Source organism: Luteibacter sp. RCC_6_2, assembly GCF_041360655.1.
Lineage (GTDB): Bacteria > Pseudomonadota > Gammaproteobacteria > Xanthomonadales > Rhodanobacteraceae > Luteibacter.
Window position 1 is genome coordinate 1 of sequence record NZ_JBFUPQ010000009.1, and the last position, 54888, is coordinate 54888.

Annotated in this window: 57 protein-coding genes and 1 riboswitch (1 of these 58 only partly in view); of the genes, 26 read left to right on the top strand and 31 right to left on the bottom strand. The window is 65.4% G+C overall.

What is annotated here, in order from left to right; genetic code table 11:
- Nucleotides 1-289 precede the first annotated feature (289 nt).
- From aroQ to accC, 3 genes are read left to right on the top strand one after another with little or no spacing between them, the layout of a single operon-like run.
- Complete coding sequence (aroQ, locus tag AB6730_RS11270; protein ID WP_371023704.1) at nucleotides 290-739, top strand: type II 3-dehydroquinate dehydratase; 450 nt, start codon at nucleotides 290-292, stop codon at nucleotides 737-739.
- A gap of 56 nt (nucleotides 740-795) precedes the next feature.
- On the top strand, nucleotides 796-1251 hold the full coding sequence (gene accB / locus AB6730_RS11275) for an acetyl-CoA carboxylase biotin carboxyl carrier protein (RefSeq protein ID WP_371023705.1): 456 nt from the start codon (nucleotides 796-798) through the stop codon (nucleotides 1249-1251).
- Nucleotides 1252-1262: 11 nt separating this feature from the next.
- Nucleotides 1263-2624: an acetyl-CoA carboxylase biotin carboxylase subunit gene (gene accC / locus AB6730_RS11280; protein WP_371023706.1), complete on the top strand. Its 1362-nt coding sequence runs from the start codon at nucleotides 1263-1265 to the stop codon at nucleotides 2622-2624.
- Between the two features lie 31 nt (nucleotides 2625-2655).
- On the opposite strand, the gene prmA is transcribed toward accC, so the two are convergent.
- Nucleotides 2656-3555, bottom strand: coding sequence for a 50S ribosomal protein L11 methyltransferase (prmA, locus tag AB6730_RS11285; RefSeq protein WP_371023707.1), 900 nt, complete (start codon nucleotides 3553-3555; stop codon nucleotides 2656-2658).
- A gap of 79 nt (nucleotides 3556-3634) precedes the next feature.
- On the opposite strand from prmA, the gene AB6730_RS11290 reads away from it, so the two are divergent.
- The 3 genes from AB6730_RS11290 to purH all read left to right on the top strand — a co-directional run bounded on the left by AB6730_RS11290 (nucleotide 3635) and on the right by purH (nucleotide 6576).
- Nucleotides 3635-4456 (top strand): zinc-ribbon and DUF3426 domain-containing protein, encoded by an 822-nt coding sequence (locus AB6730_RS11290; protein WP_371023708.1) that lies wholly within the window; start codon nucleotides 3635-3637, stop codon nucleotides 4454-4456.
- A gap of 225 nt (nucleotides 4457-4681) precedes the next feature.
- Entirely contained in the window at nucleotides 4682-4915 is a 234-nt protein-coding gene (locus AB6730_RS11295; RefSeq protein WP_306851037.1) for a helix-turn-helix domain-containing protein, read from the top strand.
- Nucleotides 4916-4986: 71 nt separating this feature from the next.
- Nucleotides 4987-6576: a bifunctional phosphoribosylaminoimidazolecarboxamide formyltransferase/IMP cyclohydrolase gene (gene purH / locus AB6730_RS11300; RefSeq protein ID WP_371023709.1), complete on the top strand. Its 1590-nt coding sequence runs from the start codon at nucleotides 4987-4989 to the stop codon at nucleotides 6574-6576.
- Here purH and AB6730_RS11305 read toward each other — a convergent pair.
- The gene (locus AB6730_RS11305) at nucleotides 6548-7558 is read right to left on the bottom strand and encodes a bile acid:sodium symporter family protein (protein WP_371023710.1); all 1011 of its coding nucleotides are present in this window, start codon (nucleotides 7556-7558) and stop codon (nucleotides 6548-6550) included. The two genes, purH and AB6730_RS11305, sit on opposite strands and share 29 nt — an antisense overlap.
- Before the next feature lie 79 nt (nucleotides 7559-7637).
- On the opposite strand from AB6730_RS11305, the gene AB6730_RS11310 reads away from it, so the two are divergent.
- Both AB6730_RS11310 and AB6730_RS11315 read left to right on the top strand, forming a co-directional pair.
- Entirely contained in the window at nucleotides 7638-8528 is an 891-nt protein-coding gene (locus AB6730_RS11310) for a LysR substrate-binding domain-containing protein (protein ID WP_371023711.1), read from the top strand.
- A 45-nt stretch (nucleotides 8529-8573) separates the two neighbouring features.
- Nucleotides 8574-9272 (top strand): glutathione S-transferase, encoded by a 699-nt coding sequence (locus AB6730_RS11315; protein ID WP_371023712.1) that lies wholly within the window; start codon nucleotides 8574-8576, stop codon nucleotides 9270-9272.
- A 171-nt stretch (nucleotides 9273-9443) separates the two neighbouring features.
- On the opposite strand, the gene AB6730_RS11320 is transcribed toward AB6730_RS11315, so the two are convergent.
- Nucleotides 9444-9980 (bottom strand): DUF2782 domain-containing protein, encoded by a 537-nt coding sequence (locus AB6730_RS11320; RefSeq protein ID WP_371023713.1) that lies wholly within the window; start codon nucleotides 9978-9980, stop codon nucleotides 9444-9446.
- A 95-nt stretch (nucleotides 9981-10075) separates the two neighbouring features.
- On the opposite strand from AB6730_RS11320, the gene polA reads away from it, so the two are divergent.
- From polA to AB6730_RS11345, 5 genes are all read left to right on the top strand, one after another.
- Nucleotides 10076-12808, top strand: coding sequence for a DNA polymerase I (polA, locus tag AB6730_RS11325; protein WP_371023714.1), 2733 nt, complete (start codon nucleotides 10076-10078; stop codon nucleotides 12806-12808).
- A gap of 353 nt (nucleotides 12809-13161) precedes the next feature.
- A complete protein-coding gene (locus AB6730_RS11330; RefSeq protein ID WP_371023715.1) occupies nucleotides 13162-13380 on the top strand; it encodes a hypothetical protein in 219 nt (72 codons plus the stop codon).
- A gap of 45 nt (nucleotides 13381-13425) precedes the next feature.
- Entirely contained in the window at nucleotides 13426-15636 is a 2211-nt protein-coding gene (gene uvrD / locus AB6730_RS11335) for a DNA helicase II (protein ID WP_371023716.1), read from the top strand.
- Between the two features lie 51 nt (nucleotides 15637-15687).
- Nucleotides 15688-17403 carry an Hsp70 family protein gene (locus AB6730_RS11340; protein ID WP_371023717.1) on the top strand — a complete coding sequence of 572 codons (1716 nt, stop codon included), beginning with the start codon at nucleotides 15688-15690 and terminating at the stop codon, nucleotides 17401-17403.
- 173 nt (nucleotides 17404-17576) lie between these two features.
- Nucleotides 17577-18551: a hypothetical protein gene (locus AB6730_RS11345; RefSeq protein ID WP_371023718.1), complete on the top strand. Its 975-nt coding sequence runs from the start codon at nucleotides 17577-17579 to the stop codon at nucleotides 18549-18551.
- On the opposite strand, the gene AB6730_RS11350 is transcribed toward AB6730_RS11345, so the two are convergent.
- The 3 genes from AB6730_RS11350 to AB6730_RS11360 are packed head-to-tail and all read right to left on the bottom strand — an operon-like array spanning nucleotide 18552 to nucleotide 21758.
- Nucleotides 18552-19808: a heme biosynthesis protein HemY gene (locus AB6730_RS11350; protein WP_371023719.1), complete on the bottom strand. Its 1257-nt coding sequence runs from the start codon at nucleotides 19806-19808 to the stop codon at nucleotides 18552-18554.
- Entirely contained in the window at nucleotides 19805-20941 is a 1137-nt protein-coding gene (locus tag AB6730_RS11355; RefSeq protein ID WP_371023720.1) for a uroporphyrinogen-III C-methyltransferase, read from the bottom strand. Before AB6730_RS11355 ends, AB6730_RS11350 begins: the two co-directional genes overlap by 4 nt.
- Before the next feature lie 46 nt (nucleotides 20942-20987).
- The gene (locus AB6730_RS11360; protein WP_371023721.1) at nucleotides 20988-21758 is read right to left on the bottom strand and encodes a uroporphyrinogen-III synthase; all 771 of its coding nucleotides are present in this window, start codon (nucleotides 21756-21758) and stop codon (nucleotides 20988-20990) included.
- Between the two features lie 129 nt (nucleotides 21759-21887).
- Here AB6730_RS11360 and AB6730_RS11365 point away from each other — a divergent pair, with 129 nt between their 5' ends.
- The 3 genes from AB6730_RS11365 to AB6730_RS11375 are packed head-to-tail and all read left to right on the top strand — an operon-like array spanning nucleotide 21888 to nucleotide 23283.
- Nucleotides 21888-22346 (top strand): YiiD C-terminal domain-containing protein, encoded by a 459-nt coding sequence (locus tag AB6730_RS11365; RefSeq protein ID WP_371023722.1) that lies wholly within the window; start codon nucleotides 21888-21890, stop codon nucleotides 22344-22346.
- A 29-nt stretch (nucleotides 22347-22375) separates the two neighbouring features.
- On the top strand, nucleotides 22376-22789 hold the full coding sequence (locus AB6730_RS11370) for a hypothetical protein (protein WP_371023723.1): 414 nt from the start codon (nucleotides 22376-22378) through the stop codon (nucleotides 22787-22789).
- 47 nt (nucleotides 22790-22836) lie between these two features.
- Nucleotides 22837-23283 (top strand): rhodanese-like domain-containing protein, encoded by a 447-nt coding sequence (locus AB6730_RS11375; protein WP_371023724.1) that lies wholly within the window; start codon nucleotides 22837-22839, stop codon nucleotides 23281-23283.
- Here AB6730_RS11375 and AB6730_RS11380 read toward each other — a convergent pair whose 3' ends face one another.
- Entirely contained in the window at nucleotides 23284-24396 is a 1113-nt protein-coding gene (locus AB6730_RS11380) for a 2Fe-2S iron-sulfur cluster-binding protein (protein ID WP_371023725.1), read from the bottom strand.
- Here AB6730_RS11380 and AB6730_RS11385 point away from each other — a divergent pair.
- From AB6730_RS11385 to AB6730_RS11410, 6 genes are all read left to right on the top strand, one after another.
- Complete coding sequence (locus tag AB6730_RS11385) at nucleotides 24389-24841, top strand: hotdog fold thioesterase (protein WP_371023726.1); 453 nt, start codon at nucleotides 24389-24391, stop codon at nucleotides 24839-24841. The genes AB6730_RS11380 and AB6730_RS11385 overlap by 8 nt on opposite strands.
- The gene (locus tag AB6730_RS11390) at nucleotides 24838-25782 is read left to right on the top strand and encodes a serine/threonine protein kinase (RefSeq protein WP_371023727.1); all 945 of its coding nucleotides are present in this window, start codon (nucleotides 24838-24840) and stop codon (nucleotides 25780-25782) included. Before AB6730_RS11385 ends, AB6730_RS11390 begins: the two co-directional genes overlap by 4 nt.
- Before the next feature lie 17 nt (nucleotides 25783-25799).
- Nucleotides 25800-26243 (top strand): hypothetical protein, encoded by a 444-nt coding sequence (locus tag AB6730_RS11395; RefSeq protein ID WP_371023728.1) that lies wholly within the window; start codon nucleotides 25800-25802, stop codon nucleotides 26241-26243.
- Nucleotides 26244-26262: 19 nt separating this feature from the next.
- Nucleotides 26263-27432, top strand: coding sequence for a class I SAM-dependent rRNA methyltransferase (locus AB6730_RS11400; protein ID WP_371023729.1), 1170 nt, complete (start codon nucleotides 26263-26265; stop codon nucleotides 27430-27432).
- A 48-nt stretch (nucleotides 27433-27480) separates the two neighbouring features.
- Nucleotides 27481-28563 carry a DNA topoisomerase IB gene (locus AB6730_RS11405; RefSeq protein ID WP_371023730.1) on the top strand — a complete coding sequence of 361 codons (1083 nt, stop codon included), beginning with the start codon at nucleotides 27481-27483 and terminating at the stop codon, nucleotides 28561-28563.
- Between the two features lie 65 nt (nucleotides 28564-28628).
- On the top strand, nucleotides 28629-29549 hold the full coding sequence (locus tag AB6730_RS11410; protein WP_371023731.1) for a hypothetical protein: 921 nt from the start codon (nucleotides 28629-28631) through the stop codon (nucleotides 29547-29549).
- A gap of 198 nt (nucleotides 29550-29747) precedes the next feature.
- Here AB6730_RS11410 and pnuC read toward each other — a convergent pair whose 3' ends face one another.
- The 13 genes from pnuC to AB6730_RS11475 all read right to left on the bottom strand — a co-directional run bounded on the left by pnuC (nucleotide 29748) and on the right by AB6730_RS11475 (nucleotide 45155).
- The gene (pnuC, locus tag AB6730_RS11415) at nucleotides 29748-30329 is read right to left on the bottom strand and encodes a nicotinamide riboside transporter PnuC (RefSeq protein WP_371023732.1); all 582 of its coding nucleotides are present in this window, start codon (nucleotides 30327-30329) and stop codon (nucleotides 29748-29750) included.
- Nucleotides 30319-32502, bottom strand: coding sequence for a TonB-dependent siderophore receptor (locus AB6730_RS11420; protein ID WP_371023733.1), 2184 nt, complete (start codon nucleotides 32500-32502; stop codon nucleotides 30319-30321). The genes pnuC and AB6730_RS11420 overlap by 11 nt, the downstream gene beginning before the upstream one ends.
- A 57-nt stretch (nucleotides 32503-32559) precedes the next feature.
- Nucleotides 32560-32656: riboswitch (TPP riboswitch) on the bottom strand.
- A 21-nt stretch (nucleotides 32657-32677) separates the two neighbouring features.
- Nucleotides 32678-33811, bottom strand: a complete 1134-nt coding sequence (locus tag AB6730_RS11425; protein WP_371023734.1) for a phosphotransferase enzyme family protein — start codon at nucleotides 33809-33811, stop codon at nucleotides 32678-32680.
- 54 nt (nucleotides 33812-33865) lie between these two features.
- Complete coding sequence (gene comJ, locus AB6730_RS11430; protein WP_371023735.1) at nucleotides 33866-34264, bottom strand: competence protein ComJ; 399 nt, start codon at nucleotides 34262-34264, stop codon at nucleotides 33866-33868.
- Complete coding sequence (locus AB6730_RS11435; protein WP_371023736.1) at nucleotides 34261-35259, bottom strand: RHS repeat-associated core domain-containing protein; 999 nt, start codon at nucleotides 35257-35259, stop codon at nucleotides 34261-34263. Before AB6730_RS11435 ends, comJ begins: the two co-directional genes overlap by 4 nt.
- A 14-nt stretch (nucleotides 35260-35273) precedes the next feature.
- The gene (locus AB6730_RS11440) at nucleotides 35274-40658 is read right to left on the bottom strand and encodes a hypothetical protein (RefSeq protein ID WP_371023737.1); all 5385 of its coding nucleotides are present in this window, start codon (nucleotides 40656-40658) and stop codon (nucleotides 35274-35276) included.
- A 170-nt stretch (nucleotides 40659-40828) separates the two neighbouring features.
- A complete protein-coding gene (locus AB6730_RS11445; protein WP_371023738.1) occupies nucleotides 40829-41563 on the bottom strand; it encodes a putative DNA-binding domain-containing protein in 735 nt (244 codons plus the stop codon).
- Nucleotides 41560-42402, bottom strand: coding sequence for a DUF692 domain-containing protein (locus AB6730_RS11450; RefSeq protein ID WP_371023739.1), 843 nt, complete (start codon nucleotides 42400-42402; stop codon nucleotides 41560-41562). The genes AB6730_RS11445 and AB6730_RS11450 overlap by 4 nt, the downstream gene beginning before the upstream one ends.
- 61 nt (nucleotides 42403-42463) lie before the next feature.
- A complete protein-coding gene (locus AB6730_RS11455) occupies nucleotides 42464-42733 on the bottom strand; it encodes a hypothetical protein (RefSeq protein ID WP_371023740.1) in 270 nt (89 codons plus the stop codon).
- 89 nt (nucleotides 42734-42822) lie between these two features.
- Nucleotides 42823-43293: a DoxX family protein gene (locus tag AB6730_RS11460; protein WP_371023741.1), complete on the bottom strand. Its 471-nt coding sequence runs from the start codon at nucleotides 43291-43293 to the stop codon at nucleotides 42823-42825.
- A gap of 9 nt (nucleotides 43294-43302) precedes the next feature.
- Nucleotides 43303-44037 carry a putative DNA-binding domain-containing protein gene (locus AB6730_RS11465; RefSeq protein ID WP_371023742.1) on the bottom strand — a complete coding sequence of 245 codons (735 nt, stop codon included), beginning with the start codon at nucleotides 44035-44037 and terminating at the stop codon, nucleotides 43303-43305.
- Entirely contained in the window at nucleotides 44034-44870 is an 837-nt protein-coding gene (locus tag AB6730_RS11470) for a DUF692 domain-containing protein (RefSeq protein WP_371023743.1), read from the bottom strand. Before AB6730_RS11470 ends, AB6730_RS11465 begins: the two co-directional genes overlap by 4 nt.
- 6 nt (nucleotides 44871-44876) lie before the next feature.
- Nucleotides 44877-45155 carry a DUF2282 domain-containing protein gene (locus AB6730_RS11475; protein ID WP_371023744.1) on the bottom strand — a complete coding sequence of 93 codons (279 nt, stop codon included), beginning with the start codon at nucleotides 45153-45155 and terminating at the stop codon, nucleotides 44877-44879.
- Nucleotides 45156-45412: 257 nt separating this feature from the next.
- Here AB6730_RS11475 and AB6730_RS11480 point away from each other — a divergent pair, with 257 nt between their 5' ends.
- The 3 genes from AB6730_RS11480 to AB6730_RS11490 all read left to right on the top strand — a co-directional run bounded on the left by AB6730_RS11480 (nucleotide 45413) and on the right by AB6730_RS11490 (nucleotide 47777).
- Nucleotides 45413-45997, top strand: coding sequence for a sigma-70 family RNA polymerase sigma factor (locus AB6730_RS11480; RefSeq protein WP_371023745.1), 585 nt, complete (start codon nucleotides 45413-45415; stop codon nucleotides 45995-45997).
- Nucleotides 45994-46635, top strand: coding sequence for an NrsF family protein (locus AB6730_RS11485; RefSeq protein ID WP_371023746.1), 642 nt, complete (start codon nucleotides 45994-45996; stop codon nucleotides 46633-46635). The genes AB6730_RS11480 and AB6730_RS11485 overlap by 4 nt, the downstream gene beginning before the upstream one ends.
- 206 nt (nucleotides 46636-46841) lie before the next feature.
- Entirely contained in the window at nucleotides 46842-47777 is a 936-nt protein-coding gene (locus AB6730_RS11490; protein ID WP_371023747.1) for an MASE1 domain-containing protein, read from the top strand.
- Between the two features lie 53 nt (nucleotides 47778-47830).
- Here the strand turns inward: AB6730_RS11490 and AB6730_RS11495 are convergent, their stop codons facing one another.
- The 10 genes from AB6730_RS11495 to AB6730_RS11540 all read right to left on the bottom strand — a co-directional run bounded on the left by AB6730_RS11495 (nucleotide 47831) and on the right by AB6730_RS11540 (nucleotide 52292).
- On the bottom strand, nucleotides 47831-48283 hold the full coding sequence (locus AB6730_RS11495) for a hypothetical protein (protein ID WP_371023748.1): 453 nt from the start codon (nucleotides 48281-48283) through the stop codon (nucleotides 47831-47833).
- A 194-nt stretch (nucleotides 48284-48477) separates the two neighbouring features.
- Entirely contained in the window at nucleotides 48478-48774 is a 297-nt protein-coding gene (locus AB6730_RS11500) for a hypothetical protein (protein ID WP_371023749.1), read from the bottom strand.
- On the bottom strand, nucleotides 48771-49097 hold the full coding sequence (locus tag AB6730_RS11505; protein WP_371023750.1) for a hypothetical protein: 327 nt from the start codon (nucleotides 49095-49097) through the stop codon (nucleotides 48771-48773). The genes AB6730_RS11500 and AB6730_RS11505 overlap by 4 nt, the downstream gene beginning before the upstream one ends.
- Nucleotides 49098-49106: 9 nt before the next feature.
- A complete protein-coding gene (locus AB6730_RS11510; protein WP_371023751.1) occupies nucleotides 49107-49517 on the bottom strand; it encodes a hypothetical protein in 411 nt (136 codons plus the stop codon).
- Nucleotides 49518-49530: 13 nt separating this feature from the next.
- Nucleotides 49531-49695: a hypothetical protein gene (locus AB6730_RS11515; protein WP_371023752.1), complete on the bottom strand. Its 165-nt coding sequence runs from the start codon at nucleotides 49693-49695 to the stop codon at nucleotides 49531-49533.
- The gene (locus AB6730_RS11520) at nucleotides 49692-50141 is read right to left on the bottom strand and encodes a hypothetical protein (RefSeq protein ID WP_371023753.1); all 450 of its coding nucleotides are present in this window, start codon (nucleotides 50139-50141) and stop codon (nucleotides 49692-49694) included. Before AB6730_RS11520 ends, AB6730_RS11515 begins: the two co-directional genes overlap by 4 nt.
- Before the next feature lie 9 nt (nucleotides 50142-50150).
- Nucleotides 50151-50411: a hypothetical protein gene (locus tag AB6730_RS11525; RefSeq protein WP_306851118.1), complete on the bottom strand. Its 261-nt coding sequence runs from the start codon at nucleotides 50409-50411 to the stop codon at nucleotides 50151-50153.
- Nucleotides 50412-50480: 69 nt separating this feature from the next.
- Complete coding sequence (locus AB6730_RS11530) at nucleotides 50481-51122, bottom strand: DUF2589 domain-containing protein (RefSeq protein ID WP_371023754.1); 642 nt, start codon at nucleotides 51120-51122, stop codon at nucleotides 50481-50483.
- 72 nt (nucleotides 51123-51194) lie between these two features.
- Nucleotides 51195-51728, bottom strand: a complete 534-nt coding sequence (locus AB6730_RS11535; protein ID WP_371023755.1) for a DUF2589 domain-containing protein — start codon at nucleotides 51726-51728, stop codon at nucleotides 51195-51197.
- 3 nt (nucleotides 51729-51731) lie between these two features.
- Entirely contained in the window at nucleotides 51732-52292 is a 561-nt protein-coding gene (locus AB6730_RS11540) for a glycoside hydrolase family 108 protein (protein ID WP_371023756.1), read from the bottom strand.
- Between the two features lie 211 nt (nucleotides 52293-52503).
- Between AB6730_RS11540 and AB6730_RS11545 the strand changes: the two genes are divergently transcribed.
- Nucleotides 52504-54381: a hypothetical protein gene (locus AB6730_RS11545; RefSeq protein WP_371023757.1), complete on the top strand. Its 1878-nt coding sequence runs from the start codon at nucleotides 52504-52506 to the stop codon at nucleotides 54379-54381.
- A gap of 34 nt (nucleotides 54382-54415) precedes the next feature.
- Here the strand turns inward: AB6730_RS11545 and AB6730_RS11550 are convergent, their stop codons facing one another.
- Nucleotides 54416-54888 carry the 3' portion of a response regulator gene (locus tag AB6730_RS11550; protein WP_371023758.1) on the bottom strand. Its footprint extends 181 nt past the window's final position, so only the last 473 of its 654 coding nucleotides appear in the window; its start codon lies off the right edge, out of view — the gene reads right to left on this strand; the stop codon is at nucleotides 54416-54418.

Below are 54888 nucleotides of genomic sequence, written 5' to 3' on the forward strand. Positions count from 1 at the left end.
TCGCGGCACTGCCGTCCATCGGCTTGCCGCACTCCGCTCTCACCTCCAAGCCTAGCCCTTCGGAAAGACACAAGCCGCTTCAGCGGCGATCCCGCGGCAGCGGGCAAGCTCGAGGCAAGCAGCCATCGCCGCTGAAGCGGCTCCCACACTTGGCAGAAACATACGCGAGCGTCTGGAAAGTCGCGATCTCCAGCGAACTGCGTCGAACTTCACCGAACTGGACAAGGCTAGGCGACAGGCGCACACTTCGCGGCGTTCCGGAGCCCCGGACCCACGGCACAGGTGAACAGTGGCCAGGATCCTCGTCCTGCACGGACCCAACCTCAATCTCCTCGGCGTGCGCGAGCCCTCGGTCTACGGGCACGAAACGCTCGCCGACATCAACACGTCGCTGCAAGCCCGGGCACAAGCGGCCGGGCACGACCTGGGCTGGTTCCAGTCCAACGCCGAGCACGAACTGATCGGACGGATCCACCAGGCCCGCGACGAGGGCACGGCCTGGATCCTCATCAATCCAGCCGCCTTCACGCATACATCGGTCGCCCTGCGCGACGCGCTCGCCGGGGTGTCCATCCCGTTCATCGAGATCCACCTGTCCAACCCGCACGCGCGCGAGCCGTTCCGGCACCACTCGTACGTATCGGACATCGCCGCCGGCGTGATCTGCGGCTTCGGCGGCGACAGCTACCGGCTGGCGCTCGAGGCCGCGCTGCTCCGGCTGGCCATCCCCGCCGCCTGATTCCCATTCGCGGCGCGCCCCGGGCGCCCCGCATCCACCACCAGAAGGTTTGTCCCATGGACCTGCGCAAGATCAAGAAGCTTATCGACCTGCTCGAGGAGTCGAACCTCGCCGAGCTGGAAATCAAGGAAGGCGAGGAAGTGGTGCGTCTCTCGCGCGTGCCCAAGGGCACCGCCGTCGCGCCGCAGATGATCGCCGCGCCCGCTCCCGTGGCCGCCCCGGTCGCCGCCGCGCCTGCCGCCGCCCCCGCGGCGCCCGCCGAGCCGGGCCTGCCGCCCGGTCACGTGGTCAAGGCGCCGATGGTCGGCACGTTCTACGCCGCCTCCACGCCGGGCGCACCGGCGTTCGCCAGCGTCGGCCAGCAGGTCAAGGCCGGCGAGACCCTGGGCATCATCGAAGCGATGAAGATGTTCAACCAGATCGAGGCCGACGTATCCGGTACCGTCGTCGCCATCCTGGTCGAAAACGGCCAGCCGGTGGAATTCGACGAACCGATGTTCGTCATCGCCTGAGGCCCCGACTCATGCTCGAGAAGGTCGTTATTGCCAATCGCGGCGAGATCGCGCTGCGGGTGCTGCGCGCGTGCCATGCGCTGGGCATCAAGACGGTCGCGGTGCACTCCACCGTCGATCGCAACCTCAAGCACGTCGGCCTGGCCGACGAATCGGTATGCATCGGACCGGGTCCCTCGGCCGACAGCTACCTCAACATTCCGCGGATCATCGCCGCCGCCGAGATCACCGACGCGGGCGCGATCCATCCGGGGTACGGCTTCCTTTCGGAGAACGCGAATTTCGCCGAGCAGGTCGAGCAATCCGGTTTCGTCTTCATCGGCCCCACCGCCGACGTCATCCGCCTGATGGGTGACAAGGTGGAGGCGATCCGCGCCATGAAGGCCGCCGGCGTGCCCTGCGTGCCCGGCTCCGGTGGCCCGCTGGGCGACGACACCGACGAGAACATCCGCATCGCGCGCGAGATCGGCTATCCGGTGATCATCAAGGCGGCCGGTGGTGGCGGCGGTCGAGGCATGCGCGTCGTGCGCACCGAGGCCCACCTGGCGAACTCCATCGTCATGACCAAGCAGGAAGCCAAGGCGGCTTTCAGTAACGATCAGGTCTACATGGAGAAGTTCCTGGAAAACCCGCGTCACGTGGAAATCCAGGTGCTCGCCGACGGCCAGGGCAACGCCATCCACCTCGGTGAACGCGACTGCTCGATGCAGCGCCGCCACCAGAAGGTGGTGGAAGAGGCGCCCGCGCCAGGCATCACGCCGGAACTGCGCGAGCAGATCGGCAAGGTCTGCGTGGACGCGTGTATCCGCATCGGCTATCGCGGCGCGGGCACGTTCGAGTTCCTGTTCGAGAACGGCCGCTTCTACTTCATCGAGATGAACACCCGCATCCAGGTCGAACACCCGGTGACGGAACTGGTGACCGGCATCGACCTCGTCCGCGAGCAGCTGCTGATCGCCGGTGGCGAGAAGCTGTCGATCCGCCAGGAGGACATCGTCCTCAACGGCCACGCGATCGAATGCCGCATCAACGCGGAGGACCCGGACACCTTCATGCCGAGCCCCGGCACGGTGAAGCGTTTCGAGGCGCCGGGTGGCCCCGGCGTACGCGTCGACACGCATCTGTACGACGGCTACCGCATCCCGCCGAACTACGATTCGATGATCGGCAAGATCATCGTCCACGGCCCGGACCGCGCCACGGCCATCGCGCGCATGCGCATGGCCCTGACCGAGACGGTGATCGAAGGCGTGAAGTGCAATATCCCGCTACAGCAGCGGATCATGGCCGACGTCGGATTCCAGCAGGGTGGGCAGAACATCCACTACCTGGAAAAACGAATGGCCGAGCAAAAAGAAACGCCTTCGGCGTAACGAAGAATCCCGCCGCAAGGCGGGATTTTTTTCAGGCCTTGCGGCGGCCGCTGATGCGTATCCAATCCTCGAGCGTGCGGACTTCCAGTTCGTCGAACCATTCCGAATAACGCGTGAGCAACTCCTCGTGTTGCCCGGAGAGGATGCCCGAGAGCGCGAATGGCGCCCCGGGTTTCACCGCCGCGGCGAAGGTCGGGGCAAGCTCGCCGAGAGGGCCGGCGAGGATGTTCGCCACGAGCACGTCGGCCTGCTCCACGGGTGCCTCGCCCGGCAGATAGACGTCCAGATCGCCATGGACGCCGTTACGTTCGGCGTTATCGCGCGACGCGAGCAAGGCCTGCGGATCGTTGTCGACGCCCACGGCACGCGCCGCGCCGAGCTTCAGCGCCGCGATGGCGAGGATGCCCGAGCCGCAGCCGTAGTCGAGGACGAACTTGCCGGCCATCTGCTGGCCGTCGAGCCATTCCAGGCACATCGCCGTGGTCGGGTGCGTTCCGGTGCCGAAGGCGAGGCCCGGATCGAGCCGCACCACGACGATCCCGCCGTCCGCCGGCGGCTCGATGTTCCACGGATAGACCCACAGCCGGCGGCCGAACGGCATCGGCTTGAACTGGTCCATCCACGCCCGCTCCCAATCCTGGTCCTCCACCTCGCGCCAGGTGATGTGGGCGGGCTCGATGAAGGGCAGGTCGTCGGCGATGGCCGCGGTCAGGCCACGCTTGTCGGCGCCGGCATCGAACAGCGCGTTGAGCACGATCTGGTTCCACAACGGGATCTCGCCCACCCCGGGTTCGAAGATGGCCTCTTCGTCGGGGGTTTCCGCATCGGCATCCTGCAGCGTGATGGACAGCGCGCCGAGATCTTCCAGTGTCGCTTCGACACGCGGTTGTTCGGCGGCGCGGATCGTGAGGGAAAGTTCGAGCCAGGGCATCGTGGGGCCAGTGCGGTGGGCGGGTCCATGATTCTACCGGGCGCGCACGGGCGCGGCGCGGCCGTTATGATCGGGCGTTATGTATACGCAGTGCCCCGAGTGCCTCACCGTCTATAAGCTGGAAGCCGAGCTTCTGGTCCATGCCTGCGGCTGCGTGCGTTGCAGCCACTGCGATGCCGTCTTCAACGCCCTGGGCACGCTCGCCGAGCAGTTGCCGCCGGAGCCGTTCACGCGCCTGGCGGAACACGCGCTGGATCGTGAGCCCCCGACCGCCGACGTGGCGGTGTTCCGGCCGAGGCCGGTGGCCGAGGTGGCTCCCGAAGGCCCCGGGACAAGCCCTCTCGTGGAAGACGACATCGCCAGTGGGGAAACGGGGGAAGACTTTTCACAGTTGACGTTCACGCCACGGTTCGCGAAGCGGAAGCGCCGCTCGTGGCGCACCCCTGCCTGGGTCGGTGTCTGTACCGTGCTGATACTCGGCCTGGGAGCACAGTTGGCATGGGCCAAGCGGGACGTCCTCATCGCGGACCCCACCATCGGCCCCGTCCTGGAGACGGGGTGCGCGATGATCGGCTGCCGTTTGCCTCTCGTACCCGACCCTTCCCGCCTTCACTTGCTCGCGCGCGACGTCGAGCAGCATCCGTCCGTCACCGACGGCTTGCTCATCACCGCCAGCGTGCGAAACGATGCATCGTTCGCGCAACCGTACCCCGTGGTCACCATCGTACTCTCGGATGCCAGCGGCCAGCGCCTCGCCATGCGCCGTTTCCAGCCCGAGGATTATGTAGGCGATGCCTCGGCGCGTTCACGCGGTCTCGCCAGCGGGGTGACGACGGCCATGGTGTTCGAGGTGCAAGACCCGGGCCAGCGAGCCGTGGCTTTCGCATTCAGCTTCGAATGAAGCGTTCGAAAAAATTTCTTTTTGCAAGCCTGCACTTCGCTCCCCGGGGCGAGTACACTCGGTTCCCTTCGCGACTTTTCATCACCCCGACGAGGTGAACGGGTCGCAGCCCAAGAAGCACCATACCGATAAGAACCGACCGGAGATCCACGCTCCGGCCTGCGAGAGGGGAATGCCTTGAACGCTGTGAGACTGTCTGCTGGCGAGGCCGCCAACGAAACCTCCATGCAGAGCGCTCTCAGCGAATGTGTCAGCCGTACGGTTCGTCGCTATCTCGCCGATATCGGTGATACCGAGTTCGGCGAAGGCCTGCATGCCCTCGTGATACGCGAAGTCGAAGGCCCCCTGCTGCGTGAAGTGCTTTCCTTCCACGAAGGCAACCAGAGCCGCGCCGCCGCCGCCCTCGGCATCAACCGCGCCACCCTGCGCAAGAAGCTCGCCGCCCACGGGATTTCCTGACCGGCCTGCCGCCGGGACCGCATGGACGTCCGGGCGGCTATAATGACGCGCTTTCCTCCCCGGAAGTGCCCATGCCCACGCCCGATCTCGTTCCCGTCCGCCGCGCGCTCGTCAGCGTTTCCGACAAGCAGGGCCTGACCGGGCTGGCTCGCCGCCTCGCTGCCGCGAACGTCGAAATACTCTCCACCGGCGGCTCGGCCAAGGCGCTTCGCGAGGCCGGCATCCCCGTCCGCGACGTGGGCGACCTCACCGGCTTTCCCGAAATCATGGACGGACGGGTGAAGACCCTGCATCCACGCGTCCACGGTGGCTTGCTCGGCCGCCGCGGCACCGACGACGCGGTGATGGCCGAACACGGCATCGTTCCGATCGACCTGCTCGTGCTCAACCTGTATCCCTTCGAGCGCACGGTCGCCGATCCGGCGTGCACGCTGGAAGACGCCATCGAGAACATCGACATCGGTGGTCCGGCCATGCTTCGTGCCGCCGCCAAGAACTGGAACGATGTCGCCGTGCTGACCGACCCGGCGCAGTACGAAGAGGCGCTGGCGGAGATCGAGCAGAAGGGTGGTCTCGCGCGCGCCACGCGTTTCCGGCTTTCCGTCGCCGCGTTCAACCGCGTGTCGAACTACGACGCCGCCATCAGCGACTACCTCTCCGGTATCACGCTCGACGATACGCACACCGCGGTCGCCGCGCGCGCGGAATTTCCCGAGCAGTCGAACGGCCGCTTCATCAAGGTGATGGACCTGCGTTACGGCGAGAACCCACACCAGGCCGGCGCGTTCTACCGCGACCTCCATCCCGCAGCCGGCACGCTCGCCACATTCCGCCAACTGCAGGGCAAGGAACTGTCGTTCAACAACATCGCCGATGCCGATGCCGCCTGGGAATGCGTGCGCCAGTTCGACGCGCCGGCCTGCGTGATCGTGAAGCACGCGAATCCCTGCGGCGTCGCCGTGGCGGCCGACCCGCTGGCCGCCTATGAACTGGCCTATGCCACCGACCCGACCTCGGCCTTCGGCGGCATCATCGCGTTCAACCGTCCCCTCGACGCGGAAACGGCGAAAACGATCCTGAAGCGCCAGTTCGTCGAAGTGCTGATCGCGCCGCAGGTGGATGCCGGTGCGGTCGACGAGGCAGCGAAGAAGGCCAATGTGCGCGTGCTGGAAATCCCGCCGGGCGACGGCCGCAACACCCACGACGTGAAGCGCGTAGGCTCCGGCCTGCTCGTGCAGACCGCCGATCATCGGCAGGTCCAGCGGGACGAATTGAAGGTCGTGAGCAAGCGCCAGCCCACGCCCGGCGAACTCGACGATCTGCTGTTCGCCTGGCGCGTGGCGAAAATGGTGAAGTCCAACGCGATCGTCTACGCCAAGGACAACCGGACGATCGGCATCGGTGCGGGCCAGATGAGCCGTGTCGTCAGCGCGAAGATCGCCGGCCTCAAGGCCGAGGAAGCCGGCCTCGTGGTGCCGGGCAGCGCCATGGCCTCGGATGCGTTCTTCCCGTTCCGCGACGGGATCGACGCGGCCGCCGCGGCGGGCATCCGGGCGGTGATCCAGCCCGGCGGCTCCATGCGCGATAGCGAAGTCGTCGGCGCCGCCGACGAGCACGACATGGCGATGGTGTTCACGGGCGTTCGCCACTTCCGCCACTGACGAAAGCATTGGCCCTGCGCAGCGCATATCGCCGGGCCAGCACCGCGCAGGCCATCAGCTGTATCTGGTGGAACAGCATGATCGGCAGCACGATCAGGCCGAGCGGGTGTCCGGCGAACAACACTTTCGCCATCGGGACGCCCGCGGCCAGGCTCTTCTTCGAGCCGCAGAAGACGATCGTGATCTCATCCTCCTTGGCGAAACCGAGCGCCCTCGCGCCATAGCGCGTGAGCACCAGTGCGCAGGTCAGCAGTACCGCGTTCACCACCACCAATCCCGCCAGCACAGGCAGGGGTAACTGGTGCCACAAGCCCTGCAGCACCGCTGCGCTGAACGCGGTGTAGACCACCAGCAGGATCGAGCCGCGGTCGACGAAGGTAAGCAGGGTGGCATGCTTGCGCACCCACCCACCGATCCAGCGCTGCGCGATTTGTCCGGCGACGAACGGTACGAACAACTGCATCACGATCGCACCGACCGCGTGCAGGGAGAGACCGCCCTGCCCCGTACCCGCGATCACCACGCCGACCAGCAAGGGCGTGATGAAGATACCCAACAGGCTCGACGCGGAGGCGGCGACGATGGCCGCCGGCACGTTACCGCGCGCGATCGACGTGAAGGCGATCGACGACTGCACCGTCGACGGCAAGGTGCACAGGAACAGGATGCCGAGGTAGAGGTCGGGCGAGACGAGCGGCGAGAGCACCGGCTTCAGCACGATACCGAGCAGGGGAAACAGCAGGAAAGTGCTGGCGAGGACGGTGAGATGCAGCCGCCAGTGGGTCATGCCCGCGACGACCGCCTCGCGGGAGAGCTTCGCCCCATGCAGGAAGAACAGGAGGCCGATGGCGACATCGGTGACCACCTCGAAAACACTGGCGGCGCTGCCACGGCACGGCAGGATGCTGGCCAGCACCACGGTGGCGACCAGGGAAAGGGTGAATCCATCGGGGAGGAAGCGGCGCATGGCAGCGGCTGGCATGAGAGGGGATGACCGTATTTCACCGCCGCGGGTCCCATAAGGCAATTCGTTTTATCTGATCCAGTGATACATTCCTGTTATGAATGTCTCGCTTCGCCAGCTTCGCGCCTTCCTTGCCGTGGCCGGCCATCGGCATTTCCGCCGAGCGGCGGAATCCCTGCACCTGACCCAGCCGGCGGTAAGCCGCCTGATCTCCGACCTGGAAACGGAACTGGACGTACGCCTGTTCGACCGCAGCACGCGAGAAGTCGTGCCCACGGAGGCGGGCCGGTACCTGGAGCAAGCGGTGTCCCGCGTGCTGGACGAACTCGACGGCGTGCTCTCGCATGCGCGGACGCAGGCGGACCCCTTACGCGGCAGGGTGCGCGTCGCGGCCGTGCCGACGCTCTCGGCGGGTCTCCTGCCCGCCTGCATCGCCCGCTGCGCCCTCGAGCATCCTTCGCTGGAGATCCTGCTACGCGACCAGACCCAGGCGCAGGTGCTGGACGCCGTGCGCGGTGGCGAAGTCGACTTCGGTCTCACGGTCGAGCCCGCCACCGTGGAGGAGTTCGATGCGGAAACGATCCTGCGCGATCCGTTCCGGCTGGTCTGCCGCCGTGATCATCCCTTCGCCGCGAAGACGAGCGTGCCCTGGAAATCGCTGGCGCGTGAACCGCTCATCCTGCTCGACCACGCCTCGGGTAGCCGGCGACTGATCGACACCGCGTTCGCCAAGCGGGAGATCGCCATGCACGTGGTACTCGAGGTGGGCCATCCGCATACGGCCTTTCGCATGGTCGAGGCCGGCCTCGGCGTCACCGTCACCCCGGCGCTGTCGCTGGACGCCCTGCGTCCCGGCCTGATCGCACGCCCGCTGTCGCCGTCGGTGGATCGCGAGGTGACCCTGTTGAGACGCCGCGCACGTTCGCTGTCGCCGCCGGCCCAGACCGTATGGAACATGTTGCGGGACATCGCGCTCACGCTGGCTTGAAGGCCTCCGTTTCATCATGCGCGCTTTGACCGCGGGAGACAGGCGATGAGCTACCGGCTGTATTACTGGACGGGCCTGCAGGGCCGCGGCGAATTCGTCCGCCTGTGCCTGGAAGATGCTGGCGCGGCGTACACCGACGTCGCCCGCGAGGAAGGCGACGAGGTCATGACGGCCTTCCTGGAGGGAGAGCACGACGGTGCCCTGCCCTTCGCGCCCCCGTTCCTGGCATCGGGGCGGCTGGTGATCGCCCAGGTGGCGAACATCCTCCAGTACCTCGGACCGCGGCACGGCCTGGTGCCGGAGAGCGAGTCGCGGCGCCTTTACGCGCACCAGTTGCAACTGACCATCACCGATCTCGTGGCCGAGGTGCACGACACCCATCATCCGGTGTCGACGGAACAGTATTACGAGGACCAGCGCGCCGAGGCGAAGCGACGCGCGAAGGATTTTTGCGCGTCGAGGATTCCGAAATTCCTGGGTTACTTCGAGCAGGTGCTGGAACGCGGCGGCGGGAAACATTCGCTGCGCGAGCATTCCTATGTGGACCTGTCGTTGTTCCAGGTGATGGAGGGGTTGAGCTATGCGTTTCCGAAGGCCATGGCCAGGCAGAAACTGCCGTTGTTACGGGACCTGGCCAGGCGCGTGGCGAACCGGCCGAACATCGCGGCGTATCTCGCCTCGGAACGGCGCCTGCCGTTCAACACGAACGGCATCTTCCGCCATTACCCGGAACTGGACGGCTGAGGCAAGCACGGCCACCCTTCTGTGGGAGCCGCTTCAGCGGCGATCCCGCGGCAGCGGGCCAGGTCAAGGCAAGCACCCATCGCCGACAGAGTCGGCTCCCACCTCAAGCGGCCCCCGCATCGACGCAGATCCCCCGAGTACCTGCAGGGATGTGCCTGGTGGGAGCCGGCCTCAGTTCGAACCGGCAGGCTTCGGCGCCTGGCCCCATTCGTAGACCTTGTAATAAACCGGGTTCACCGGCCCGTTTTTCGGATCGTGATGAAGTTTCCCGTCCGGATCGGCCATGTAGGTCTGCGGCACGCCGTTCTTCGGCGTCACCACGACCATGAACAACTTGCCGCCCGTGCGGTATTCCTCGACGCGATCGTCACCCTGCTGGCGCACGGTCACCTGCGGTGCCTGCTGGCCCCGGGCGTCGACCGCGCCGTTGTCCTGCATCGAGGGCAGCGCCACGGCGGAACGCGAGCCGCCATTGGCGTCCGACGTGGCAGGCGTGGTCTTGCCATCCTGGGCCTCGTCGTAAGTGACCGGCCTCTCGACCGGCTTCAGGCCCGACCGGTCCGGCTCGCCCGCCTTGACGCCCGGATCGTTCAGGCCCGGCGGTGGCGGGGCCGGCTTGAACGACGACGGGTCCTGGGCATTCTGCGCGACGGCGGGTAGCGCCAGTACCAGGGCGAGCGCGGCAGCGAGGGCATGCGAGCGGTTCATGGGAATGTCTCCATAAGGGCCTGCGAGGATAGCAATTCCCACCCCTCCGGCCACGTGAACGGACGGTTCGCGCGCGGCCATGAGAGAATCGGGAAATGCCTACGCTCACGCTCATCGACGGGTCGTCGTACCTGTACCGCGCGTTCCACGCGCTGCCGCCCCTGACCAACACCCATGGCGAGCCCACCGGCGCGCTGTTCGGCATCGTCAACATGCTGCGCACGACGATGAAGGCGGGCTCCGACTACGTGGCCTTCGTCTGCGACGCGCCCGGCCGCACCTTCCGCGACGACCTCTACCCCGAATACAAGGCGAACCGTCCATCCATGCCGGACGACCTGCGCGCGCAGGTCGACCCGATGATGAAGATCGTGGGCGCCCTGGGATTCCCGATCCTTTGCGTACCCGGGGTCGAGGCCGACGACGTGATCGGCACGCTCGCCCGGCAGGCGGCGAACCAGGGCATCGATACGATCATCTCCACCGGCGACAAGGATTTCGCCCAGCTGGTCGGCGCGCACATCGTGCTCATCAACACGATGACCAACACCACGATGGACATCGATGGCGTCATCGAGAAGTTCGGCGTGCGGCCGGAACAGATCGTCGATTACCTCACCCTCATGGGCGACAGCATCGACAATGTCCCCGGCGTCGAAAAATGCGGCCCGAAAACGGCCGCGAAGTGGCTGGCGGAATACCACGACCTCGACCAGCTGTTCGCGAACGCGGACAAGATCGGCGGCAAGATCGGCGAGAACCTGCGGGCCGCGATCCCGCGCCTGCCGGTGTCGCGCGAACTGGTCACGATTCGTACCGACGTGCCGCTGGACCAGGGCCCGACGGACCTGCGCATGCGTGACCGCGACATCGAGGCCCTGCGCGAGCTCTACACACGTTACGACTTCAAGGCGGCCTTGAAGGACCTCGACGGGGCCGCCACGGGCCCGGCGGCACCCACCGCCGCGACGCCCGCTCCCGCCCCGGCGGCCCACGTCGCTCCCGACGCCGCGCTCGGCGCCGAAGGCGAATACGAGCTGATCGTGACCGAGGAACGCCTGGCCGCGTGGCTGGAGAAGCTGGAAACCGCGCCGCTGATCGCCTTCGACACCGAGACCACCAGCATCGACGCGATGCAGGCGGATATCGTCGGCCTGTCGCTGGCCGTGGAGCCGGGCAAGGCGGCCTATGTCCCACTCGCGCACGATTACCCGGGTGCGCCGGCCCAGCTGTCCCGCGAACACGTGCTCGGCGCGCTGAAACCCATCTTCGAAGATCCTTCGAGGCCGAAGGTCGGTCAACACGGCAAGTACGATATCAACATCCTGTCGCACTACGGCATCGCCTTGCGCGGCCTCGCGCACGACACGATGCTGGAATCGTACGTGTTCAACGCGACCGCGACGCGCCACGACATGGACTCGTTGGCTTCGCGCTATCTCGGCTATACGACGATCAAGTACGAGCACGTCGCGGGCAAGGGTGCCAAGCAGATCTCGTTCTCCCAGGTGGACTGCGACACCGCCTGCCGCTACGCCGCCGAAGACGCGGACATCACGCTTCGCCTGCATCACGCGCTCTGGCCGAAGCTCGAAGCCGAGCCCACCCTGCGCGACGTGTACGAGAACATCGAGATTCCGCTCGTGCCCGTCCTGGCCGGGATGGAACGCATCGGCGTGCTGATCGATGCGAACGAATTGCGCAAGCAGAGCCAGCAGCTCGGCAAGCGCATGGTCGAACTGCAGAAGCTGGCCTACGCCTCCGCCGGCCACGACTTCAACCTCGACTCGCCGAAACAGCTGCAGGCCGTGCTGTTCGACGAACTGGGGCTGGCGGCGAAGATCAAGACACCCACCGGCCAGCCCTCGACGAACGAAGAGGCGCTGGAGGCCATCGCCGATACGCACGAGCTGCCGCGCCTGATCCTCGAATACCGCGGCCTCGCCAAATTGCGTTCGACCTATACCGACAAGCTCGCCGGCATCGTCAATCCACGCACGGGCCGCGTGCATACCAGCTACCACCAGGGCGCCGTGGCCACCGGCCGCATCAGTTCTTCCGACCCGAACCTGCAGAACATCCCCGTACGCACCGAGGAAGGCCGGCGCATCCGCCAGGCGTTCGTCGCGCCGGAGGGCTGGCGCATCCTCGCGGCCGACTACTCGCAGATCGAATTGCGCATCATGGCCCACCTGTCCAACGACGAAGGGCTTCTCCGCGCCTTCCAGGAAGGCGGCGACGTGCACCGGGCGACGGCGGCGGAAGTATTCGGCGTGCCGCCGGCCGAGGTCACCACGAACCAGCGCCGCGCGGCCAAGGCGATCAACTTCGGCCTGATGTATGGCATGAGCTCGTTCGGCCTCGCCCGTCAGCTTGGCGTCGACCGTGGCGAGGCCTCCGACTACATGGGGCGCTACTTCTCGCGCTATCCCGGCGTGCGCGCCTTCATGGACGCCACGCGCGAGCAGGCCCACCGCGACGGTTACGTACAGACCCTGTTCGGCCGGCGCCTGTACCTCGAGAACCTCAGTTCGCGCAACCAGGCCTTCCGTGCCGGCGCCGAGCGCGCGGCGATCAATGCACCGATGCAGGGCACGGCAGCCGACATCATCAAGCGGGCCATGATCGCCGTGGCCGCCTGGATCGAACCCCGGAACGACGTGCGCCTGCTCATGCAGGTACACGACGAACTGGTCTTCGAGGTCCGCGCGGAGGCGGTGGACGAGGTCCGCGCGGGTATCGAGAAGCACATGACCGGCGCCGCCACGCTCAGCGTGCCGCTACAGGTCGATATCGGCGTCGGCGCGAACTGGGACGAAGCCCACTGACCGGGCGAATGGCCATCCAAACGTAAGATTTCCGTATAGTCGTTCAGGTGAAGCGGCGCCAAGTCACTGATTATCGGCCCCATGAACGCCGGCTGACTTTTTTTCGTCCCGCATTGCAACTTCGACCGTTCCCGGACGTCTATATCTTCGGACGCACGCAACGGCGTCCCATCGGTGGACTCCACCTCCCTGGAGTCACCCTGCGGACGGTCCGATCTTCCCCTGGATCCGACCATCCACCGGCCCCGAGAGCTCCCCTGGCTCTCGGGGTTTTTTTTGCCGGGGACAAAGACAAAGCCTGCACATTCACACCCGCATCCTCTCGGCCACATCGAACCAGGAGGGGAACGCATATGCGTGCAGGTCTCATCATCGTCGGCGTCATCCTGATCGGCCTCGGCCTCTGGGTGACCCTGGGCAACGGCAGCTACAGCAAGACCGACACGATCGCCTCCATCGGTTCGGCCAAGATCGAAGCCACGCACGACAAGGCCATTCCGCAATGGGTGGGCATTGCCGGCATCGTCATCGGCGGCATCGTCGCGGTGGCTGGCATCGCGCAGAAGCGGTGATGCGGCGCGGGGGCCGGGACGGCCCCCAACCGTTACAATAGGTGGATGGATGTTTCCCACCTTCTCGACTCCCTCAACGACGCCCAACGTGAGGCCGTCAGCGCCCCGCCCGGTCATTACCTGATCCTCGCCGGCGCCGGCTCGGGCAAGACCCGGGTACTCACCAACCGCATCGGCTGGCTCACCCAGGTGGAGCGGGTACCTCCGTGGGCGATCCTCGCCGTCACGTTCACCAACAAGGCCGCCGGCGAAATGCGCACCCGCCTGGATGGGATCATTCCCGGTGGTACGCAAGGCCTCACGGTGGGCACGTTCCACGGCATCGCGCACCGGCTGTTGCGCCGTCACTGGCGCGAGGCAGGCCTGGTCGAAGGTTTCCAGATCCTCGATTCCGACGACCAGCAACGGCTGATAAAGCGCGTGATCGCCGGCATGGGCCTGGACGAGGCACGCTTTCCGCCGCGCCAGGCGTCGTGGCAGATCAACAACTGGAAGGACGAAGGCAAACGGCCCGACGCGATCGAGCATCGCGACCACCCGGTGACCCGCACCTTCGTGGAAATCTACAAGGCCTACGAACAGCAATGCCAGCGGGCCGGACTGGTGGATTTCGCCGAACTCCTGCTGCGTGCCCACGAGTTGTGGCTGAAGGACCCGCAGGTCCTCAAGCACTACCAGGATCGCTGGCGCTATTTGCTGATCGATGAATTCCAGGACACCAATACCTTGCAGTACGCATGGATACGCGTGCTCGCGGGCAATACCGGCCAAGCCTTCGTCGTCGGCGACGACGACCAGGCGATCTATGGCTGGCGCGGTGCCAAGGTGGAGAACGTGCAGCAGTTCCTGCACGATTTCCCGGGTGCGAAGACGATCCGCCTGGAACAGAACTACCGTTCCACCTCGACGATCCTGAAGGCCGCCAACGCGGTCATCGCGCGCAACGGGGGCCGTCTCGGCAAGCAGCTGTGGACCGATGGCGGCGAAGGTGAACGCATCGCCCTGTATGCCGCGTACAACGAGCAGGACGAGGCACGTTTCGTCATCGAGCGCATCCGTGAATACGTCGCCGAACACGGCAACGCACGCGACTGCGCCATCCTCTACCGTTCCAATGCCCAGTCGCGAAACTTCGAAGAACAGCTGATCCAGCGCGACCTGCCTTACCGTGTCTATGGCGGCCTTCGCTTCTTCGAACGCGCCGAGATCAAGGACGCCCTCGCCTACCTTCGCCTCGCATCGAATCGCCACGACGACGCCGCCTTCGAACGCGCCGTGAACACGCCGCCGCGCGGCATCGGCGACCGCACGCTCGACGAACTGCGCCGGCGCGCGCGCACCGATGGCAGCTCCATGTGGGAGGCATCGCTCACCGAGGCATCCATCGGATCGATGGCAGGCCGCGCGAAAAACGCGGTGAAAGCCTTCATCGGCCTGATCGACAACCTCGCACGCACCTTCGCCGGCCATGGTGAAAGCGACGGCGAAGGCAACGACGCGCCAAGTGCGCTCGGCCTCGCCGAACAGATCGAGCACGCCATCATCCACACCGGACTGCGCGACTTCTACGAGAACGACAAGCGCGGTAACGGCGAAGCCCGGGTGGAGAACCTGGACGAGCTGGTCAACGTGGCCAGCCGCTTCGAGATGACCCCGGAAGACGTCGATGCCGGGCTCAACGAACTCTCCGCTTTCCTGTCGCATGCCGCGCTTGAGGCCGGCGAAGGCCAGGGCGAGGCCTGGGACGATTGCGTGCAGTTGATGACACTGCATTCGGCAAAGGGCCTGGAGTTTCCCGTGGTCTTCCTGGTCGGCATGGAAGAAGGCCTGTTCCCGAGCCAGCGCTCCACGGAGGAAGACAACCGCCTGGAGGAAGAGCGCCGCCTGGCTTACGTAGGCATCACGCGCGCCAGGGAGCGGCTTTACCTCTCCCATGCGGAATCGCGCCGCATGCACGGCACGGAGATGTTGGCCCGGCCCTCCCGCTTCCTTGGTGAGATTCCCCCCGACCTGATCGACGAACTGCGCCCGCGCGTCCAGGTGTCGCGCCCAGCCTATGCGGACCGCTACGCGTCGTCGGCCGTGGAAGAGGCTTCGCCGATACGCCTCGGTCAGCGGGTCACCCATCCGAAATTCGGCGAAGGAACGATCGTCAGCGCCGAAGGCGCCGGGGCGCACATGCGCGTGCAGGTGAACTTCGAAGATGCCGGGAGCAAGTGGTTGGTTTACGCTTACGCGAATCTGACCGCGTTGTAGGGGGCGTCCGGCCGGACAGCCGGCGCGCGGAGGAAGGGGAAAGGGAAGCACATGATCGTCGGCATCGATCTGGGCACGACCCACAGTCTCGTCGCGGCGTGGCTGGACGGCGTTCCGCGCCTGATCCCCAATGCGCTCGGCGGCGTCCTGACACCGTCGTGCGTCGGCGTCGACGAGGATGGCAGCATCCTCGTCGGGGAGGCCGCCCGTGAGCGCCTGCAGACCCATCCGCAACAGACCGCCTCGCTGTTCAAGCGCTATATGGGCAGCCCTCGCAGCGTGCGCCTGGGCGATCGCGATTATCGTGCGGAGGAACTTTCCGCCCTGGTCCTTCGATCGCTCAAGGCGGACGCCGAGGCTTTCCTCGGTGAACCGGTCACCGAGGCCATCGTGACCGTGCCCGCCTATTTTTCGGACGCACAGCGCAAGGCGACGCGCTTGGCCGGCGAACTCGCCGGCCTCAAGGTGGAACGCCTGCTCAACGAGCCGACCGCCGCCGCGCTCGCCTATGGGCTTCACGAGGCCGGTAGCGAGACGCAATTCCTCGTTTTCGATCTCGGCGGCGGGACGTTCGACGTATCCATCCTCGAAATGTTCGAGGGCGTCATGGAGGTACGCGCCAGCGCGGGCGACAACATGCTCGGTGGCCAGGACTTCACCACGTCGATCGCCGATCTCGCCTTCGCGAATGGCGCGCCTGAAGCGGCGCGTGACGATCCGCGCTTCATGCAGCGCCTGGCGGCCAGCGCCGAATGGGTCAAGCGGGAACTGAGCGCCAGTGGCAGTGCTTCGCTGGACGTTCGTTACGAGGGCCGTTCGATCCGGGTCGACATCGACGCCGAGGCGTTCGAGAAACTGGCCCAACCGCTGCTCAACCGCCTCTGGCGCCCGATCGAGCGCGCCATGCGTGACGCGCGTATCCGTGCCGCGGATCTCGACAGCGTGGTCCTTGCTGGCGGTGCCACGCGCATGCCCATGATCCGCGCGCTCGCCACGCGCATGTTCGGCCGCTTCCCCGCCGTCGGGCATAACCCGGATGAAGTGGTCGCCATGGGTGCCGCGGTTCAGGCGGGGCTGAAGATGAAGGACAAGGCGCTCGACGAGATGGTGATGACGGACGTCTGCCCGTACACGCTCGGTACCGAGGTCGTGCGCCAGCTGGACAACGGGTCGCAGGCACCAGGGTTCTTCGCGCCGGTGATCCAACGCAATACCGTCGTTCCCGCCAGTCGCATCGAGCGCTTTTCGCCGGTGACGCCCGACCAGAAACAGATTCGCATCGGCGTCTACCAAGGCGAATCGCGCATGGTTCGCGACAACATCGCGCTCGGTGAACTCACCATTCCCCTCCTGCCCGGCCCAGGGCACGGCGATGGCGTCGATGTCCGCTTCACCTATGACGTGAACGGCCTCCTTGAAGTCGAGGTGACCGTCGTCGCCAGCGGCGAGGTGAGGCGGCTGGTGATCGAAAGCGGCGATGCGCACATGCCTGCGGAGGAGATCGCACGGCGGTTGCAGGCGCTGTCGGTCCTCAAGACACACCCGCGCGACACGCTCGAAAACCGCACCCTGCTCGCTCGCGCGGAACGTCTCTACGAACAACTGTCGGGCGAACCCCGCGAGCGGCTCGGGCGCGTCATCCTCCGTTTCGAGCAGGTGCTCGCCACGCAGGACCAGCGACTGATCGCACGCGATGCCGTGGCATTCCGCGAGTCCTTGCAGGCGATCGAGCGTGATGACCGATTCGCACCGGACCCGGCGAGCTGAGCATGACGCTGCCCTGGCACCTGGACATCCTCGGACTTCCCGCACATGCGGACGAGATCGCCGTGCGCCGGGCGTACGCGGCGGCGGTCCGGAAAATCGATCCGGCAACCGATCCCGACGCCTTCCAGCGCGTTCGCCACGCCTACGAAGCCGCACGTGCGTGGTGCGAACAGATGGACACCACGGTGGCCACGAGCGGCGAAGCGCCTGCACTCACGGCCAGCAGCACGACGGGTGGCGCGGTGGACAAGCCATCACCCGAGGAATCGCCGTCCCTCCCGGTCGACTACACGGTGACGCTTGCCTGGCGATTCGCCGCCGATGTCGGCGCACATCGGGCCGAAGGCATACCGCGCATGCTCGACGACATCCTCGTGGAACTGCGCACGCAGTATATCGACGCACCCGGCCAGTTCGAGGGACACCTGATCGACCTTGTCGGACTGCAGCGTATCGCGCACCGGTCCGAGGTGTTCGCCGCCGCCGAAACACGCTTCCACTGGGACGAGGTGGGACACCTCGCTGCTCTGGGGGAACGAGGCCGGTGGATCGAAAGCGTGCTGTCACAGCGCGAAGCATGGCTCTCGCTCGCGCCGGATCGCCAACGGGCATGGCTGGAACTTTTTGCACGCGCGGAGACGCACCTCGACAAAGCCCTGATCCGGCACTGGCCGGAGATCGCGAAGCTCAACGAACGGTTTCCCGCGTGGCTCAGCCTTCACCTGTCGGGCGAAACCCTTCAGGCATGGCACGCCGCGTTTGACGCACAATCGGCGTCCGCTCGCGACGTATTCATGAAGATCGCCGCACCAGAGACCGCCTATCTTCCCGCGCAAGCGGTGGCAGAGCGCGAACGTGAACAACAACGGTCGACGTCGCGTCTTGCCGCGTTTCTCGTACTGGCAGTAGTCATTGGATTCGTCAACCTCGCGATCCAGGGCTGGCCGCGTTCAAGGGCCACCTCGATGACTTCGCCCTTGGAAGCCTCACTTCCCCCGGACACGCCACGGCAATGCGTGGAACTCTATACGCAGCTGAATAGCCCCGATGCGTTCGAAGGGAAACGCGCGGACGAAATCGACACGCTCAAGGCCCGCGCTCACCGTTGCCAACGGGCTGGTCACTGGCACGCACAAACCGCTCGATGATCAGGGCGACAAGCGCGGCACGCCATGCTGGTCGCGCTCTTCCACTGCCGTGACGCGCGTGTCGATACGACGACTGCGCAATTCATCCGGCAAGGCCTCGGTCGCTTCCCCGCGGGCGAGCGCCAGGGCATTGCGATAGCAACGCTGGGCGAGTTCCGGATGGTCCTCACCGACGTAGACATCGCCAAGGGCTTCCCAGGCGGCCGCGCTCGGTTCGATCGCCAGCGCGCGTTCGAGGTACGGCTTCGCCTTGCCCCAAAGGCGCACGCGCACGCACATGCGCGCGACGGCGGTGAGTAGGACGGCGTCGTTGGGATGGGTGTCTATCCAGCTTTCGGCACGGCGCAGGCGCTGCTCCAGGTCTTCCGCGCCCATGCTTCCGTAGGTGGCGACAAGCGACGGCGACCATTCGCGGCGCAGCGCGGTTTCGATCTCGTCCATCGCGGCCATCGTCTGGCCGAACCGCGCGGCTTGCTGCGCATAAGCGTCCACGGCGGCAGGCAGGCGGCGTTGGCCTTTCGGCAATTGCGACCACAACGTGGCCAGAGAAGCACCATCGGGGGCGCTACGTACATAGGCGGCGACGACGCGCGACTCGATCTCCGCGTAGGCGCGCGAGCCCAACTCACCGCTTTTTTTCAGGGGATCGAGGGCACGCAAGGCGTTGCGCGGTTCGCCAGCCTCGAGCGAGGCCTCCGCGAACTCGACCCAGCCGGCGGGTGTCAGGCCGCCGCTGTTGGCTTCGGGCGCCAGCAAGGCGGCTGCCTCGTTTGGTCGGCCGGTACGGCGCAGCAGGCGTGCGCGCATGACGCGCGCGGCGCGTGGCGCCTCCTGCGCGGCCTGGTCGAGCGTTTCCAGTGCGCGTGCCGATTCGCCGTGGCGTTCCGCGGCTTCGGCCGCGGCGAGCAAGGCCGGACCGCGTACCGACGGATAGCGCGCCGCCCGGTTGAGGTCGCGCTCCGCTTCGCCGTGGCGCCCCTCGATCAACGATACGAGGCCGTCGGCGAGACGCTGCCGGCTCAGCCGGCGATGGCGCCGTGTCATCGCGCCGAACGGCCACCGGATCAGGGCGACCAGCACCGAGACCGCCGCCCAGGCGAGCAGCAGGAGTACCACCGCCGTCACCACGGTCATCTGCACGTTGGTGCCGCGCAGATGGATGAGTACGTAGCCGGGGTCGTCCGCGACCCAGTGCCAGGCGAAGGCGGCGATCGCCGCGATGAGGATCAGGCCGACGATCCAGCGCCAGAGCTTCATGGCGTGTCCTCGTGCGGCGTCGCGGCCGACCCCGCATGCGCGGGAGCCGCCGTGGATGCGCCACCTTTCAGCGCATGCACGGAGCGAAGGTTGCGCAATTCGGTGAGCGCGGCACCAAGCTTCGGTTCGGCGCCCTTCGCCTGGCTGGCCAGCAGCGCCGTCACACGCGAACGCGCGGCCTGCACCGCAGGTGATGACGTGTCGAAGCGCGCGGCGAGCGTGGCGTCGACGCGCTTCAACGCCGCTTGCCGGTTCACGTCGTCGTAAGCGAGCACTGCTGCCTCGGCATGCGCGACATCCAGCGCGGCCAATTCGCGGGCGATCCTGTCGTCGGCCAGCCCCAAGGGCGTGCCGTCGTCATGGCTGACCTTCACGATGCTGCCGAGGGCGTCACCGGCTCGCTGCCAGAAGTCTCGCTGTGATGTGTCGGCCGTTTTCGTATCGGAACTCTTCAGGGGCAGGGCCGGCAACTGCGCACGCAGCTCGGCCAGCGCCGCCAGGTCGTTCGCGCGGGCGACGGGCGCCACGGCGGCGAGCGCCTCGCGCTCGGCCCCCACGTTCTGCCTCACCGCGGCGAACGCGACGTCGTTCACGGCCGCGAGCGTCTTGTCGGCGAGGTCGTAGGCGGACAACGCGCCACTGGCGTCGCCGAACAGCGCGAAGCGCTCCTTGGCCATGCGCAGCAGCGATTCGGCCTCGTCCAGCAGCATGGCGTCGTGACCGCTGAGGCTGCGCTCGCTGAGGTTGGCGACCGCGTCTTCCAGATTACGCGTACGTTCGGAAACGCCGAGCATTTCTTCACGGGCGGACCGGTTGACGCCATCGGCGTCGCTGACCCGGCGGCGGAGCGTGGCGTTGTCGTCGCGCAATCCCTCGACCGCCGCCTGCAAGGTATCGACCTGCCCGCGCAGGCCGTTGGCCGCGCCGACGTCCTGGCGCAGGTTCCAGACCGTCCATGCCGTATATCCGGCCGCGCCGAGCGCCGCCAACGAGAACAGGATGGCCACGGCCAATGCACCGCCGCCTCGGCGGGGCGAGGAAACGGGTGGCTTCGCCGCGCGAGCGGACGGCGGCGTGGCGGCCGGGGCCGGCGTAGCCGGGGCGGTATCGGTCGGAGAGGTCTCGTTCGTCATGCCCGGCATGCTAGCAGGCCATACGCTAACGCATGGAACACCTCCCTCAACGGCGGGTGAACGAAACCTCGCTGGCGGCCTGGAGCAAGTCGGCCGGGAGGGCCGAGCGGGCCACGGCGACGCGCTCGAATCCCGCCTGCATCGCGATCTCGCGCAAGCGTTCGCTGCTGACGACCGCCACGGCCTGGACCAGCCTACGCCAGGCCGGGGCGATCAGGGCCCGGTGCAGGTGATCGAGGGCCTCGGCGCTGGAAAGCAGCACCGCCGAGCGGCGCCCCAGCTTCAGCAAAGGGTCGATGTGGCGGCGGTCGATACGGGGCGCCACGCGATGGTAGACGTGGATTTCCTCGATCGACGCCCCGCGCAGGGCCAGTTGCTCGCGGATCAGTCCCCTGCCGCCGGGGGCGCCGACCAGAGCCACGCGCTTGCCTGCCACGGCGGCCAGTTCCGGGAGCCCGAGCACCCCCTCGCTGTCCTGAGACGTTTCGGGGAAGCGCACCTCGGCGACGCTCGCCGTCTTCAGCGCTCGCGCCGTGCCACGGCCCACGGCGATCACGGCCGCGCGGGTGGCCAGGGGCAATACATCGGCCGCGAAGCGCACGGCGGCAGGGCTGGTGAACACGAGCACGTCGCCCTCCAGCGCGCGGCGCAAGGCCGCATCGACGGCCGCCGCGTCTTCCGTGGCGCGCAAGGAGAGTCCGGGCACGCTTACGGGAATGCCGCCGAGCTTGCGAACGCGGCGGGCGAGGGGGCCGGCGGTACCGGCGGGACGGGTGATGACGACGGTGACGTTACGAAGGGGAAGGGAGCGGCTCACTTCAAGGCATCCTGCGAGTGACAGGTCAGCATAGGAAGGTGGGGGCGCGGCCACCAATGCCGAAGGTTGGGGCAAGCCATACGGATGCGAACGGATCGCCGCGCCTCGTAGACTTGACGGCTTATGACCATGATTCAAGCTGCCCTGGCCGATCTCGAGCGCTTCATCCTCGACGGCATCCCCCTGGCCCGCGCCATGGAACTGCGTATCGCCGCCTTCGACGGCGAACGCCTGACCATGACCGCGCCGCTGGAGCCCAACATCAACGACAAGGGATGCGCGTTCGGCGGCAGCCTGGCCAGCTTGATGACGATCGCCTGCTGGGCTCTCGTCGAGGCCTGCCTGCGCCAACGCGGCGACGACTGCGACGTCTTCGTGGCCGACTCCACCGTGCGCTATCTCGCCCCGGTGTGGGACGACCTCCGTGCGGAGGCCAGCCTGGCCCCGGGAGCCCGCTGGGAACCCTTCTTCGCCACCCTCGACGCCCGTGGCCGCGCCCGGGCGGACTTCACCTGCGTGGTACCGGGAGCCGACGGCAAGCCCCTGGCCAGCCTGGATGCGCGTTTCGTGGCCAAACGCCGGGCATAATGCCGCCCGACGCCCCGAAGGAAGCCACCATGCGCCCGTTCGCCCTGCCCGCCCTCGCCCTCACCCTCATGGCCCTCGCGGGTTGCGCCGCCGACAAGCGCAGCGAGGCGCTCAACCGGACCCTCATGGGCTACGCCTCGGCGATCCGCTGGGGCGACTTCACCCAGGCGCAGACCTTCATCGACAAGGACTATGCCGAGGAACACCCGATCAGTTCCGTCGAGCAGGGACGCCTCCAGCAGTTACGCGTCACCGGCTACGACGAGGGCGCGGGCCCGCGGCCCGATGGCGACGACGATGTCGTCCAGGTGGTCCAGATCAGCGCGGTGAACATCAACACCCAGGCCGAGCGCAGCATCGTCGACCGCCAGCGCTGGCATTACGACCGCGAAAAGAACAAGTGGCGCCTGATGACCGGCCTGCCGGACTTCTCGCCCCGCTAAGCCGATATAATCGGCCGTTTATCCCCCCTGGGACGCGAAAAGACACGATGAACGACGTACTGCAGAAGTTGCCCGCCTTCGTGAGCAACCACACCGCGCTGGTGGCGCTTTTCGTGGTGATCCTGGTCGCCCTGGTCGCGGGCGAAGTCGGTCGTCTGTTCCGCAAGTGGAAGAGCCTGACGCCGGCCGGTCTCACGCAGCTGATCAACCGCGACACGCCGCTGATCATCGATCTCTCGGCCAGCGCCGATTACGAGAAGGCGCACATCCCCGGCGCGAAGAACGTGGCGATGAGCCAGTTCGACCCGGAGACGCAGAAGGATCTCTCGAAGGCGAAGGAGTTGCCGGTGGTGCTGGTCGACAAGGACGGCCGTGGCGTGGGCAAGGCGGCCAACCGCCTGATCAAGGCCGGCTTCGCCAAGGTGTTCGTGCTCGACGGCGGCACCTACGCCTGGCAGACCGCGCAGCTGCCCGTGGTGAAGGGCAAGAAATAATCAGAGCCCGTGGATGCCGGCCCGGCCGCGCAGGATCGCATCCAGCACGTCGGGCGCCACGTCGAACGAATCGAAGTAGAGCCGGTCCTCCGGCAGGTTCGCCTCGACGAACAGCTGCCGCCCTGCCGCGATCATCGGCGGCGGGCCGCTCATGTAGAGATCGAAGTCGGCGAGATCGGGATGATCCTCGAGCACGGCCTCATGGATCAGCCCTTCGCGCAGACCGCTCATCCGCGCCGCCTGCGGGTCCGAAAGCACCGGAATGAACGTGATCGTGGACAACTCCTCGGTCCAGCGCCGCGCCAGGTCGATGAGATAGAGGTCGGCCACCGTGCGCGCGCCCCAGTAGACGAACATCGGCCGCCGCGTACCGAGTGCGATGAAATGCTCGACGATCGCTTTCACCGGCGCGAAGCCCGTGCCGCCGGCCACGAGAAGCATCGGCCGCTCGGAATCCTCACGAGGCACGAAGGTGCCCAGCGGCGCCTCGATGGTCAGGTGGTCGCCCACGCGCAGCGATTCGTACACCCATGAGGTGAATCCACCGCCGGGCACATGGCGCACGTGCAGTTCGATCCGGCCATCCGCGCGCGGGCCGCTGGCGATCGAGAACGGACGGTGCTTGCCGTCCTGGAGGATCACGTCGAGGTACTGGCCCGGCAACCAGTTGAGCCGCTCGTTGTCCGTCGGCTGCAACCACACGCCCACGACGTCCGGAGCCAGGGCCCGGCGCTCCACCACCACGACGTCCAGCCGCCGATGCGGGATGTCTTCCACCGAGGCGATTTCACGCGCCTGGATGGCGATATCACCGCAGGGCACGGCCTGGCACATCAGGATGGCCCGGTGCTGGCGCGCCGATGCCGACAACGCCACCGGCGGATTGCGCGGGTAGCTGCACTCGCCCTCCACCAGGGTGGCCTTGCAACTGCCGCAGACACCGCTGCGGCACGAATACGGGAGGGCGATTCCCGCGCGCTGGGCGGCTTCGAGGACGGTCTCGTCCGCGGCGGCTTCGAATCGCTTGCCGGACGATGTCAGGGTTACGGTGGGCACCTGCGCATTGTAGGACAATGGCGGCTTGCCCCACAGGATCACGCGGAACATGGCCATCTGGAAGCAACCCATCGACCTCGCCCGGATCAACGGCTGGAGCCGTGGCACGATGATGGAAACCCTCGACATCCACTTCACCGCGTTCGGCGACGACTGGCTGCGCGGCACCATGCCGGTGGACCATCGCACGCAGCAGCCGTTCGGGCTTCTCCATGGCGGTGCCTCGGTCGTGCTGGCCGAAACGCTCGGCAGCTCGGCCGCCCTGCTCACGCTCGACGTGGAAAAGGAGATCGCGGTAGGCCTGGATATCAACGCGAACCATATCCGCGGCGTGCGTGGCGGTATCGTCACCGGCACCGCCAAGGCCGTTCACCTCGGCCGCACCACCCAGGTGTGGGAAATCCGCATCGAAGAAGAGAGCGGCAAGCTCGTCTGTCTTTCGCGGCTCACCATGGCGGTGATTCCCTCCACGGGTGGCGCGCCGGGAAACCTGCGCACGTGAGCGATGCCGCGCCGTATGCGGCGCTGTCGCCGGATGTCGTACTCGCCGCGGTGGACGCGGCGGGTTCGTGGAGCGACGGCCGCCTGCTCACGCTGAACAGTTACGAGAACCGCGTGTTCCAGGTCGGCCTCGAAGACGGCGGCTTCGTCGTCGCCAAGTTCTACCGGCCGGGCCGCTGGACCGACGCGGCGATCGAAGAGGAACATGCCTTCGCGCTGGAACTCGCCGCGGCGGAATTACCCGTCGTGGCGCCGCTGGTTTTCAATGGGCGTAGCCTGCTCCGGCAAGATGGATACCGCTACGCGCTGTACCCGCGGCGCGGTGGCCGTGCGCCTTCGCTGGAATCGCCCGATCAACTGGAATGGCTGGGCCGGTTGCTGGGAAGGATGCACGCCATCGGTGCGCGCGAACGCTTCCACGCGCGCGCCACGCTCGATCGCCCGACCATGATCGAGGCACCGGTGCGGGCGACGCTGGGCTCGGACCTGCTGCCCGCGCACCTCTTCGACGCTTATCGCCACGCGGCCGGGCGCGTCGACGAGGCCGTGGCTGGCCGCATCGACGCCATCGGCCCCGTGCGTTCCATCCGCCTGCATGGCGACTGCCATCCGGGCAACGTCCTGTGGACCGACGCCGGCCCGCACTTCGTGGACCTCGACGACGCGCGCATGGGGCCGGCGGTACAGGACCTGTGGATGCTCGCCGGGGACGAGGCGATGATGGATGCGCTGCTCGAGGGCTATGGGCAATTTCGCGACTTCGACCCCACGGAACTTGCCCTGGTGCCCGTGCTGCGGGCGATGCGGCAGGTGCACTACGCCGGCTGGATCGCGGAACGCTGGCACGATCCGGCGTTCCCGGCGGCGTTTCCCTTCGCGGCCGAGGCGCGCTGGTGGGAACAGCACATCGCCGACCTGCACGAAATCGCCGACGACCTTTGACACTACCAGGAGCCTCAATGCATTCCTTTTTCGTTCGTATCATCGCGGTCTTCGAGATCGCCGGTGGACTCTTCGGCCTCGTCCATCAGTTCGACCGGCTGTTGGGTGCGCGGGTGGTCGGGATGGACGCGATCGTGGCCGTCCTCGGCGTGCTGCTGTTCGGTTTCATCCTCGTTGCCGGCGTGCTCCTGGCGAGCAATGACAGCCGCGGCACGTCGATGTCGATCTGGGCGCAGTTCCTCCAGGCCCCGCTGCTGGCCACGCCCTTCTTCAGCTATGCCCTCTCCAGCGGCGCCTTCGCCAACCTGTCGATGACGCTGCAGCGCTCGCCGCGCCTCGGTTTCGACTGGGCCATCGCCGAACATGGATGGCTGCTGGCCATCGCCGGGCCCTCGGCCGCGCACATCGGCATCAACCTGCTCGCCCTGGTTTCCTGGCTCGTCCTGCGCTTCGGCCGCTGAGCCCCGGTATCATTCACCGATGAACAATCCCGCCGTCCCCAGCATTCGCCTCAAATCCGACCGGGTCCCCGGCCACCCCTGGGTCTGGTCGGCGCAGATCGTCAAACCCGACGAACGCCTGCCACCGGGCAGCGTGGTGGACGTGCTGGACTCCAAGGGACGCTTCGTCGGCCGTGGCTTCTGGAACGGTCATGCGCGCGTCGCCCTGCGCCTCCTGACCACGGACCCGGACCAGGCCATCGACGAGGGCTGGATCGCGGCCCGTATCGCCCGCGCCGTGGAACTGCGCCGCGAACTGCTTCGGCTGGACGAGGTGAGCGACGCCTGGCGCGTCGTGCACAGCGAGGGCGACGGGCTGTCCGGCCTGGTGGTGGACCGCTACGCCGGCCATCTCGTGGTCGAGTACTTCGCCGCCGGCATGTGGCGCTTCCGTGAAACGATCCACGCCGAGCTGCTGCGTCACTTCCCCGGGTCGTCGTTGTATTGGTTCGCCGAACAGCACGTGCAACGCCAGGAATCCTTCGACGTGCGTTCGAACGACGCGCCGTCGGCCGTGGACGTGCACGAACACGGACTGGCCTTCCACGCCGCTCCTGGCCTGGGCCACAAGACGGGCTTCTTCGCCGACCAGCGCGACAACCGCCGCCGCTTCGCCGGGCTTGCACGCGGCCGCCGCGTGCTCGACCTGTGCTGCAACGCGGGGGGCTTCGCGGTGCATGCGATGAAGGCCGGCGCCCTGGAAGCGACGGGCGTGGACGCCGATGCCGCCATCCTCGAGGTGGCTCGCGAGAACGCACGCATGAATGGCGTCGAGGCTCGCTTCGAGCAGGGCGACGTCTTCGAATGGCTGCGCGCGGCGATCGCCCGTGGCGACACCTGGGACGCCATCGTCCTCGATCCACCCAAGCTCACCCGTGACCGCAACCAGGTCGTCAACGCGTTGAAGAAGTACTTCGCGATGAATCGCACGGCGCTGGACGTACTGGCACCCGGCGGCATCCTGCTCACCTGCTCCTGCACGGGACTGGTGGGCGAGGACGACTTCCTCGAGATGATCCGTCGCGTGGCGTTGAACGCCGGCCGTGACATCCAGGTGCTGCACGTCGCCGGCGCCGGCCCGGACCATCCCGTGGCGAGCAACGTGCCGGAGAACCGCTACCTCAAGGCGGTGTTCTGCCGCGTCGGCTGACGGGTCGTTCACCCGGCCTTGATCGGCCGCCGGAACATAGTGCCGGCCATGTCCAGGAAACCTCCGGCCGACGCCCTCGTGGTGGCAGATGTCGAACGGGCCCACGCGAAAGCGGCGGGCCTCGTTTATGTGTGCGATACCGATCCAGGCATCACCCGCTGCAAGCGGGGCCGCTCGTTCCGATACCTGGATGCCGAGGGCAAGCCGGTCACCGAACCATCGACACTCCAGCGCATCCGCTCGCTCGCCATCCCCCCCGCCTACACGAGCGTATGGATCTGCACGAACGAACGCGGTCACCTGCAAGCCACCGGGCGTGATGCGCGCGGCCGCAAGCAGTACCGCTACCACCCACGCTGGCGAAACGTGCGGGACCGCGGAAAGTTCGAGCGTATCCTGGAATTCGGCGAGGCCTTGCCGAAGTTGCGTCGGCGGTTACGCAAGGACCTCGCCCTGCCCGGCCTGCCGCGCGACAAGGTGCTCGCCCTGGTCGTGAGCCTGCTCGAGGAAACGATGATCCGCGTGGGCAACGACAGCTACGCGAAGCAGAACAACTCGTACGGGCTGACCACGCTGCGCTCGCGCCACGTCGCCGTGCGCAGGGGCCGCATCACGTTCCATTTCCGTGGCAAGAGCGGGCTCTGGCGTGACGTCGACCTCGACGACCGCCGCCTGGTGAAGGTCGTGCGGCGCGTACAGGAACTGCCCGGGCAGCGCCTGTTCCAGTACGTGGACGACGAGGGCCATTGCCAGCCGGTGGATTCAGGCATGGTGAACGACTACCTGCGCGAGGTCATGGGTGGCGAATTCACCGCGAAGGATTTCCGCACCTGGGGCGGTACCGTGCAAGCCGTGGCCGTGCTCGGCGCGACCACGCTTCCCGTCGATGGCGGGGATCGCGCGCTGAAGGCGATCCTCGCGAGCGCGGTCAAGCAGGTCGCGACCGTACTAGGTAACACACCGGCGGTGTGCCGCGCGTCGTACATCCACCCGGAGGTTTTCTCCGGCTGGCGGGAGGGCGAACTGCACCGCCGCGTTCCCGAAGCGGCGCTGCGTTTTCCTCGAAAATTGGAAGCCTTGACCCTCGCTTTTCTGCGTCGGCGGCTTCGTGCCGCGAACCGCTCCCGTTGAGGCGAACGGATGGCTATAGTGCGCGCACGGGGTTCGCGTTCGATTATCCAGGGGTTGTTGTGACGATGTCGCGGTGGAAGGTGATTCCCGTAGTGATCGGCCTGATGGCCAGCATGGGCAGCGGTGCGCAGGAGGCGCCGGCCAGCCCGCCTTTCGCGGTGCCCGATGCGGGGAGCCATCGTGGTGTCATCGACGACACCTGGATCATCGCGCCCAAGCGATTGGCCGATGCGACCCTCGCGGCCGTGAAGAACTATGCGGACGAGGGCGACATCGCCGCCGGTGTCTCATTGCGCTATCACATCGACAAGGCCGACTGGATCATCGCCGACGTATTCATCTATCCGGCGGGTGAAGGTGACGAAGCCACGATGCTGCGCCGGGCCACCGAGGACTTTCGCGAGTCGGTGGCCTATGCCGAGCGCCAGCAGATCTACCGGAACGTGTGGTGGGGAGACGAGGCGGCGTATACGGCGCGCCTCCCGGGGGGCAAGAAGCTGGAAGGCCGTTTCCTTCCGATCGTGTTCGACGCGCAGCAGGACATGCTCACCTCGCGCACCTACCTCTTCTATCGGAAGATGTACTTCGTGAAGATCCGCCTCACCACGACGGTGGATGCCGTGGACTCCCTGGTGGATAGCGCGGATCGATTCATCGGCAGCCTGCTGGGCAGCGTGGACATCGTCAGCGTGGGCACCTGCGGAAAGCGGATGGATGTGGTTTCCCTGGCGCCCGGGCAGTCGCCCCCGCCCGATTTCCAGGATGGCGTCAGCGCGGATGGCTACCGCGTGGCGATCAGGGGAGATCACAAGGGCACGCAGGCCTATGCCGGCCAGATGGCGAAAGCCATGACCCTGGCGGCCAAGCGACAGCTAGCCACCGGTTGCACGACGCTGGATTACAACCCGCCCCTACAGGACGACACGAAGGCAGTGCTTCACCTCAGCTTCGGACCCGACGATTGGGGCGCCTCCGCCAAGCCATAGCGGGCAGGCGAAGAACGGCCGGGGCGCGTCCCACGCCCCGGCCGTTGCCGTTCACTGGCCAGTACAGGGCTCAAGTCCTTGAGCCAGCCGTTCCGACCTGCGGCGACCGATGCATGATGAGGGATCGCGCTGGCGTGGCACATAGAAGTTTTCTGAAAATCTTCACCAATTGCACCTACGCCGTCGCAGGCGGCGCCCTCACGTCCCTTGAGGTGACGGATCGCCTTGACGCCATGCGCGCAGGCCGATCGCGGCGAGAACGACGAATCCGGCGTAGAGCACCGCCGTGATCGGCAAGGACTTATAGGCGTACTCGCCCACGTAGATCACGTCCACCGCGATCCACAGCCACCATGCCGCCGCGTGGCGCCTTGCCTGCCACCACTGGGCAACGAGGCTGAAGGCGGTCAGTGCCGCGTCCAACCAGGGCAGCGAGGCATCGGTGTAGCGGTGCATCGCGTAACCCAATGCCAGTGCCGCCGCCGTGCCAACCGCCAGGTGTAGCAGCGCGTCTCGGGGCGGCAAGGTCGCCACCCGGACATGGCCGCTGCCATCGAGGTTGCGCAGCCAGCGGTGCCAGCCATAGAGGATCAGCACCGCGAAGACCGCTTGCAGCAGCGTATCGGAGTAGAGCTTCGCGTCGACGAAGATCCACGCATACGCGGCGACCGATACGAATCCCACGGGCCAGCACCAGGGACTGCGCCGGGCGGTCAGCCATACACCCGCCGCGCTGACCAGCGCGGCGAACAGTTCGAAGAGGGATAGCTCAAAGTTCATAAGTCATCGACAGGCGGGCCAGCCGCGGCATCCCGGGGAAGAGATAGCTGTCGCCCCCCGACGTGCCGGTGTCGCGCCAGTAGAAGTGATTGAAGACGTTGTCGACGTTGAGCCGCAGCGTCGTCGCGTGGCCGCGGATGCTCGTGGCGAAGCGGAGCCCCGCATCGAACACGTGGTAGGCGGGTACGCGAGTGGCGCCATCCGGCGTGGCGACGTTGGTGCCTGCGTAGCGCCAGCCACCGAGGATCGCGAGTCCCGGTGCGAACGGGAGGCTGTAGTCGGCGTAGACGGCCGTTCGCCAACGCGGCACGTTCACCACCTGGTGATCCTCGTAGGCCGGCGTGCCCGTGTTCTCGGCGCGGGCACGGATGATGTTCGCGCTGGCGGTCAGGCGCAGGTTGTCGGTGATGCGGCCGGCCGCGTTGAGTTCCAGGCCCGTGTGCACCTCCTGGCCCTGCTGCACGAAGGTAAAGCCTTCCGCCGTATCGTCGGGACGCGCGAATTGGTACGACTGGCGAATGCGGTAGATCGCCGCCTGCAAGTCGAGCGCATCGTTGACCGCGTACTTCACGCCGGCCTCGACCTGGCGCGAGTGCAATGGCGCGAGCGTCGTGCCGCCATTCGACGTCCAATAGGGCGCCTCGCGACCGAGCGACAGGCCTTCGCCATAACTGACGTAGGTCGTGAGTGGCGCGTTCGGCTGCCAGAGGACCGCCGCCTGCGGCAACGTCTTGGTCATCCGCGTCGTGCGTTCGAGCGCCCCGGTGTCGTCGTATGCACGCTCGTTCAAGCGAACGAAACGCGCACCCGCGAGCACCTGCCATGCCTCGCCGAGATGGACGCGGTCGATGGCGAACAACGTGCGCTGCCAGCTCGTAAGGCGCCGTGCGGAGGGCCCGGGCTGGTTCGGCGACGGGTCGAAAGCGGGCACGACCGGGTCGTCGATATTGGCGGTGCCCACGTAATCGTAGACATAGGGACGCTGGTCGACCGTTCGGCGAAATGCCGAGGCGCCGAGGTTGACCTCATGATCGAGTGCGCCGGTCGCGAACGTGCCGGTGAGCACGCCACGCAACTCGTCGTTCTGCCGTGTGTCGTCCGGGCTGCGGTAGTCGTAGACGTCGTAATCGCCGTTGGGCGCGAAGAAATAGCCAGGTGTAGCGCCTGAAGCGCACGATGCCGCATAGAAGCAGCCGTAGGCGAAAGCGACGTTGTCGTCGATCACGGTATGGCTGTGGCCCGCCGACACCTGCGCATTCCAGTTGTCGTCGAAGCGATAGTTGAAACGCAACGAGGTGTTGCTCGAATGGATGCCGACCGGACGCTGCCAGGACTGGTAGCCGAGCAGCTCCGTGCGGCTCGGATGCGCCGGGAGGTTCGTGCCACCCAGCAACTGGTAGCCCGAGGCGGAACGCTGGCCGCTGGTCTGGTAATCGGTATCCAGCAGCACCGTAGCCTTGTCCGTGATCTTCCAGTCGGCGGCGATCGAGACGAAGCTGCGACGGCCATCGGCATGCTCGATGTACGAGTGCGTCTTCTCGTTCGCCGCGTTCACGCGCACGCCGAACGATGGTGAAAACCACGTACCGAGGTCCAGCGCCTCGTAGTTGGAGCCGTGCGAATCGGTACCGACGGTGACCGTATGAACGTCCGCCGGGCGCTTGCTCACGTAGTTGACCAGGCCACCCGGCTCGACCACGCCGGCCTCGAGTCCGCCCAGGCCCTTCAACACTTCGACGCGGTCCTTGCCTTCGAGGGCCAGCAGCTGTTCCGCGGACATGATCATGCCGTTGAAGCGGAACCCGGTGGCGAGGTCCAGCGGAAAACCACGTATCGAGACATCCTGGTAGTAGCCCGCCGGCGCGTAGTTGTCGTTGATCGCGGCGTCGCCGCGCACCAGCTCGCTCAGCGAACGCGGCTGGCGGTCGTCGATCTGCGCCCGGGTGATGACGGTGATCGCCGCCGGCGTGTCGTGCAACGGCGCACTGCCGAAGCTGCCGAAGGTATCGAGTTGGGAATCGGCGGCGCGGTATCCACTGGCGGTGGTCGCGTGGACGTCCACGGCGGGCAGCGTGCGCGCCTGCTGCGGTTGCGACGCGGCATCGTCCGTGGCGTGTGCCACGGTGACAAGGGAAAGCAGGGCCAGGGCGAGCGGGGTACGGGTGAGGGTCATCGTCGTCTTCGGGGTTCACGGACGAAGCGACGGCGAACCAGGTCACCCCGTGGGGATTCCGTGGCTCTGCAAGCTCCCTACGCCGGTATTAACCGGGTCAGGTTCCAAGGGACTCTCTCAGCCCGGCATTCGCCGGGCACCCCCGCTTCTAGAACGCCTATTGAACCACGAAACGTCAGGCGATGCCGCGAATGGCCGTGAGCAGGGCCTGTCCGTGCAGGCCGGAGAACCAGGCGGCGTGACCACGCAGGAAGGTGTGGTAGGCCACGTCGGCGTGGTCGCGGCGACGGGTGATGCCCTCGAAATACTCCACCTCGGACAGGGCGAAATCCAGGTGGACGATGGGCAGGAGGTTCGCCAGGATGTGGAGTTGGGCCGTGTCCAATGGCCTGACGGAGCGGTACCCCTCGACGATGGCCAGTGCGAGGTCGTGACGGGCGATATCGCCTCGCTCGATGTCGAGCCACGCGATCGCGTTGCGCTCGATGGCGGTCGCGAGGTCGAACAAAGCGAAGGTCACGGCCGACAAGCCGAAATCCAGCACATCGGTGATGTCCGCACCGTCGTCCAACCCACTCCAGCAGAGGTTGGAAACATGCCAGTCCCCGTGTGTCCAGAGAGGCGGCTGCGTCGCCAATACGGAAGCCACCCGGGCGTGCCACGGCGCGATCGCCGCGCCGATCTCTCCCCGCCAGTCGCGATCGCCGAGATAAGCGGCCAGCGCGGGTCGTCCGTGCAACTGTGATGCGATCACCGCGAGCGGGTCCGGCGAGGCAACGATCTCCGCGCGCGCGATAAGAATATGCGTGCCGCGCTGCGGCGCGTGGAAGTCCTCCGCCGCGGCATGCAGACGCGCGAGCATGGCGCCAGCGGCACGGGCGTGCCGCACACCGCCGATCGGCGACCACGAGAACGCGTCGCGGTAGGCATCCACACCGCGTGCGGGCTCGTGCAATTCGAAGACCCAATCACCCTCGATGAACACGGACTCGCCCGAACCATCGCGGAGAATGCGCGGCACAGGTATGCCGTGCGTCCGCAGGAAACCGGCGAAGCGGTGTTCCTCGGCCAGCGCTTGCGCGTCACGCACGCTCCGGTGATGCCGTTTCACGAATACCCGGCCTGATGATGTCGTCGCCAGCGCAGCCGCGGAGAGCGGCCGGGGGCTACGCCAGTCGATGGAGAGCAATGAGCCGAGCGCCGGTACGCGGGCCACGACGTCGGCGACCTCGTCCACCGTCAATGGCGGCCAGTCGGGCTCGAGGTGGTCACCGGCAAGGCCGTGGGCGAGATGCGCGTCATCGATCATTGCCACAGTGTAGCGATGTCTCAACGGCGCAGCCCGCAGATGTCTATCGATGTATCAATCCTCGGTTCGGGGACAGAAAGACAGGATAACGACAGGCATTTCGTTTGTCTGCACGGGGATCAGCTCGAAACGAACGGTGTAATCGCCTTCGGCCAAGTCAAACAGCTTCGAATCGGCAATGCTGGCGACCTCGACTTCGTTGATGCTGCTCACTCGGAGCGGAACCTCACATGAGCGTATCGCTAATTCGTTACGCTCCGGCAAGCTCGACCCGATGACTATTCGTACCTCGTGGTCATCATCCTCGTCCGTAGCAAACGAAACGCTTTCGGGTCGCCAAGCGTATCCTACCTCAACGTCACGATCGGTCCAGTCATTGAATGGGTTTTCCAGATCGGGAGAGAAGACCGCGATCTGGGAGTACGAAACATTGATTACGAACGAAGTATTCATTGATTTAAGTCAACCTTAATACGGATCTGCGTCCCGTCTGGTAAGCCGCGACACATGTTACCAACACACGCGCCAGCGGCTCGATTGTCTCGAAGATTGATCGCCTGAACGCTCGCACCTCGCCCCCCTTCCTTGAACATCGCAGGCGGATACTCGTCAAGTTCCTTCCCAGTAACCTTTGCGTACCCCCCCGTTGCTGCCCTACGGTTAGCAGTTGCGCCAACGCGGTTAATCGTCAACACATCAGGATATCCTTTGGCAATGGCTGCAGCAGCGTGTTGCGCAGCTTCGCCATGCTGCGACAGCGTAAGCACCACCTCCTTTGCTACGTCCCCTGCAATTTTCTCCGGTTTCGACGCAGGCATGAACAAGGTCAGGACGCCCAGCTTCGCATCCTGGATTTCCGCTCCCCAAAGACGGTTCGAGGTCAAGGGATTGAAGTTATCTGAGCGAGCCAACGCGATGGGGTCGCCAATCGTGTGCCCAATGATGGCTCCCAGCGGGTTGTCCCTGAAAAAATTGTATTGCGTCGGTCCGACCGTACATCCTTCCGCGACACACGATTGCCTACCGTCTGGATCGATATTGAGGATGGGATTGTTTGCGGCATATAAGTAGCGCCCGAACCCGATGGTGTCCCCATCGCCAACGGCTACAGGATCCGTGCTCAAGAACCGCGCAATCAATGGGTCGTAGTAACGAGCCTGCATATAGATCAGGCCGGAATCCGAGTCGGCCATATGCGCGGCAAATCCCGGTCCAGCCTCAGAAATACCAGAGGCCACCTCCCCGAACGGGCGATAATCTGAGCGAGCGATTACGTTTCCGCTACCGTCAGCTTTTGCTAACACCGTGCCTTGGGGATCCGAGTAATAGTACGTAACTGCTTCCGTCGCGTCGGACGATGCTGCATGGCCGATAAGAGCCAGCAAGCCAACGAATAGCCTGATAGCGAGTCCATGCAGTGCGGGCCAACGTGTCGATGGCAATTCCATGAATAGCTCCCTAATCACTGCCATACACTCCAATCGGAACAACCACTCGAGTTACATGCACGAACGCGATGCTTACTGTAGAACTCCGGTTCTAGCAGAGGCGCGGAGTCGGCATCATACGAGAGAGCCATCCCGCGGTTGGTGATCGTGCCGTTCGGCCAGCTACTCGTATTCTGGAACGCATCATTCGATTCATACCAGGTCGCATTCGACACTGCGCCCCATTGGATGGTCAGGCGAATGTACTTGCCCGACGCCCTCATCGTGCTGCTCACTGATGGAATACCGGGAATGAGGGCTACCACCACCGCCGCGACATTGCTCCAGCCCGAACACCCCCCGCCGTTACAGGCCTGTACTTGATATGCATAGGCCGCGCCACCGCGGCCGCCAGTCGACCAGGACGTGCCCGTCGTTTGACTGACCAGCGTCCAACCGCCGCCATTTACCTGCTCCTGCAAGTTATAACTAGTCGCGGCCGCGACGGCAGACCAGTTCAGGCCGTAGCTACCTGTATTGCTCGAACCCGGGCCACTGAGTACCGGCGCGGAATTCGGCGGCAGCGTGACCTGAGTATCGCCAAAGGCCGAGCTTACGGCGCTCGCGCCACTATCGTTCTTTGCTGCCACGCGGAAGCGGTACGCGCCCGATGACGGCGGCATGAACGGGACGCTGGTCGCCGAGCCCGACCAGATCGCCTCCGCCGCGGAGCCATTGAGTTCACGATACAGGTCATACGAGGTCGCCGTGGGGCTAGCCGCCCACGACACGGTAAATGCACCATTGGCCGAACGCGGAACACTCACTGAGGTGGGCGCAGTGGGAGGAAGAAGGACCATGGTAGATGCGAGAGCACCAAAGTTTCCGCAACTCGTGACACAAGCCGCGACTTGATAGGCATATGTGCCGTTCGCTTTACCGGACGTGCTCCACGACGTGCCCGTGACCGTAGCCACGGTCTGCCACGCGCCACCATTCACCCGTTCCTGCAACCGATAAGTCGAGGCGCCAGCGACTGCAGTCCAAGTTACGGCGTAAGCACCGTTATTGCTACTGGCTGGCGCCGAGGCATTCGGTACCCTCGTCGAGGGTGGCACCTTCAAGTCGCTATTCACCGAGAGTTGGACGTTGTCGGCACCAACCGGCGAGATACCATAGGTGCGAATACTCATGTTCGCGTACGTCAACCGCTGCTCATCCGTCAGAGGGATGCTGAAGCGATAATTGGAACCCGTGGTATGGCATTGCTCCGCGATGTCCGTACCGCTCGCCAAGCTGGCCTTACCGGATGTGACGAACGTCGCTTTTCCGCTTGTATCAAACACGTATACATGCACGTCAAGGGACTGGGGCAGACCATCCGAGCATGTCCAGCCTGTGAGAACGGCATCATCGCCGGTAGTGATGCCGTCCAGCCATCCGATGACACGCGACATCGGGCTGCGCGTGCTCGCAATGAGCTTGCCACCCAGGTACAGATAATCGGTACCGTCAGTCGTCGCTGCGTCGAACTCAAACAGCAGCTTGCCGCTGTTACCGTAAGCGTAGTATGTAGTCGCCCCGCCCGCCATCTTGCGCACGCGCCGGCCACTCGCGTCATAAAGGTACGATGCCGAACCGTCGTACTGAGCTAACCGATCCGCCAGATCAAACCGCAACGTCTTTCCATCACGAATGATCATGTTGCCACGGTCATCATATGTGAAGACATGCATGCTCACGCCGTCGGTGTCGACTGACGTGAGTTGGTTCAATCCATTGTAGTGGTAAACATCCGTCGCCTCCCCCCGGGTCACCTGGACGACATTGTTGATGCCATCGTAGGCGTACTTCTCAATACCCCAAAGTCCCGGCGCATCCGCTTCGAGGAGGCGGTTTACTTCGTCATACGAGAATACCTTGGTACGCTGTCCAAGCACGTCGTCCTGGCGGATGATGTTACCCGCGTCGTCATACGAATAGCGCTGACTCACGACAATGTTCGCAGCAGTTCCGTATGAATAGCCGCCCAATAGCCCGCGTATATTCACATCCGCAGTGTAGGCTGCACCGTTCGCCATCGTGTAGCCGGCCACGACGCCATTGGGCAAGTAAATGACGCCACCCACATACGCTCCCACTTGGGTAGGTCGCCCGAGCGAGTCAGGCTGATACGCCACGATCTTCCCGTCAGGATAGACGGTGCTCGCGAGGTTGCCGTTGAAATCATAGGTATACTGCAGCGGCCAGCTGTGCCCATCGACACTGAGTTGCTCGGTCGTCATCAAGCCACGATTGTTGTAACCGTATACCCACTGGACTTCGCCGTTGGTCGAGCTCTGCAGCTTTCCAGTCAAGTCATAGCTAAAGGTCGCTGTCGCCGTACCCGAACTTGACGGGTAAATGACAGAAGTCAGCCGGCCCATCTCATCGTAGCCGTTCACCGTTCGTCCCACAGAACCTATCTGATCGTAGGCACAACCAGAAGCCGACGCGAGGTTGCCGCGATAGTTCCATGCCACGTTACCGCCCACATCGTAGGCGATCACGTTATGGCCGCTCTCAGGATCAACTGTACGGCAGAGGCGGTGGTTGACGTCGTAGAACAGCAGCCTGGTCACACCACCCTGACTGATGCTGTTGGGTGCCCCTAAAATATCGCGGTCGATAGTCTGCACGATCGACTCTGGAGCCTCTACCCGTACTGGGGCTTCGTACGACGGGTCGCCGAACATCTGGTACGTTGTAACGGTGGCCTTGCCGTTGAGTCCACGCTGGAGCACGCGTGCGCCACTCAAGTAGGTGGTCGACGTCGTAATTAACTTGGCGACGTTGGACTCGGAAGGACGTGAGGTGCCAGTGGGCCTTCCGATTCCATCATAGCTAGTGGAGATTCCCGCGCAAGCCGCCACTGGGCTATTTCCGCACACGTCACCCCATACACGATCCCCCGCGACTCGATCTGATTCGAAGGTCTTTTGACCCCTCCAGTCGTAGTCTGTACGCATCGTGGTTCTTATAGAGCCGTCGACACCGCCAGACATGGAGAGCACTGGCCGGAGCATGGCGTCGTAAGCCGTGTATTCCATCGCACTACCTTGTTGCACCGTGCGCACCCAGTGACTTCCGGCCAAACCGTGGTCATCTGGGGCAATCCAATACGACACCGTCCGGTCGTTCCACGCACCACTCGACTCGACCGGATATGTGGTGCCTGACAAACGCCCAGCGGCGTCGTAACGGTACTGGGTGCGTGCACCCAACTGATCGGTGATGGCCGTGATCTGGCTAAGATCATCCACATCGATGATTACTGGGTGCGTGCCCGTCTTGTCATCCGGATATATCACTCGTCCAGGGACACCGAGTCGATACGAAGATAACTGAGTGGCGTGGCCTGAAGCATCTGTGAAGCTAGCAAGCTGTCCGGAGCCATCGAAAGCGTATGACATGACAAGGCGGCCGAACGTGTAGCGCTGCGACAGCAGAGCGCGGTTGTCGTAGACGTTTCGGCTGATTTCCTGCGGCGTCGGCAATGCGTTTTCGACGATACTGGCAGGCAGGCCGATCACCCAATTGACTTTATCGTTTAAGTGATTGTTGTCCACCAGGGATTCGCGCTGTGTCCCAGTCGACACCGATGCCACGCGGACGGGCTGCGCGAACTCGTCAAAAGATCGCACATCGGTCGAAAAGGTGTCGCCATCCTGCTGGATATCGCGGTGTTGCAGCGGGGTAAGGCGAGTCATCCTGTCAGTGTTCAAGACAGCCATGACCATATTGCCGATCGCCGAGGGATAAGGCCCCGCTGTCGATGGGGCATACGTATTGTTGACGCGGCGAAGCACGATGCCATCCTTCAATTCGGATGTCTGTTTCTCCTGTCCTTCCGTCTCGCCCCATGCATTGCTATAGACATGCGTGATGCTGCCGCCGTCGGGCAAGGTCTCGGTAACCGTCTTTGTGGCGCAAGCGCTGTTCGTACAATCACCGCGCCAGCTGGCGTTCGCCGGTCCATAGTCATACGACCACCCTTGGCTCACACCAGTACCAGATTGCGTGCGCCGGACAAGCGATTGCGTGTAGAATTCAGCCGGAATCCATGTATCGAACGGAACTCCGTTGGCATTCTTGTAGCAAGTGAGTGGCACATTGGCTCGGCCATGCTTCGTCAGAGTGAGATCGAAATCGCCTCGGAGGCCGGTAGGCCCTGTTAGATTCGCCGTAAAGTGCTGGCCCCAGATGTCGGCATGAACATGCTCGCCGCCAGTCCCTATGACGCACGTAGAGATGCCAGGCTGACGGGCCCCTACCTTGGCCAGCGCAAGGCCGGAAAAATCGATGCTCCATGTCGAACCGTCGGGGTTGGTGACGGAGGTTAGGTAAGTATCCGTGCGGAATGACGAGATCACCCGCTGCTGATAACCGAACGTCCAGCGGCGTGAAGCTGCCGAACCGGGCGCGAGGATGACGGCGGCAATGGTGGCTCCGTCGCCACTCCACTCCACGGAAAGAGCTCGCCCATCGCTGGCCTGCATGCCAGTGAGTCGGTCACCGCTGTACGAGTAGTTGATGTAATTGCCGAAGCGATCCTCTATGCGGGAAACCAGCATGGCGGCTTGGTACACCGTCATGCTGAACGGCTTGGGGCCATCGAGGTCCTTGGTGATGCCCTTGCCCGTGTCGCTGAATGCGAGCACATTAAAATAATATCGTGTACCGTCCGGCGAAACGGCCAGGTAGCCTTCGCCTGTTGTATTGGCCGCAGGGATACAGGAAATTTGCCAGTGATCGGTGGTCACGTCGATATACGAGCCTGCGAGGCTATTTCCATTCGGGTCCGTGGGCGCAAGCCCGTTCACCGTGTTTCGTCGCAACACCTCGTGTACGCCGCCTGCCTGATCGACGAGGCGCAGGCCACCCCACCAGTCATCATTGTCGAAAGCGATGTACCTGCTCGCCGGCTGAGGCGCAAAGGCTTGGCTGCAGCGGTCATCGTTCAGCGCGAATGCATCACCACCCTGCCATGACTTGCCTGGGGTGGCGGTCATAATACGTGGCAGCGCAAGGCCCCAATCGGCAAAACCCCTCGGCCGGTATATCGAAGGCTCAGAGAGCTCCCCGACCTTATATTCGCGGCCAAGAGCCATGGGAAGGCCAGTGCCCTTCTGGAATACATCCGTGTAGAAGAATGAGAGTTCGCCGGTGTAAAGACTGAGGCGTTCTCCGAATGGCGATTCGCCAAGAGGCTGCACCGAATCGTCGACGCGGATGAGGTTCTTGAACTCCTCCTCCGGCGTCTGCGCGAGGGCGGCACGGAAAACGAAGAGGCCGAGTGCCAGAAATGCAACCTGGGCCACATATCCCAAGCAAGCCTTAACTCGCCGGCCTATCGGCAACGGCTCCTGCAATACATCCATCTGCGCCAAACCCCCTTTGCTCGGACTGCGTTTGATGGCGCATGGCACAGGGTGCGGAACCACGAAGGGTGCGCACAATCGTCCATGAACTCGCCGTGTCGGCCGCGCATCATACGCGGTCGACACGACATTTCAAGTTCTTGCGATAGCACCGATCAGCTAGCGATGTCTCAACGGCGCAGCCCGCGAATCATCCCCTCGGCCGTCCACGCGCCGAGGCAGCCGCCGGCGATGCGCGTCGTGCGTTCCTGGTCATGGGTACGGCCGAGGTATTCGCAAAGTTCGCCGAAGCTGGCTCCGGTGAGGGCCAGGTCGAGGCATGCGGACTCGTCCGCCGTCATGCTGGCGAACTGGGGCGACAGGCCGTTGCGCCACACGCGCGCACCGACACCCTGCTCCACGGCGACGGGCGCCGGAGGGGGTATGCCGTCGGCGATCGCGCGCCAGATGGCGACGGCGTTGCTTCGCATGGGGCGGAAACGCAAGGTCGGCACGAAGTCGATCTCCACGCGATCCCAATCGTCGGCGGCAAGATCGCCTACTCCGATGGTCTCGGCGTCCGGACCCGAGAACGCGCGGCGAAGATGCCAGTCCAGCCATGCAAGCTCGGCGACTTCGTCGTCCGCGGGATAGGCTCGTTCGAGGAACGGGATGAACGATTCGCCATACGCGTCCAGTGTCCACGACGAAGGCACGTGCCGTTCGACGTAGCGCGATGCCATCGCATCGAAGACATCGTCGCCCAGCCAGAGCGCGGTCTTCTCGTAGGAATCGCGCAGGCACGCCACGAGCTGGCTTCGGTAGTTGTTGGCGTGGACCGCCATGCCACGGGGATCGACATCCTCTGGAACGGTGCGCGAGAACAGCGCGGAGGCGAAAGTGCGTTGGCGTTCGCGCAAGTTCATGCGACGCGCTGGCGGGCGTTATCGGCGAGTTCGCGTGCGTGAGCGACCTCTGCCAGCAGTTCGGGAAGCGGCGGAATGCTGTCGTCTCGCTCGATCATCACGGCGACGTCGCCGAGCCGCTCGATGAAACGCGTATACAAAGCCCATACAGGATCGGGCACGGGTGCGTCATGCGTGTCCACGAGCATGTCGCGCCCCTGGCTGTGGCCGGCGAGGTGTACCTGGCGCACGCGATCCAGCGGAAGACGTTCGAGCCAGTCGTCTGGATCGAAACCGTGATTCGTCGCGCTCACGTAGATGTTGTTCACGTCCAGGAGAAGGAAACAACCGGTACGATCGCAGAGTTCGCGGAGGAAGGAAGCCTCGCCCATGGACGTCTCGGGAAAGTCGAGATAGGTCGACGGATTCTCGAGGACCAGGGCACGCCCCAATGCATCTTGAACGGCATGGACGTTGGCGGCGACCAGGTCGAGGGCTTCGCCGGTATAGGGCAATGGAAGCAGGTCGTGCGAGTTGTGGCCGTCGATACCCGTCCAGCACAGATGGTCCGAGACCCATAGCGGTTCGACACGATCCGCCAGTCGACGCAGGCGGCGCAGATAGGGGATGTCGACGCCGTCGGACGAACCGATGTTCATCGACACGCCATGCAGGGCGACGGGATAGCCCTCGCGAACGCGCATCAGCACGTCGAGCGGCTTGCCACCGTCGACCATGAAATTTTCCGAGATCACCTCGAGAAAATCGACCGGCTGTGGCGTCTCCAGGAAATCGGTGTAGTGCGGAATGCGCAAGCCGAGTCCGAATCCATGGAACGGGATCGGCGATGGATGGGACATGACACGCTCCGCGAACGAGATACCCGGCCGCCGAAGCGGCCGGGCGATGATTCCAGGAACCTTACTTGGCCGGCGGCGTGGTGCTGCCGCCCTGCGCCGTGCACTCCTGCACGGACACGGCCTTGAAGCCCTGGCCCTTGCAATCGTTCTGGCCCTTGCACTCGTGGTTGCCCGACTTGCAATCGGACGTACCCTTGCAGCTGTTGATGCCGTAGCAATGTACCGTCTTGCCGGCGGCCTGTTCGGCGGCGTGGGCCGGCGCCGAGATCGCGGCGGCCGATACGGCGAGGATGGCGGCGGCAGCGGCGATGCTGTGGGTGGCGGTATGCATGGTCGTTCTCCGTACGGAAAGGAATGCCGGGATGGCATGGACGAATTCGCCGCACCGGTACATCCGGTTACAGCTGGATACCCTTTTTTTCAGCGGATGCCAAGGGCACGGTCGACAGAAAGACGACCACCGCCGCGGGCGACGAGATACAGCTGGATCGCCGCCCAGGACAAATGGGTCGGCCAGGCGTCCGGATAGACGAATATCTCGATCACCGTGGTCATCCCCAGGAGGACGAACGCGGAAAGACGGGTGGCCAGGCCCAGCACGAGCAGGATCGGCACGAAGGTCTCGATGCCCGCCGACAGGTGCGCCGCGATCTCCGGCGGAATCAGCGGGATCTTATATTCGCTGCGGAACAGCTCGTACGTACCCTCGGTGATGGTGAGCAAGCCTTCCACCTTCGTGCGGCCCGACTGGAAGAAGACCGCCGCGATGGACAGCCTCGCGACGAGGGCGAGGATGTCGTGTCCGACCCATCGTTCGATGCGGTCGACAAGTGCGTTCCAGCGCGCTCGCAGTGATCGGCGCGCGGTGACGGTGATGGTGGTCGAAGCCATGGCAAGTCCTCAGGAATGGGTGAAAGCGCCGGACCGCAACAGCCCGGAGAAAGTGAGTTCGATGGATGCGTCCGGATGCGTCCCGGCCACGACGGCGGCGGCCTCACCCAGCGAGGCGCCCCGCCGGCATGCCTCCAGCAGCGTGAGTTCGGCGGGTGATGCGGGAAGCACGCTGACGTCGCCGGCCACGCGCACGACGATCGCGCATTCGGACCGCCAGGCCAGCGCACCGTCGACCGCGACACCCTCCCTGCTCGGCCGCCAGATCGACAGCACGGGGAAAGGCGACGCCAGCCATCGCGTCGCCGGGTGGACCCGCAGGTGCACGGCTTCCCATGCTGAAGGTGCCAGTCCCACGAGATGGTCGACGTCGAGCGGCTCCGCGTCCGCGGCATCGAGGCTTTCGTTCCAGAGCCTGTCCAGGCGGGCCACGTCTGCCAGATAAGGCAACGCCGCCGCCGGTTCGAATGATTCGAGGAAACCGGGGAACCCGTCTCCATAACGCGCCAGCCGCACATCGCGTGGCGGTGACCGCGTGACATGGATCGCCGCGGCGGCACGAAACCAGTCGCGCCCGACCAGGCACAGCACGGCAGGAAAATTCGTCTCCAGCGCATCGAGACAGGCACGCATCACGGTGTTGCGATAGACGGCGAAAGGAGGTTGGCTGGCGGGAACGAAGGTGGACGCTTCGTCGCGGAGCGCCTCCGCGAAGGCTGACTGGAAATCCGCCAGTGTGCTCATGCCGCCAGCCCCTGCGCCGCGAGCATCGTTCCCGCCCGCGCGCCTTCCCGGAGCAATGCATCGAACGACGGCAGGTTGCCGTCGCGCTCGATCAAGGTCGGGCGTGGTCCGCCCCGCGACAGCACGTGACGGTACAGTTCCCATACGGGCTCACCCACGGGCGCATCGTGCGAATCGATCAACAGGTTCACGGGAGAGTCCTCGTCCACGCCGTGCCCGGCGAGATGGATCTCGGTGACGGCGTGCAGCGGGAATGCTTGCAGGTAGGCAAGGGCATCGAAGCCGAGGTTGTTCGCGCTGACATGCACGTTGTTGACATCGAGCAGCAGCCCGCAGCCTGTCCGGCGAACGAGTTCGGCCAGGAAATCGGTCTCGTTCCAGTCGTGGCCATCGAGCGCGAGGTAGTGGGAAGGGTTCTCGATCGAGATGCGGCGTCCCAGCGCTTCCTGGCTGCGCAGGATGTTCGCGGCGATGCATGCCAGCGCCTCGTGGGTGCGCGGGAAAGGCAGCAGGTCGGGCATGTAGCGTCCGCCCCACGCCGACCAGGCCAGGTGCTCGGAGACGAGCACGGGCCGGACGCGATCCACGAGTCGACGCAACCGGCGCAGATGACCGGTGTCGGGCGGCGCCGCCGCCGCGAGCGAAAGCGACACGCCGTGCAACGACAGCGGGTGACGGTCGGCCACCGCATCCAGCATCGCCAGGCGTGGCCCGCCGTCGCCCATGTAATTCTCCGGGTGGACCTCGAACCACAACCCCGGCGAGACGCAGCGCAACACCTCATCGACATGCTGCGGCTTGAAACCGAGCCCGGCGGCGAGCGGCGCACGCATGACGGGTCAGCCCACCTTGGTCAGCGAACCCATGCCGTTGGGCGTCTTGATCGACGTGCACGTGCCGGCGGGGACGTTCTTCCAGGCGTTCTTCTGGTAATCGGCCTTCGCCGTGCCCGCGCAGGTCGTGCCCGGACCGGCGGCGCAGTCGTTCTGTCCCGCCTTGGCCACGCCCCAGCATTTCTCGACGGCGGGCTTCCTGGCGTCCTGGTTCCCGTCGGCGTGGGCGACACCGGCGACGAGGGCGGCAAGGGTGAGGGCAAGCGAGGCGGCGTGACGGTTCATGCGATGCTCCTTCGATAACGGACACGATGTCCGGGTCTAGGGGGAGTTCGCGTCCGACGCCCGAAGGGTTACACCGAAGTTTTTTCCTTAGCTGTAACCAAAGCGGGCCGCGCCGCGAATAACGTGACATGCACACCCGCGCGTCGCCCTGGTCCCCCGCCTTCCCGGCACCCTCCCGGCGCCGCGTCCCCTCCCGTCGAGGCTCTTGCGATGCCCCACCCAACATGGCTGAATCCTTGTCGATGGAACGCCGGGAGATGATCGCTAGCCCCGCCGAAGGGCAAGACGCGAGCGGCATGCGGGCGGCCGAGGCCGAATTGCGCGCCTGCTTCGTGGCCGGGCTGGCCGGAGACGCGGCAAGCTATCGACAGTTCCTCGACGGCCTGTCCGGACACCTGCGCGCCTACCTGCGGCGCCGTCTTCCCCGCGCCCGGGCGGACGTCGAGGACATCCTGCAGGAGACCTTGCTCGCCGTGCACAATGCACGGCACACGTATCGCACGGAGCAGCCATTGACCGCCTGGGTCCACGCGATCGCCCGTTACAAGCTGATGGATTTCTTTCGGGCCCATTCGCGACGCGAGGCCCTGCACGAGCCCTTCGACGACGACGGCGGCCTGTTCATCGCCTCGGATGTCGAACCTGCCGACGCGCGCCGCGATGTCGGGGTCCTGCTCGAGGCCCTGCCCGACCGCCACCGCCTGCCCATCGTGCTGGTGAAGCTGCAAGGCCTCTCGGTTTCCGAAGCGGCACGGCGCTGCGGCATGTCCGAGTCGGCGGTGAAGGTGGGCGTCCACCGCGGCCTGAAGGCATTGGCTGCGCGCATCCGGAGCCGGGCATGAAAACCAACGATCTCGTCACCTTGCTGGCCAGCCGGGCCCCCGCCGTCGACCGCCGGGGACCCGCCCGGCGCTTCGCGCTTGCCTGGGTAGCCGGGCTGGGAGGGGCACTGCTCCTGATGATCCTCCTGCTCGGGGTCCGTCCCGATATCGGCGAGGCGGTCCGTGTACCGACATTCTGGTTCCGGCTGGTCTACGCGAGCGCCATCGCCACGGCGGCACTATGGGTCACGTCACGACTCGCCCGGCCGGGCGTCCGCGTGGGAGGGGCCTGGGCGGTGCTGGCCACGCCCGTCGCGCTGGGCTGGGTCGCGATGGCCTGGGTGCTCGCCCATGCCGCTCCCGGCACGCACCTGCCCCTGATCCTCGGCCATACATGGCGGGTATGCCCCGTACTGATCGCCGTCCTGGCGATGCCGGCCTTCGTCGCCATGCTCTGGGCCGTGCGTGGCATGGCACCGGTACGGCCGCGGCTGGCCGGGGCGGCCGTCGGCCTGCTGGCGGGGGCCACGGGAACGGTCGCGTATTGCCTGCATTGCCCGGAAATGGCGCCCCCGTTCTGGTCCACCTGGTACCTCCTGGGCATGCTTATCCCGGCCGCCCTGGGTATCCTGGCCGGGCCGCGCGCGCTACGCTGGTAGCCCTCAATCGGGGCCCTTAATCGGCAAATTGTCCGAAACGGGCTCCAGTCGATGGCGGGCAAGCCGCTATAGCTTCAAACTAGTCGTGCCGTCGCGAAACCGGGCCAGCCCGTTTCCTACGCCACGGCACCCAGCGGCCAGTGGATGAAGTGCCTCGTCATCGCCTGGCCAGACCCGGTCCGGACGAGTGAGGCGAGGGGCATAACGTGGGCGGAACAAACAGGGATCCGTTTGCCTGGGGGCGATATGTCGCCGTCGCAGGAGCCTATGCGGCGTGTTACGAGCTGACACGCTATTTTTCGTTTTCGCATTGGACGCTGACCGCGGGACTACGTCTTGCGTGTCTGCTCATGGTGCCAAAACGCTATTGGCCCGCGCTCGCCGTCGGCGAGGCCCTCCCCATTGCCGAGATGGCCGTTCTTCATGCGTCCCTCTTCGGAACGCTATGGGCGATTCTCGCTTCCATCCCGCCGATCCTCGTCTGTATGCCAGCGGTCGCCTGGCTACGAAGCCGTACCACGTTGTTGCGTCCCGACGGGCAAATCAACATGGGCATGATCATGCTCGCAACGTTGGTCTGCGCCATGATCACTGCGACGGACAACTCACTGGTGCTTGCGACCGTAGTCATGGATGACGGCTCTCCTGCGCCGTCGCCCACTTTACCGATTTTCCTTGCCTGGGCATTGGGGTCTTATCTTGGCGCTCTTACCCTGACGCCGACCATCATCGCCTTGCGCGAACGCCTGGCCGCGCAGTCGGGTGGTGTCATCGCCTGGCGGTCGATTTGGCGCAGCCCATTGACGCGCGACGCGGTGATTATCGTGATCCCGTCACTTGCTCTGCTGATGGCCGCCGCCTCGCAAACCACCGATGGTGCCTTGCAGTGTGCGCGTATCGCCATGTCGATCCCGGTCGTTATCCTGACATGGCGGCATGGATGGCACGGCACGGCTATTGGCGGAATGCTCGCCAGCATCGCCATGGCGTCGACCTCCTTCCAGTTGCAGAATCCGGCGATGATTCAGGCCCAGGTAGTCCTTGCCTTCGTCATCTCGACGTCGCTGTTGTTCGGCATACGCGTGGCCCGCCGGATCGCGGCAACCCATCTCGAAACCATGGCAAGACCCGGGCATCGCTGAGGGTGAACTAAAGATTCCCCTGTCCCCCAGCGGCGCTCGCGTCTTTCATGCGTTCATGGACCTCGCGTCGTGCATTCGACAGGATTCTTGCACTCGCTTCCGACCATCATCATCTGTGTCGTACCGTCGGACTGGGGCGCCACGAACAACTTCACCGAGCCGTCGTCGTAAACGGTCTCACCCGTCGTGCTTGCCGGCACCGGCAGCGGCTCGTCCGGTGTGGCGAGGCGAGTGGCATCCACACCGATCGGCAAGCCGACCAGACTATATGCCGTGCGCGCGAACGCACCGCGCACCGTTCCGTTGGCGTCGTTGACCTGGATGTAGTGGGTACCGCCACGCTGGAACACGTACACGTGGTAGTTCGGGCTGCTGCTGACGTCGGTGGCATTCGGCCAGGCCTGGCCCAGCCCCGAGAGCGAGGTTTGTGCCTGGACCGCGCCCGTGCCGAGAGCGACGGAAAGGGTGATGAGTGAAGCTAGCAACGAACGGGCATGGATGCGCATGGTCGTGGTCCTCGTGGCTGGTAGGCAAGTCTGCGCCTGGAATGGCGCAGATCCTGCGACTCGACCATGGCGAATCCATGGCCGATCAGTCCACTTTCCCCCATCGATCAGGGCGCCGACGGGGCACCTGCCGAATTCGCGCATACCTCGAACGTTCCTGAATAGCCGGGGCAGCTGTTCGTTCAGGACCGGAGTCAGGTCGACTCCACGCTCTTCCGCTGCCTGCGTGAAAGCCAGGTCCAGCGAAACATCAGGGCCGCCGCACCCACGTTGACGATGGCCTCGCCCGGCCAGATGTCGCCATAGGCGAAACCACCATAGTGGCTTAGCGCCGCGATCATGCCCAGGGAATTGACGCTGCCACCGCAAGCGACCAGGGCGCAGTTGATCCGCACCGCACGAGACATCGAACGCTCGGTAAGCAACCAGAATCCGCACAGCGACATAATCGCGCTGCAGCAGAGGTTGACGATCATCAGGTCGAGATTCATTTGCCTTCCCCTCCCGCGATGCGATCGATGACACGGTTCGCCAGCGACTCCCCGCGGTTGTCGATCAACCGCTGTGCGATGACGGCGAGCTTGAGTCCGAAACAGCCGACCAGGAACGACACGCCCGCCTGGATCTCCGCCGGGGAGTCGGGCATGAATCGCCGTTCGAGCGCCGGGGCGAGGAAGATCGCCATCAACGCGCCACAAACCACCTGGACCAGGGCTCGACGGCGGGACTCCTCGTTGCTGAGTGCCACGGGAAGGATCGCCCCACCCACGGCGGCGAGGAGTAACCAGAAACGAGTAAGCAAGACGGGGTCCATGACGTTCTCCTAGGGCGAGGTGGAAGGACCGGACAGGGTGCCGGTCCAGGTCGTGGCGTTCTTCATCGACATGGAAAGGGAGACCTGCTTCGCACCCGGCGTCGCGACGAGGTCGCCCGGATACAGGCGGGTGCAGAAGTCACCGCCATTCGTCGACGGTTTGAAGCGGTAGCGCGTCGCCGTTCCTTCCCTGACAAGGAGACTGGCGGCGATACGGCAGTTGTAGGGCTCGTCGAAGTGCAGGTTCACACCCGCCGCGTCGAACTGCGCATCCACGGCCACCACGCTCTTCGTGCTCGAAGTGAGCACGCCACGCCATGTGCCATTGATGGGTACGGATTGTTGTGCCGACGCCATCGTTGCCGAGAACGAGACAAGCAGCATGGTAGCCAGAAGGGCAAACCGGTTTGAACGATTCATGCGATACCTCCGATCATGGATGGAAGAAAAAGGCGGCGGCGATGGCCGCCGATACGACAGCGAAGACGACGGCGGCCAGGACGGCCCTGCCACCGCGGCGGTCGGCGCAGGGCACCACGACGGCCAACAGGGCCGCTTCCCATGGCGCGGGCACGTACAGGCGGGTCAGGCGCTTCATGATCCATTCCCCGCCATGGCCACCGACGGAAGATCGACGAACCGTCCATCGACCTCGACGCATGGCTGCCACGCATCGGCCGAACGGTAGGCAATGCGAACATGGTGCATGCCGGTCCGCGATAGCCAACGAAACCGGCGCTTGCCTATCTCGATGACAAGCCGGGGTTTCGACGACCCGCGCTCTTGCCTAAGCAGGAACCGCCCCTCGAACTCGATCGACATCACCGCGATGTGTGGCCTGCGCTTGTCGCGGAACATCCGCAGCGGAATGACCACCGGCTCCAGCGCGGCATCCGCCTCCGGCGAAACAGGAACCCATGCGTGCAGCGCGTGCGTCTCGTCGTCATGGCGCAACGCCTGGCGGCGCGCCTCCAGCGATTCGGCGGCGGCGCATACCGCCTCGCGTAAACCGTAAAGCAAGGTGTCGAATCCGCAACTGGCCATGGGCGTCTCCTAGGGTTCCTGTAGCCAGCCGGGCTTGCGTGGGAAGCCGACGTGATAGCAAAGCCATTGCAGGACCACCTGGTGCTCGCCGATCTGCAGGATCGTGAAGCTCTTCTCGATGCCGACGATGGAGCCGCGTGGCGATTCGGTGAGGCAGCGGTTCAACAACGTGCGCGCTTCCTCCACCTGCGCCTCCGAGCGCATCTGGTTCGGATTGTCGCTACCGACGACCACGCGCTTGATGAACTTCACATCGGTGAGATCGAACATGGGTGGACTCCGTGAATCGCGGCGCCGACCAGGGCGCCGCGAAGGGTGACGCACGCGGAAGGGGCGTGCTTACTTCGGCGGCGCGCTCGCATCGGTGACGGCCACCGCCGGACCGATCTTGCGGGGCGCGCAAGCGGTCTGCAGGATGTCCATCACGCGGGCCAGGCCTTCGGGCATGCCCTTGTCCTCGGCATGGACGGCGACGTGGTACTTCGCCGAGTTGTCCGACGTGCGCGTGTTTTCCTTGTGCGTGGCGACGGAACCGGCCACGTGGACCTTGGCCGAGAAGATGCCCCAGCCGATCGACATGTCGGCCGCGAACTCGGCCTTCTTGTCTTCGGATTCCTTCTGGCTGAAGGACGACTTCACTTCCATGTCGAACGTGATGTCGACGTTGGTGATGCTGAGGTTGGGCACTTTCACGATCGCCAGCAACGGCACTTCGAGTTCGACTTCCTCCTCGAAGATGCCGGTACCCGTCGGGTTGTCGACCGGCCGCTTGAACTTGAACGATGCCGTGCGCGTGCCGCCGACACCGTTGGGATCGTTCGCGGCGGCAGGCGGCAGGAAGCCGATCACCTTGATGAAATCGGCGGTGGCCTGGGCAAGCTTCACTTGTGCTTCGCAAGCCGCGCTCAGTGGGGCCCCGATGAGGTCCCCCATCGGCAGGCCCTTGAACTGGCTGGACATGTTGACGAGTTCGTCAGCCATGGCGTTACTCCTTTACGAGTTGGCATGACGCGGCACGCCGGATGCGCGCCACGGTTCGTGACGGACGACCGCTCAGTCGCCGGGCTTGAACGTCTGGAAGACCCCCTGGGTCTGTGCGAGATGATTCATCAGTCGTGCCGCGCCATCGGTGGGCTCGCTTCCCTCCACGCGCAGTACGACGTGGACGGCCCCGGCCTTGCGATCGCTCGCACCCACCGCCGTGTCCACGCGCACATAGGGCTTAGGCGGCCTCGGCCTCACTCGCCATCCGCGTGTTTCAGCGGGGGCGTCGGGCGCATCGGCCGGAGGCGCCGCGTCTTCGATCAGGCTGCCCAGGTCCGCGTCGAAGCGGATCTCCACGTCCTTGATGCGCAACACGTTGGTGGATACCAGGGGAAGGATCGGTGCGCGATACAGGTCCTCGTCGCCCTCGCCCGCGCCCGGCTGCAGCGATGGCATGCGGATGACGACGCTCTTGGGGCGGTTGTCTTCGTCGAAGTAGTCGCTCAGGTGCGACATCTGGTGTTGCTCGATACGATCCTGGGCATCGATGACCGCGCCGGCGAGTGCTTCGATGAGATCGTTGAGGGACGTCTGCGTGGCCATGCGTCACACACTCCCCGCCGTCGGCGGTGTCAGGTCGGGAAAGGAAGCGACGCGGTTCAGCCAGCCCTTGAGGAACTTGCCGAGCGCGGGGCGTTTCTGCACGAGCGCGCGGTAGTAACCCGCCCTGCCCTGCTTGAAGCGCGCATAGACCACATAGGCATCGGTTGCGTCGAGGGCGGCGAGCGTGCCCGCCCCGATCGCGCCATCCACGACCAGCGGCGGATGGGCGCCGAGGTCGTTGAGCACGCGCTGCAGGAGCTTCGCCGACTGCGAACCGGCATTCACCTGGAAGTCGAACACGATCTCGGCCAGCGGTTGCAGGGCGATCCTGTCGCCGCGGATCGCGTCCCAATAAAGCGCCTTGTAGATCACGCCGGCTTGCTGATCGGTCAGGCCGCGTAGCGCATCCAGCGAGGGCGCGATGCCGAGAAGGCGCTGCGCGCACTGGCTGAAGGTGGCGATCGTGATGCCCTTGTTCGTGGCACCGCCGGGATCGGCCGGATCGTTGACATAACCGCCCTCGTGCTTGAGCAGGGTCGGCAGGAAGCTGTTGAAGTCGGCCATCGGCGTGTTCTCCGGTACGACGCGGCATGGCGTCGGCGGGAACCACTATCGGTTTGGCGCGGCACGCGGGACATCGGGAAAACGCTGATTCGAGACCTTCAAGAAGACTGATTCCGCGTTCGCGAAAAATCAGCATCCGCCCGATGCCGTCGTCGCCGGCGACGACGGCAGGCTGTCGTGCCGGCACGAGCCGGTGCCAACGAGACATGCCATGAGCGATAAACTGATCGACGTCTACATGGGCTTCATGGACGAGGAGGTGAACACCGTCCTGAATGGATTGCTGGAGGTCGAATTGCGCAAGGAGGCGGGCAAGCGGCGTCCCATCGTGCTGATCGAACGCGGCCTCGTCGATCCACGGGGCCCGCTGCTGGAATGGCCGCTGGAACGTTATGCGGCCCCCATACGAAACATCGCACACGCGCACGTGGGTGCGGAAGATACGGACCCCCGCGCCGAACCGGACGCACGCATCGAGAGCATCCTCGCCCGCGCCATCTCGGTGTTCCTGGCCAGCGACGAGGAAGGGGAGGCACGACTGCGTGAGGCGAACCGTCGCGTCATCCGGATGATCGACGTGCATGAACTGCAGTCGCTACGCAGCAAGGCGAAGCTGAAGGTGCCCCTGGATGGCGCCGGCCCGCAGCTCTCGGTGGTACGGTTCGAACTGGGCGAAGCGTCGTCGGAAGAGCCGCCCATCGTCGTGTTCCGCGCACCCGAGATGGGCTTGCAGCCGAGCCTCATGGCTCCCTACATCATCTTCCTCCTGAAGATGATCTCCGCGCTTTCGAGCGAACTGGCCCATCGTGCGGGCGATACGCATGAATGGCCGCTGCGCGTGAGCTGCTTCGGCGCCCAGGGTGGCGCGTCCGCCAGCGGTCGGCCAGGTTCGCTCTCTCCCATCTGCGCCAGCCTCTACGTCGGCCTCGAGTACGCGGATGGCGAAGCGTCTCCCTCCATCGCCTTGTGCTCGCAGGGCGGGGTCTATCACTTCGCGCCGAAGGCCGGACTCGACCTGCCACCCATGCCCGGCGACGACACGCTGGCCCAATGGTTCGTCGATCATCACGCGCACCTCGTGATCGAACAGGTCGATGTGGATGAGCGTTACCGGCGCAAGGAAGAAGCGGGCCTGACGCGCGGCGTCGCTCTCGACAGCGCCATCGCCGAGCTGGTGGGACGGTATGCCAGGGACGCGGCCAAGCCCGAAGTCAGCGGCACCTCGTCGTGGTTCATCGGCGAGGACCAGAAGCGCGCGTTCGCGGCGGTGGGAGTCACCGGCTGCAACATGGAGGATTACTGGGTCTTGCGAGCCTTGCGCGACATCGTGCTCCACCGCGGCGCCGTGGAACCCGGCGAACGTGGCATGGAGCCTGTCCTGGCAAAAGGGTTCGTCACGCGCGTCAACGCCGACCCGCTCGTGATCGAGCCAGCCGTCGTCGAGGCCTTCCAGCGCGACCTGCGGCAAAAGCGGCTCACCCGCGCGGACTACGTCGATCTCCTGCGCTGGGGCTTGCTTGGCCTGCCGCTGGAAGGCGATGGACAGCGCGGCATGCCCGCGGTGGCCGAGTGGCGGTTCGTCTCCGACCCGGTGTTCGACGAGCCGGGGCGCAAGACTTTCGCGAGGCACCTCTATGGCTTCCTCGTTCACGGCCGTGAGGACGTCGTGGTACCCGATCCGTTCTTCATCGAGATCGCGACCGACTTGCTCAAGGATTGCGCCCGCCTCCCCGCCAGCAAGGCCGACGTCTTCATCGAGGCTCCCGCGCAGGATCGCCTCGACGAGATCGGACAGGCCGCGCGTCACGCCCTCCACGCCTGGCGTGACGCAGGCCAGGTGCCCGGCGAGGCCGTAACCCTGGCGTTGCGTCGGTTCGTCGACACCCTGGCGGACCGCGCCGGTTTCGGCCTGGATACCGAGGGGATGAAGATCTGGCTGCGCCCGGGCAAATGGAAAGGCATCCGCCACGGCACGCTACAGGACGCACGCGGCGAAGTGTTCGGCCATGCCGCCGTCGACCGCGCCTTCTACAAAGCCTCGAACCTGGTCGCGTTGCGGGAGAACACGCGGCACGCCTTGCGCAAGTGACATCGAAGGCCGCCGTCTGCGAAGGCGGCGGCCTTCACGGGTCCAGCGTGGTCAGTCCTTCGCGGATCGCGTAACGCGTCAGTTGCGCGATGCCGTGGAGGCCTAGCTTCGCCATGATGTGTTCGCGATGTGTCCCGACCGTCTTCACACTCACGTGCAGGCGCTCCGCGATCTCCCGCGTGGCGTAGCCCTCCGCGAAGAGTTGGGTGATCTCGCGCTCGCGCGCGCTCAGCACGACCGGTTCACCCAGCGCCGGCCCACCACGGCCCCTGCCCTTGCCGACGAGCAAGTGCGCGATGTCGGGGCTTACGAAGTAGCGCGAGTGCAACACCGTCTCTATCGCCTCGTGCAGGACCTCGAAGCCGCTCCGCTTCAGCACGTAGCCGTGGGCACCGGCGTCGAAGGCGGCACGCACCCAGCGTGAATCCTCATACGCCGACAGGCAGAGCATGCGCGTTTCCGGACAGCGGGGAGCGATCCGGCGTGCCGCCTCGAGGCCGCTCAGGC

What these genes read in the sequence shown, in the direction of transcription:
- accB (WP_371023705.1), top strand. Translation starts at nt 796, where the DNA reads ATGGACCTGCGCAAGATCAAGAAGCTTATCGACCTGCTCGAGGAGTCG.
- accC (WP_371023706.1), top strand. Translation starts at nt 1,263, where the DNA reads ATGCTCGAGAAGGTCGTTATTGCCAATCGCGGCGAGATCGCGCTGCGG.
- prmA (WP_371023707.1), bottom strand. Translation starts at nt 3,555, where the DNA reads ATGCCCTGGCTCGAACTTTCCCTCACGATCCGCGCCGCCGAACAACCG.
- AB6730_RS11290 (WP_371023708.1), top strand. Translation starts at nt 3,635, where the DNA reads ATGTATACGCAGTGCCCCGAGTGCCTCACCGTCTATAAGCTGGAAGCC.
- AB6730_RS11295 (WP_306851037.1), top strand. Translation starts at nt 4,682, where the DNA reads ATGCAGAGCGCTCTCAGCGAATGTGTCAGCCGTACGGTTCGTCGCTAT.
- purH (WP_371023709.1), top strand. Translation starts at nt 4,987, where the DNA reads ATGCCCACGCCCGATCTCGTTCCCGTCCGCCGCGCGCTCGTCAGCGTT.
- AB6730_RS11305 (WP_371023710.1), bottom strand. Translation starts at nt 7,558, where the DNA reads ATGCCAGCCGCTGCCATGCGCCGCTTCCTCCCCGATGGATTCACCCTT.
- AB6730_RS11310 (WP_371023711.1), top strand. Translation starts at nt 7,638, where the DNA reads ATGAATGTCTCGCTTCGCCAGCTTCGCGCCTTCCTTGCCGTGGCCGGC.
- AB6730_RS11315 (WP_371023712.1), top strand. Translation starts at nt 8,574, where the DNA reads ATGAGCTACCGGCTGTATTACTGGACGGGCCTGCAGGGCCGCGGCGAA.
- AB6730_RS11320 (WP_371023713.1), bottom strand. Translation starts at nt 9,980, where the DNA reads ATGAACCGCTCGCATGCCCTCGCTGCCGCGCTCGCCCTGGTACTGGCG.
- polA (WP_371023714.1), top strand. Translation starts at nt 10,076, where the DNA reads ATGCCTACGCTCACGCTCATCGACGGGTCGTCGTACCTGTACCGCGCG.
- AB6730_RS11330 (WP_371023715.1), top strand. Translation starts at nt 13,162, where the DNA reads ATGCGTGCAGGTCTCATCATCGTCGGCGTCATCCTGATCGGCCTCGGC.
- uvrD (WP_371023716.1), top strand. Translation starts at nt 13,426, where the DNA reads ATGGATGTTTCCCACCTTCTCGACTCCCTCAACGACGCCCAACGTGAG.
- AB6730_RS11340 (WP_371023717.1), top strand. Translation starts at nt 15,688, where the DNA reads ATGATCGTCGGCATCGATCTGGGCACGACCCACAGTCTCGTCGCGGCG.
- AB6730_RS11345 (WP_371023718.1), top strand. Translation starts at nt 17,577, where the DNA reads ATGGACACCACGGTGGCCACGAGCGGCGAAGCGCCTGCACTCACGGCC.
- AB6730_RS11350 (WP_371023719.1), bottom strand. Translation starts at nt 19,808, where the DNA reads ATGAAGCTCTGGCGCTGGATCGTCGGCCTGATCCTCATCGCGGCGATC.
- AB6730_RS11355 (WP_371023720.1), bottom strand. Translation starts at nt 20,941, where the DNA reads ATGACGAACGAGACCTCTCCGACCGATACCGCCCCGGCTACGCCGGCC.
- AB6730_RS11365 (WP_371023722.1), top strand. Translation starts at nt 21,888, where the DNA reads ATGATTCAAGCTGCCCTGGCCGATCTCGAGCGCTTCATCCTCGACGGC.
- AB6730_RS11370 (WP_371023723.1), top strand. Translation starts at nt 22,376, where the DNA reads ATGCGCCCGTTCGCCCTGCCCGCCCTCGCCCTCACCCTCATGGCCCTC.
- AB6730_RS11375 (WP_371023724.1), top strand. Translation starts at nt 22,837, where the DNA reads ATGAACGACGTACTGCAGAAGTTGCCCGCCTTCGTGAGCAACCACACC.
- AB6730_RS11385 (WP_371023726.1), top strand. Translation starts at nt 24,389, where the DNA reads ATGGCCATCTGGAAGCAACCCATCGACCTCGCCCGGATCAACGGCTGG.
- AB6730_RS11380 (WP_371023725.1), bottom strand. Translation starts at nt 24,396, where the DNA reads ATGGCCATGTTCCGCGTGATCCTGTGGGGCAAGCCGCCATTGTCCTAC.
- AB6730_RS11395 (WP_371023728.1), top strand. Translation starts at nt 25,800, where the DNA reads ATGCATTCCTTTTTCGTTCGTATCATCGCGGTCTTCGAGATCGCCGGT.
- AB6730_RS11400 (WP_371023729.1), top strand. Translation starts at nt 26,263, where the DNA reads ATGAACAATCCCGCCGTCCCCAGCATTCGCCTCAAATCCGACCGGGTC.
- AB6730_RS11405 (WP_371023730.1), top strand. Translation starts at nt 27,481, where the DNA reads ATGTCCAGGAAACCTCCGGCCGACGCCCTCGTGGTGGCAGATGTCGAA.
- AB6730_RS11410 (WP_371023731.1), top strand. Translation starts at nt 28,629, where the DNA reads ATGTCGCGGTGGAAGGTGATTCCCGTAGTGATCGGCCTGATGGCCAGC.
- pnuC (WP_371023732.1), bottom strand. Translation starts at nt 30,329, where the DNA reads ATGAACTTTGAGCTATCCCTCTTCGAACTGTTCGCCGCGCTGGTCAGC.
- AB6730_RS11420 (WP_371023733.1), bottom strand. Translation starts at nt 32,502, where the DNA reads ATGACCCTCACCCGTACCCCGCTCGCCCTGGCCCTGCTTTCCCTTGTC.
- AB6730_RS11425 (WP_371023734.1), bottom strand. Translation starts at nt 33,811, where the DNA reads ATGATCGATGACGCGCATCTCGCCCACGGCCTTGCCGGTGACCACCTC.
- comJ (WP_371023735.1), bottom strand. Translation starts at nt 34,264, where the DNA reads ATGAATACTTCGTTCGTAATCAATGTTTCGTACTCCCAGATCGCGGTC.
- AB6730_RS11435 (WP_371023736.1), bottom strand. Translation starts at nt 35,259, where the DNA reads ATGGAATTGCCATCGACACGTTGGCCCGCACTGCATGGACTCGCTATC.
- AB6730_RS11440 (WP_371023737.1), bottom strand. Translation starts at nt 40,658, where the DNA reads ATGGATGTATTGCAGGAGCCGTTGCCGATAGGCCGGCGAGTTAAGGCT.
- AB6730_RS11445 (WP_371023738.1), bottom strand. Translation starts at nt 41,563, where the DNA reads ATGAACTTGCGCGAACGCCAACGCACTTTCGCCTCCGCGCTGTTCTCG.
- AB6730_RS11450 (WP_371023739.1), bottom strand. Translation starts at nt 42,402, where the DNA reads ATGTCCCATCCATCGCCGATCCCGTTCCATGGATTCGGACTCGGCTTG.
- AB6730_RS11455 (WP_371023740.1), bottom strand. Translation starts at nt 42,733, where the DNA reads ATGCATACCGCCACCCACAGCATCGCCGCTGCCGCCGCCATCCTCGCC.
- AB6730_RS11460 (WP_371023741.1), bottom strand. Translation starts at nt 43,293, where the DNA reads ATGGCTTCGACCACCATCACCGTCACCGCGCGCCGATCACTGCGAGCG.
- AB6730_RS11465 (WP_371023742.1), bottom strand. Translation starts at nt 44,037, where the DNA reads ATGAGCACACTGGCGGATTTCCAGTCAGCCTTCGCGGAGGCGCTCCGC.
- AB6730_RS11470 (WP_371023743.1), bottom strand. Translation starts at nt 44,870, where the DNA reads ATGCGTGCGCCGCTCGCCGCCGGGCTCGGTTTCAAGCCGCAGCATGTC.
- AB6730_RS11475 (WP_371023744.1), bottom strand. Translation starts at nt 45,155, where the DNA reads ATGAACCGTCACGCCGCCTCGCTTGCCCTCACCCTTGCCGCCCTCGTC.
- AB6730_RS11480 (WP_371023745.1), top strand. Translation starts at nt 45,413, where the DNA reads ATGATCGCTAGCCCCGCCGAAGGGCAAGACGCGAGCGGCATGCGGGCG.
- AB6730_RS11485 (WP_371023746.1), top strand. Translation starts at nt 45,994, where the DNA reads ATGAAAACCAACGATCTCGTCACCTTGCTGGCCAGCCGGGCCCCCGCC.
- AB6730_RS11495 (WP_371023748.1), bottom strand. Translation starts at nt 48,283, where the DNA reads ATGCGCATCCATGCCCGTTCGTTGCTAGCTTCACTCATCACCCTTTCC.
- AB6730_RS11500 (WP_371023749.1), bottom strand. Translation starts at nt 48,774, where the DNA reads ATGAATCTCGACCTGATGATCGTCAACCTCTGCTGCAGCGCGATTATG.
- AB6730_RS11505 (WP_371023750.1), bottom strand. Translation starts at nt 49,097, where the DNA reads ATGGACCCCGTCTTGCTTACTCGTTTCTGGTTACTCCTCGCCGCCGTG.
- AB6730_RS11510 (WP_371023751.1), bottom strand. Translation starts at nt 49,517, where the DNA reads ATGAATCGTTCAAACCGGTTTGCCCTTCTGGCTACCATGCTGCTTGTC.
- AB6730_RS11515 (WP_371023752.1), bottom strand. Translation starts at nt 49,695, where the DNA reads ATGAAGCGCCTGACCCGCCTGTACGTGCCCGCGCCATGGGAAGCGGCC.
- AB6730_RS11520 (WP_371023753.1), bottom strand. Translation starts at nt 50,141, where the DNA reads ATGGCCAGTTGCGGATTCGACACCTTGCTTTACGGTTTACGCGAGGCG.
- AB6730_RS11525 (WP_306851118.1), bottom strand. Translation starts at nt 50,411, where the DNA reads ATGTTCGATCTCACCGATGTGAAGTTCATCAAGCGCGTGGTCGTCGGT.
- AB6730_RS11530 (WP_371023754.1), bottom strand. Translation starts at nt 51,122, where the DNA reads ATGGCTGACGAACTCGTCAACATGTCCAGCCAGTTCAAGGGCCTGCCG.
- AB6730_RS11535 (WP_371023755.1), bottom strand. Translation starts at nt 51,728, where the DNA reads ATGGCCACGCAGACGTCCCTCAACGATCTCATCGAAGCACTCGCCGGC.
- AB6730_RS11540 (WP_371023756.1), bottom strand. Translation starts at nt 52,292, where the DNA reads ATGGCCGACTTCAACAGCTTCCTGCCGACCCTGCTCAAGCACGAGGGC.
- AB6730_RS11545 (WP_371023757.1), top strand. Translation starts at nt 52,504, where the DNA reads ATGAGCGATAAACTGATCGACGTCTACATGGGCTTCATGGACGAGGAG.